A 57,671-nucleotide genomic window follows, 5' to 3' on the forward strand; every position below is an offset into this window, starting at 1 on the left:
CGAACCGTGACATTCCCACGATAACGTCCACCTTCGTTGTTGATCGGGTTGTCACCCGGTTGACGAGGAACGGTCTGGTAATAGTATTCTTCATCGTTGATGGTCGAAGCTGGCGTAATTAATCCATTTTCGATTCCGTTTGAATAAACAAGAATCGGTTTCGCTGTAGATCCGATTTGGCGTTTTGCTTGGAAGGCGCGGTTGAAATCGTCCGCTGTCCCATCGGTGTAGCGACCGCCGACAAAACCAAGAATACGACCGGTTTCGTTTTGCATCAAGACGGCAGCTGTTTCTTCCGGATCTTTTTTCGTGACCGTCTTTTTCGTTTTCGGATCGACGACTTGCTTGTATTGCGGAGCTCCCGGGAAGTTCGCCGCATTTTTGGCAGGTGTCTGCATCGCTTCATGAATTTTTTTGTCGAGTGTCAAATGAATTTTATAACCACCTTGACGGATGGCAACAAGTGCCTGATCTCGATAGTTGGCTTTGACTTCGGCCAGTTCAGACGGTTTCACTTCGTCTTCCTTGACACCATCTTGTTTCATGAGGTAACTGGTCATGATTTTTAACGCTTCTTTTTCGGCTAAATCATAGACATACGGGTACGTGTCGCGTGAACGGGTTGATGTTTTAGCGAAATCTTTTGTAATGTCATATTTGACAGCCTTTTCGTACTGCGCTTTTGTGATGTTTTTAGCAACATACATCCGCTTTAAAACAGTTTTCATGCGGTTCGTGCTCGGTGTTAAGTCTTTTTTGACAACACCGCCTTGAAGGTATGGCGTGTAATAGTAAGGGTTCTTCGGAATACCGGCCAAGAAGGCAGCTTGCGGTAACGTCAGTTTCTTGGCGGGTTTATTAAACACGCCGCGTGACGCTGCTTCGATTCCGGCGATGTTCCGCCCTAAAGAGTTTCGTCCGAATGAGACGACGTTCAGATACGCTTGAAGAATTTCATCTTTTGTCATGGCGTTTTCAAGACGCAGTGCCAGAATGATTTCTTTTGCTTTCCGTTCGAACGAGACTTCGTTCGTTAAAATCTGGTTTTTGATGAGCTGTTGTGTCAACGTACTTCCGCCTGTTCGTGAAGCAGAGTTCGTCAGCTCTTGAAGAACGGCACGTAATGTTGCTTTTGGCACAACACCATCATGTTCGTAAAAATCAACATCTTCTGTTGAGAGGACTGCATCAAGCAGGTAAGGTGAGATTTCTTTGATATCAACGGGTTGACGTTCTTCATCAGTCGAGATGTTCGTCAACTTTTCGCCGCTGCCCCAGTAAATTTCGCTGGTGATCGCATAGCTGTTCACTTGTTGTTTCATGTCTGCCAGTTGTGGTGCTTTCGTATCCTTGACGAGTGATGCGAAATAGCCGCCAGCTGCACCGACAGAAAAACTTCCGACGAGTAAGACACCTATGATGAGGAATAAAATGATATTCCAAGATACGTCGTATGTGATATTCGACCAGTGCCGAACGGCTTTCGTTCGGGGGTGATTCCAAAACTTGAACCAGTTCTCGCGCATAAATGATCTCCTTTACATCTTAAACTTGGGTGTAAATTAACATTAAATCACAGATAGACGTATTATACCATATCTGAAGTATTAGAAAGTGGCTTGACAGTGGATTCTGCTTCGACGTATCATGGAAACATCTTAGGATAATTATATAAAAAATAAGCTGTGAATGGAATTAAGTAATGAATCGCTCCCTGTATCAGAGACCTAGTGGTGCTGCGAACTAGGACATAGCGCTTTCATGAATTACGCTTTCAGGAGCTTCTTGAGAAATCAAGCGGACTGTGCCCCGTTATCGGCAATCTAAGTGGCATGAGGATCATGCAATTAGGGTGGTACCACGGAATATTCCGTCCCTTCGTTTATACGAGGGGACGGTTTTTTTTTAGACTATTTTTAGGGGGAAGACAGATGACGTTACTTGAAGATTTAGAGTTTCGCGGCTTAATCAGCCAACTGACAGATGAAGAAGGAATTAAGGAATTGTTAGCCAGTCCGACGACACTGTATACAGGATTTGATCCGACGGCAGATTCCCTGCACATCGGACATTTATTGCCGATCCTTGTTCTTAAACGCTTCCAAGAAGCCGGACACCATGTCATCGGCTTAGTGGGTGGCGCTACCGGAATGATCGGGGACCCGAGTGGTCGTTCGACGGAACGTTCATTAAATACATCGGATATCGTCGAAGAATTCGCGAACCGGATCAAAGGACAATTGTCTCGCTTTTTACCGCTTGCAGGAGAAAATCCGGTGACGATCGCCAATAACCTGGACTGGACAAAGGATTTGACGATCATTGATTTCTTACGCGACATCGGAAAACATTTCCCGATCAGCTACATGCTGGCGAAGGATTCCGTCGATTCGCGTCTCCAAAATGGGATTTCGTTCACGGAATTTTCATACATGTTGCTGCAATCATTTGATTTCCTGAAGTTGTACGAAAATGAAGGATGCCGCCTTCAAGTTGGAGGAAGCGACCAGTGGGGGAATATCACAGCAGGAATGGAATTGATCCGCCGCGTCGGTCATGATCAAAAAGCATTCGGCATGACGGTTCCACTTGTCACGAAATCAGACGGACAGAAATTCGGAAAAACAGCCGGCGGCGCAGTCTGGCTCGATGCCGATAAAACGACGCCATACGAGTTTTACCAATTTTGGTTTAACGTCGACGATCTCGATGTCATCAAGTTCTTAAAATACTTTACGTTCCTGACGCATGAAGAAATCGGAAATCTCCAAACAGAAGTCGAGACAGCACCGGAAAAACGGATTGCCCAACGTCGACTGGCAGAAGAAATGACAGTTCTCGTTCACGGAACGGATGCATTGGAACAAGCGAAACGCATCACACAAGCGCTCTTCAGCGGTGAAATCAAATCATTGAAAGCAGAAGACATTGCCGATGCTTTCAAAGGGATGCCGCGTTTTACACTTGGTGAAGCAACGAACCTGGTCGATGTCCTCGTTGAAGCAAACATCAGCCCGTCAAAACGTCAAGCACGCGAAGATGTGACGAACGGGGCGATCTACATCAATGGAGATCGGGAACAGGAATTGACGAAAGAGATTACAAAACAAGATGCGATTGGTGATTTCACAATCATTCGCCGTGGGAAGAAGAAATACTTTGTGCTCGAGCACGCTTAAACCTAAAAAAAACAACGCTGACGGGATTCGTCAGCGTTGTTTTTTTATTACGCGATCCGGAATAAGCGGAGCGGGAGCAAACGAACGGCAATCGTCGTCGCAAGCAAGGCTTTTAATACGTCGCCGAGGATAAATGGAATGTTGATGGTCAGGGCATCAAGGAAAGACAGTTGTAAAACGGCCATCAAACCAAATGTACCAAGCAGATAGACAAGTCCAAGTCCGAACACGATCATTCCGATAAACAGCGGCAGGAAACGACGTGTCTTTTCAGCGACCAGACCGATAAAGAAACCGGCAATCGGGAAAGCAATCAAATAGCCGACCGTCGGACCGACGAATGGGGCAAGTCCTCCTTTTCCACCAAGTAAGGGGAGACCGGCGGCAGCGAGCAGTAAAAAGACCAGGACAGCAAGTCCACCACGTTTCGCGCCGAGGATGGCACTGACCGTCATGATGGCAAGCATTTGAAGGGTGATCGGAACGGGTCCGACAAGTTGGAGTTGCGGCAGTAGACTGACCGCGGAAATGATGGCAGCACCTAAAGCGATAAATGTAAGATCTTTCGTTTTCATAACATGACACGTCCTCTTCATTATGTGTTAACCAATATAAATAAAAGGTTAACACATAATGTGAAAAAGGGAAACATAAAAAAAGCACCCACCGAAGTGGATGCTTGAAACAACTGATTAACGTGAGTAGTACTCAACGACGAGTTGTTCTTGGATTTGATCGTTCAATTCAGAACGCTCTGGAAGACGGACGAACGTTCCTTCGAGCTTCTCAGCATCGAAAGTAACGAAGTCTTTAGTTGCTGGAGCAACTTCAAGTGCTTCTTTGATAACGACAAAGTTCTTCGATTTTTCGCGAACTGAGATCGTTTGACCTGGTTTCACGCGGAACGACGGGATGTCGACGCGAGCGCCATCAACTTGGATGTGACCGTGGTTGACGAGCTGACGAGCAGCACGACGTGTACGAGCCATACCCATACGGTAAACGACGTTGTCAAGACGTGCTTCAAGTAAGAACATGAAGTTCTCACCGTGGATACCAGGCATTTTGCCAGCATCGTTGAAGATACGGTTGAATTGGCGTTCGTTTACTCCGTACATGTGACGAAGCGTTTGCTTCGCTTGAAGTTGAAGACCGTACTCAGACATTTTGCGACGGCTGTTACCGTGTTGTCCTGGAGCGTACGGACGTTTTGCGATTTCTTTTCCTGTTTCAGTAAGAGAGATACCGAGACGACGTGAAAGTTTCCAAGCTGGACCTGTATAGCGAGCCATAATAAGACTCCTCCTTAGTGTTCGTTATTATTTGCATAAAAATAATAACGCCATCAAACCCACGTTACGCCCATTTCATGATGTGGCACCCTCGCTTGATAGCAAAGTTACACGATGCCCCTCCGGCAAAAGCCGAGTCATGAAATGTGATACGTAAGCGATTTGACCGCTATCGTTATCATTTCTGCACTTTTACAAGTATACGTCTGCTGATTCCTGCTGTCAATCAAATATGGCGAAGAAGAATTTCGCTGAACGCTTCGAGACCGGCTTGGTCCGTTTCGTCAAAACGACGGAGTTCCGGACTATCGATATCGAGGACACCAATTGTTTTTCCATCTTTAATCAATGGAACGACGATTTCTGAATTGGTTGCGGCGTCGCAGGCGATGTGCCCCGGGAAAGCGTGCACGTCCATGACGAGTTGTGTTACCTGATCTTGAGCAGCTGTCCCGCAAACACCACGTCCGAACGGGATACGGACACAAGCCGGTAAACCTTGGAATGGACCTAGGACCAATTCATTTTGCTCGGAATCCGTCAAATAGAAACCGACCCAGTTCGTTCGATCGAGGAATTGACCAAGCAATGCGCTGGCATTGGCAAGATTGGCGATTTGATTGGTTTCTCCGGTAAGTAAGGCATCCAGTTGCTTGTTCAGCATTTCGTATTGTTTCGTGCGGTCACCATCATAAGTCGTTGTCTCAAACATGTAGCATTCCTCCTGAAAAATCATATTTTATTCATCTTATCGGGTTTTTACGTGACTGACAAACAATTGATTTCAAGAAACGGGTCTGAAAAGTTCGGAAGAAATTAGGAAAAGCCCGAGTAAATCTATGCAAATCGGTTGCGCTATACTATTATAAGGATAAGATTAAAGCGAATATATGAGAATATGAAGTCGCTTGATAGGGTGGAGGTCGTAACAAATGTGGGCATGGGTGATTGGCGTCATCGTCATCGTATTACTCGTCATGCTGTTCAGCATGATCAGTCGGAAAAAATATTATACGAAAATCGATGAACTTGATCTGCGGAAACAAGGAATCATCAGCGCGTCGATTCCGAAGGAGTTGCAAGAACTGAAGGAACTCCCGATGGCGGGTGAGACGGAGACGAAATTCACTTCCTGGCACCAAGCATGGGAGGAATTAGTGACAGTCCACGTCGCACAAATCGATGAGACATTGTATCGGGCGGAAGAAGGACTGGACGGGTACCGATTCGTCGCAGTCAAAAATGATTTGGAAGTAACCGAGCAATTGATCGGTGAGCTGGAAGGGTTGATTGAAGGTATGTTGACAGAGATGTCGACCTTCAAGGAAAATCAATCGGTTCTCGCAGAACTGAAAGCGCAAGGGGAAACCGATTCCAGTCAAGTCCGGAAATCGTTGTTATTGCAAGCAACCTCGTTCGGACCAGCTTTGCCTAAACTCGAAGAACAGGCGGAAACGATTGATCAGCTGCGAACTGAAATGGTTGCGTTCGAGGAAGCGGGAGAAGTCACGAAAGCTTACGAAACAAGCCTTCAATTGGAAGAGCAAGTTGAAAAAACGCGCCAATTCGTTGAAGTGATTCCGAAACATTGGAAGACGCTTGCCCACGAATTGAGACAACGGATCGATCAATTGAGTGCCGGTTATAAAGAGATGACGTTAGACGGCTATCCGCTTGAACCTCTAGGAATGCAGTCCGACATTAAACGGTTTGAAGAACAACGTTTGAGTCTCGTCAAAAAGTTAGAATTTCTTGAAATCAACGGTCTTGAAGAACAAGTTCAACAACTTGCGGCAGACATCGATCAAATGTACGACACGTTCCGACGTGAAGTCGATGCCCGTCACCATGTGAAAAAAGAAAATCAAGCGCTGAAACAAAAAGCTTTGCGGATGCGTGAGAAAGTTCATCAGTTGGCGCAAGAGTTCAGTATGTTACGGGAAAACTATGAAATTTCGGCGGACTTGGGCGAACATTACGAGTCGATTCAACGCGATGAAGAAATGTTGTTTGGTGCCGCAAAAGATTTGGATGAGTCCATTGCAAGTCGGATCATTCCGTTCAGCATGCTTGAAGATCAGATGCGGGATGCCGTACGTCTCGAAGAACAGCTGATGATTCAATATGAACGGTTTACCGTGGAACTGCAGGCGCTGCGCAAGGAAGAAACAGAAGTCCGACAGCGTGTCACGGAATGGCGGCAAATCGTTTCCTCGACACGTCTGCGTCTAAAACGACTCGGGCTACCGAAAATCCCGGCAGAGGTAGAAGAAGCATTACAAGCTTCGAACCGTTCCCTTCAGACGCTCGAATCACGCTTCGAGGAGCTGCCGTTCAACGTCAGTTACGTCGTAGCGCAGAGCGAAGATGTCAACGGAACGTTTAAACTTCTGCAAGAACGGATAGATAAATTAGTATTCGAAGTCACTTACGCAGAACGACTCGTCCAGTATGCCAATCGGTTCCGGCGACACGACAATGAGATACATATGTCGCTGACGATTGCCGAGACGAAGTTCCTCGCGGGAGATTATGAGCGGACGATCATTTTGGCAGAACGTGTATTGGAACAATTTGATCCAAGTTCGATTGACCGAATTCGAAAAGCATGCGGACAACAAGAGACGATGCATGCATAATCATCACTGACAACTCAGGGTGGCCTTTCAGGTCACCCTGTTTTTGTAAAACAAAAGGGAGCGATTCAGATGGGAACACTGTATGTGAACGGCGTCATCCGGACGATGACACATGAAAATGAGGTTCAACCGGCGATGTTTGTCGAAGAGACGAGAATCATTGCAATGGGAGAAGAGGGTACGCTGCGCCGACGGTTCGGAAGACGTGTGACGACGATTGTCGATCTTAACGGGAAAGCTGTCTACCCGGCGTTTACAGATGCGCATATTCATTTGATTGGTTACGGAGAAGCCATCGGACGGGTGGATGCCTCTAGTTATGCAACATTAGATGAACTGGGGAAAGCTTTTGTTCAGGCGGAAGCCGTCAATGGTTTGCACGTAGCGGAAGGCTATGATGAGACGAAACTGGACCGTGCACCGACCAAGGCATGGTTAAATCAATTGTTCCCAACTGAACCGGCGTTGCTAAAACGGACGGATCGTCACACGGTACTCGTCAACGATGTCTTGTTCAAACAACTCGGATACAAGGCATCGACGGTCATCGAAGGCGGTAAGATCGGTTTGCTCGAGACCGGTGAAGCGGATGGTTTCTTGTACGATGCAGCAATCGAACCGTTGTATGCTTTGCAATCGGGATCGGTCGAACGGAATAAGGCCTCACTCCGATCGGCCATCAAGAACTTGTATCGTTACGGCATCATTGCTGCCCATACAGAAGATTTGGCATACCATGGTGAGTTATCGGAAGTATTACAAGCGTACCGGGAAGTGACGGAAGAAACAGGATTCCATGCCCACCTGCTCGTTCATCATTTGGTCGTCGATCAATTCATCCAAACGAATCCTGAGTTACCGCCGACCTTGTCGGTTGGTGCGATGAAACTCTTTGTCGACGGGGCATTGGGTGGACGGACGGCGTTACTTGGAAGAGGGTATTCAGATGACGCGACGACACGCGGCATCGAAGTCCATTCACCGGAACAACTGGAACAACTCGTCAAACGAGCCCGGAGCTACGGCTTTACGGTCGCAGCACACGTCATCGGTGACTTGGCGATCGAACGTTTTGTGACGGTCCTTGAGAAGTATCCGGCACCAAAAGGAACACGCGACCGAATCATCCATGCAACGGTCGTCCGTCCGGAACTCTTGGCCCGGATTCGGAAGCTCCCTGTTTTAATTGATGTTCAACCGGTCTTCCTGCTCGACGATGCCGACTTTGCGCAAGACCGTCTCGGGTTGAACCGGCTGGACTGGGCGTATCGTCTGAAGTCACTGGCGGAAACGGGGGCTCTTCTGTGCGGCGGATCGGATGCACCGATTTCGGATCCTGATGTTCGACGTGCCCTCTATGCAGCGACGACTGGAACAGCGGGCAATGTTAATAAGACGAACGAAGTCCTGTCGATGTACGAAGCTTTACTCCTGTTCACGAAAAATCCGCATATCGCAACCGATACACATGGACGAAAAGGAATGTTGCTTCCGGGATACGATGCGGACTTCGTCATCTTTGAACAAGACTTCTATTTATTACGGGGAGAAGACATTTTACGAAACCAGCTCGTTGAGACGGTTCAAGCGGGAAAAACCGTTTTCCAAGCGGATCCCGTCTTACGGTAAGTCAGCGTGTTTGGGTGTAAACCGTAATAGCCGCTGCGTAGAAATCGGCTAAGCCCGGTTCATACGTTTCATAGTAGTTTCGGAAGCGTTGATCGGTGACATAAAGCTGTCCGAGCGACTGAAAATGAGTAAGGTCGCATGGATAATAATGCTGGTCGATGAAAGCGTGTTGATCCCGGACGACTTGCTGGACTTCCGGATCGTGAACGGGACGGTGAGTCCGGTACAACCGGGTCAACCGTTGATCCAACTGTTTGTGTTGCAGGCTCAATTGTTCTGCTTCTTGTGGACTTCGCCGTTGTTGGCGGATTTGACTGATTCGGTAGGCCTCGGTTTCGGCATAGTGTGTTTTTACTTCTTCGGCATGTTGCGCTTCAAGCGCGGTGAGTTCTTCGTGACGGAGACCACGGAAAAGTTGCTCATCGTTCATGTTGATTCCTCCTTCAATCGATTGTAGTGTCTGAGTGGCTAAATCAATCAAGGTCTGATAGTGCAGGGCGGTTTCCTGCAGACGTTGAATTTGATCCCGCAGGACGGCGCTTGCTTCCATCCGGTTGCCTTCGAGGAGGTGAGGGATTTGAGACAGCGGGACATGCAGTTCGCGGTACAACAAAATCTGTTGCAAACGGTGAAGCTCGGTCCGGGAATAACGGCGGTGACCAGCCGGAGTCCGGTGGCTGGGAGTAAGCAAACCAATGCTTTCGTAATGGTACAGAGTTCGTTTTGAGACTCCGGCCAGCCGAGCCAATTGTTGCGTTGAATACATGTCTGACACCTCCTGGTTATGATGATAAGGGGTGACGTAACGGAACAGGCAATAAAAAAATCTGCCAAACGGCAGATTTTTTTATTTTATAAGAACGAACGTTGGATTTTATGCCAAAATGTATTGTTTGTTAATTTAACGGTCTTCAATTCTTTTTCGGATAACTGGATATCGACCGAATCGGTCCGTTTCAAACTGAGTGCTTCGTTGTCCATTCCGATGATCGGATAGTCATTGCCGTCTTCGATGATGCGCAGAGACAGTTTACGACCACGGTTCAAGAGGAACGCCGATCCGAGTGTCCGGTAGCGGTTATTGTTGACGGATGCGATTTCACTGACTTGGAGACAGTGAATCAATGGGTCGACAATCGCACCTGACAAGGATTTGTTGTAAGCTGTGGAACCGGTTGGTGTTGAGATGACCATACCGTCACCACGGAAGGTCTCGAACAGGAAACCATCGATGTACACTTCAATGGCGAGTGATTTAATGATGCTTGATTTGACGGAACATTCATTCAGGCAAAGCATCCCCGGACCACCATTGATTGAAGCTTCCAGAAGCGGATAACGACGGACTTCAATTTCTCCATTCGAAGCACGGTTCCCGGTTTCTTTGAAAATCGCCTCAACGGACGACAAATCGTTGATGTCAAAGTCACAATAAAACGAATTTGGTCCTTCGGCAAAACCAACGTAAATGGCATCTTCTCGGAATCCTGTAAAGCGGGCGGCTTGTAGGAACGCACCATCTCCGCCAATTGAAACGATGATGTTGGCTTGTTTATGATCCTGGACGACATTCAATCCATACCGATTTCCTACTTCAATCAGTTTACGTACCTGTGTCTCGTGTCTTTGTTTATTACGGTAATACAGGTAAACATTGTTTCGAGCCATGGTCAATTCCCCCTTGAAAGCGTTTCATGAACTCCTTCATTATACCTGTATTTAAGATAAATCGGTACTGATAGCTGAGGGCAGCGGAAGAAATCTTGTTTTACCGTCCGTGTGTTTTTATAGTAGAATAGGACAGGACTTAGAATCTATCGGGAAATGGGGAATTGACATGGCAACATTTAAAGGGAATGACATCACATTAATCGGAACACCGGTTGAAATCGGACAACAAGCACCAGATTTCGAGGTATTGGCAAATGACCTTTCACCTGTGACACGCGATACATATGCAGGCGTCCGGATTATCAGCGTCGTTCCATCTATCGACACAGGTGTCTGTGATGCACAAACTCGTAAATTCAATGAAGAAGCTGCAGGAATCGAAGGTGTAACGGTACTGACGATTTCGAACGACTTGCCATTCGCCCAACGCCGTTGGTGTGCATCAAGCGGACTGGATAACGTCGTGACGTTGTCGGATCACCGTGATCTGTCATTCGGGACGCAGTACGGTGTCGCGATTGAAGAACTTCGTTTGTTGGCCCGTTCGGTGTTCGTCATCGATGCGGCGAATGAAGTCGTATACGCGGAGTACCTCGAAGAGTCGACGAACGAAGTCGATTTCGAATCTGCTCTTGCCGCAGCGAAACGTGCAAAAACGACGAAGTAAGAATAGTTTACAAACGGTGTAAAACCGCTACAATGAAGATAATGAGAAAAAACGGCTCCCAAGAAGTGCGGGGGCCGTTTCGTTTTGAAAGGATGGAATACAGATGGAAGCTTTAGAAAAGTTATATAAAGAACTGACACAACAAACACGTAAATTAGAACGTGATCTGGACATGCCGTATTTAGAAGCCTTGACGGAAGTCATCGATCGACTGAATGAGCGGCATACGGAAAATGTGGAATCCGAGACGGTACGTAAAGCGGTCTCACTCGCAATTCTGGAAGGGATGAAGCAGGCGCAGCCGAATCACTTGCCGACGCCGGACAGCGTTGCCTTGTTTGCGGGTTATTTAATCGGGAAATTAATCAAGAAGGACGATGTCCGTCTGCTTGATCTTGGAAGCGGGACCGGCGGGATGTTGCATGCCGTCCTCAGTCAGCTGCCGAAAGATACCGTCGCAGAAGCGGTCGAGGTAGATGAGACGTTAATCCGTTTATCGGCGTCGGTCACGGAACTGCTTGATTATCCGGTCAACTATACGCATCAGGATGGACTGCGCCCGCTCTTGCTGGATCCCGTCGATCTGGCGATGGCAGATTTACCGATCGGTTATTATCCGGATGAAGAAGCAGCGAAGACGTATGTCTTACAGCGGGAAGAAGGGATGAGTTACAGTCATTTTCTTTTGATTGAACAAGCCATGAATTACGTGAAGCCGGGCGGATTCGGCGTGTTCGTCATTCCGAACGGATTGTTCCAACATGATACAGAAGGAAAACTGAAACAGTATTTCGAAACAAAAGCTCATGTCATCGGTATTCTCCAGTTGCCTTTGACGATGTTTAAACAAGAACAAGCTGCGAAAAGTTACTTGATCGTCCGAAATCATCTGGCAGGTGTGACGATGCCGAAACAAGCATTATTGGCAGAGCTGCCGTCCTTTACCGATGCCCGTGCCTTTGGCGGAATGGTGAAACAGATTGATGAATGGATTAACACAGAATTAAAATGAAATGCGCAAAGTGATTGAAATCTGTTGTTAATTTGACTATTCTAGTGTAGAACAGAAATAGAGCAAGACTCATACAGATGTGAATGTCTACTGATTTCGAATGGAAAAGGGGAAATAAATCATGGCAAAGATTATGGCAGTAAACGCCGGTAGTTCGTCGCTTAAGTTCCAATTACTTGAGATGCCGAATGAGACGATGATTGCAGTTGGTTTAGTAGAACGTGTCGGAAAAGACGACGCAATCTTTACGATTAAATATGGTGAAGGACAGAAGTTTACGGATGTTCTTCCACTTGCTACACATAAAGAGGCCGTTGAATTGTCACTTGAGAAATTGATGGAATTTGGCATCATCTCATCGTATGACGAAATCAAAGGTGTCGGACATCGTGTGTTACACGGAAAAGAAAAGTATGCTGATTCTGTTGTCATTACAGAAGAAGTCATGCAAGACATCGAATCATATACAGAGCTCGGTCCATTGCACATTCCACCAAACTTGATCGGAATCCGTGCGTTCCAAGCGATTTTACCAGATGTACCACAAGTGGCAGTCTTCGATACGGCTTTCCACCAAACGATGCCGGAAGAAAACTTCCTGTACAGCCTTCCGTACGATTACTATACGGAGTACGGCATTCGGAAATACGGTTTCCACGGTACAAGCCATAAGTATGTCACGGAACGTGCGTCTGAATTATTAGGTCGTCCGTTACAAGACCTCCGTTTGATCTCATGTCACCTCGGTAGTGGTGCTTCGATTGCTGCAGTCGCAGGCGGAGAATCACTCGATACGACAATGGGCTTCACACCGCTTGAAGGAATCACGATGGGGACACGTTCTGGTTCGCTTGACCCGGCCTTGATTCCATTCTTGATGGAGAAAACAGGAAAAACGGCAGAAGATGTCTTGAACGTCATGAACAAAGAGTCTGGTATTTACGGTCTTTCTGGTCTCTCAAGTGATTTACGTGATGTTGAGTCGGCAGCGACAGAAGGAAACCACCGTTCAGAGATGGCACTCCGAATCTTCGCAAACCGAATCCATGGATACATCGGACAATATGCGGCAGAGATGAATGGCGTTGATGCGATCATCTTCACAGCAGGTGTTGGTGAAAACTCTGATTCGATTCGCGAGCGTGTTTTACGCGGGCTTGAATTCATGGGCGTTTACTGGGATCCATCCCTCAACAACGGCGCACGTGGTGAAGAATTGTTCATTAACTATCCGCATTCGCCGGTCAAAGTCATCATCATTCCAACAAACGAAGAATTGATGATTGCCCGTGATACGGTTCGTATCGGTGGTTTGGTCGAGCAAAACGCTTAAAATGAACAGCATATGACTTTTTGTCCCGTTCCAGCTTCTGTTGGAGCGGGACATTTTTATGTCCTTTGAACCGGATTTCAGCATCGATCAAAACACGATGAATCGGCTCGCGATTATTTTCTATTACAGGCGTTGTCATATAAAAATACAAAAAAAGAAAGTTAAACGTCAATTTGACGTAATAAACACTCAAAACTGAAAAAAATGAGTCTTTTGTAACACGATAGTAATAAAGGCGTCATCTTTTTGTGGTCTATATGTAACGGCACTGCTCCATTTTGTCATGTATATTAATGTAAGTTACAAAACAGGGACAATTATGGAGGAGAGATTACATGATGAAACGGATACTCGCTAGTGTTTTAGCAGTCTTGTTAGCACTCAGTTCGTTTGCAGGTCTTCAAGCGGAAGCTGCAGCCAAAAAAAATGTTAAGTCGTCGGTCGATAGCCTAGTTGTTCGTCAGAAAGCAACAACGTCGTCTAAGAAACTTGGTCTTTTATATAAGAATCAAACATTACCGTACAAAGCAAAAACAGGAAACTGGTACAAAGTCAGCTACAAAGGTAAAACAGCGTACTTAAGTGCCCGTTACTCAAAAGTCGTAACCAGTTCTTCTAAAAAACAATCAACGGGTGGCTGGAAAACACTCACGAATGTCAGTGCTACAGCATACACACCGTATGATCCAGGCAGTGGTAACTTAACGGCAATCGGTTGGAACATCAAGAGCTCTAAAAAGAAAGTCGTCGCAGTTGACCCACGTGTCATTCCGCTTCGCTCAACAGTAAAAGTGTATTACAAAGGGAAATTAAAAGGGACGTACACAGCAGCTGATACGGGTGGTGCCATTAAAGGGAAAAAGCTTGATATCCTTTACTACTCACGCTCTGAAGCATTTGACTGGGGTCGTCGTAACGTCACCGTTAAATTCAAATAATCCGTCAGATCTATTGCACATCGGTGTAATAGATCTTTTTTTGATCAAAAAAACACTCCACCCGCAGGTGAAGTGTTGAAAAATAGTAATGAGTGCGGTTAAAGACGGACAATCAAGACGTCACATTTGGCGTAACGGGTAATGCTTTCGGATACACTACCGATAAAGAAGCGTTCTACAGCGTTTAATCCGGTGGCGCCACAGATGATCAAATCCACATTGTGGTTGGGGGCGAGTTTCTTGGCGATGGTTACTTTAGGAGAACCGTATTCAATTGCGACTTCAACATCTTTGACACCGCGTTCTTGTGCGGTTTTGACATAGTCATCCAGTAATTCCTTGGCGTACGATTCGGCGCGTTCTGTAATCGTCCGGTCATAGGCTTCGACGGTCGCGAAAGTCCGTGTATCGATGACGTGTGCAATGACAAGTTTGGCATCGTTTCGAAGTGAGACGTCAATCGCCGTTTCAAAAGCACGTTCTGCCTCTTTTGAACCGTCGACTGCTACTAAAATGTTATGATATACAATTGCCATTCTGTATCCATCCCTTCGTATTCAGCTGATTCTTACACCCTTATTATACCATTCCCTCAATTGGAAGATGACGAACATTTAAGGAGATTTAAAAATTGTTCTTCCTCAAAGGAACCCGTAAGATGGAAGGAGATGAAAGGAGGCGATGCCACGATGAGGCACGCATTGATTACAGCAGGAACAAAAGGGCTCGGGGAGATGGTGACCCGCCGCCTGCTCGAAGAAGGGTGGCACGTGACGGCACTTCATCGCTCGAAACCAACCTTCGAGCACGAACGTTTACACTTGATTGAAGCGGATGTGACGAAACAAGACGAATTATTGAGCGCCGTAGAGCAAACAGTGGAGAAACACGGACGCATCGATGCCTTGATCTTAAATGCAGGACCGTATATCTTTGAACGGAAGTCGCTTGTCGATTATTCGGATCAAGAGTGGAATGAAGTCGTAACCGGAAATCTGACGGCTAGCTTTTGGTTGTTACGAAAAATTCTTCCGATTATGCGCGAGCAACACTACGGACGGATTGTTACATACGGTTTTCCGGAGAGTGCATCAGCGCCTGGATGGATTGACCGGGCAGCATTCGCAGCCGCTAAAAGTGGGATGGTCAGTTTGACGAAAAGTGTAGCGCTTGAGGAGGCGGGGCATGGGATCACCGTGAACATGGTCAATCCGGGTAATATCGTGGGTGAGAACAAATCGAAACGGATTGAGCAGGCAACGGCAGACGATCAGACGCCGGTTGGACGGACAGGTGTCGGGGAAGATATCGCCCGTGCCATCTCGTTTTTACTGGCGGAAGAATCCAGTTTGATTACTGGGGCAATCCTGGATGTTACAGGCGGCGTCAACGTCGTCCATCAATCGCGTCAATGATTTTAGGAGAAAAGTTCGAAGATAGGATAACAGGGTCCATTCCGTTTTTCGGAATGGACCCTGTTATTTACTGTACAGATGGAAGGGACTGCAAGTGTTTTGGAGATTGATTTAACGCTTCCGGTCCGTTTTCCGTAAGATGAATATCATCTTCAATCCGGACGCCGCCGACATGAGGAACGTAAATGCCCGGCTCGAGCGTATAGACGATACCCGCTTCAGCTGTCACTAGATTGTTTGAAGCGAGTGACGGGAATTCGTGGACATCAATTCCAAGACCATGTCCAACCCGGTGTGTGAAGTACTCGCCGTATCCTGCCGTTTCAATGACGTCCCGAGCAGCTTTGTCGAGTGTACCAAGCGTTACACCAACACGACTCGCTGCGGTTGCTGCTTCAAGTGCGCCAAGGACCGTGTTGTAGATCGTTTTCTGTTCTTCGCTCGCTTCTCCGTAAACGAAGGTCCGTGTGATATCAGAACAATATCCTTTCCACACGACACCGAGATCAAACAGGACGAAGTCTCCTTCTTGAATGACACGGTCACCAGGGACACCGTGCGGGTCAGCGCTGTTTGCGCCAAATAAGACCAACGTATCAAATGACATCTCGCGAACGCCTTTTTTCTTCATTTCAAACTCGATTTCCGCGATGACTTCCATTTCCGTGACGCCGGGGCGAATCGCCTGTTTCCCGATTTCGACGGCTTGATCGGCCAATTCAGCTGCTTCACGAAGGATGTCGATTTCTTGGGCATCTTTTTTGACGCGTAACGCCTGCAGTTGCTCACCGATATCGAGGATTGCCGCATTTTCCTGACGGGACTCCAGTTCCTTGAAACGGCTGAAGGTCATATGCTCCCCTTCGATTCCAATCCGATTATTCGAGACGGCAAAGGTTTCGAGAAGCTGACTGATTTTATCAAATGGATTTTCGTGGTCGGCATATGTGACGACGTCTCCATCCCAAGGGCTGGCTGAAACGATATTCGCTTCGAGTGCCGGGCAGAAAAGGGCACGCTTTCCATTCGCATCGACGATGACCGCCATGACGCGTTCGTGTGGTTCGGCGTAGACACCTGAAAAATAGAAAACGCCGGCTTTTGACGTAATCAACGCCACATCGATTCCTGATTCTTGCAATACACGACTGATTTGATTTGTCCGTTCTAACATGTCGTTCCCACCTCTCGTTTCTTGTCACGTTTTAGTATACCAAAGTTGGATTTGGAAAACATTTCTCAGAAATCAGACTAGTACACTTTTCATTCTTCCGAGTAGTACAGTATAATGACAGGAGAGTAGAATATAGGAAAAAGAAGGGATACAGCATGCCTACGAAACATGAACAGATCATCCGGCACATTGAGGATCTCGATGTGGGCGCCAAAATATCCGTCCGGCAAATCGCGAAGGACCTAACGGTATCCGAAGGTACGGCGTATCGTGCCATTAAAGAAGCAGAGAATTTAGGGTTCGTCTCGACGATTGAACGTGTCGGAACGATCCGGATCAAGAAAAAGCAAAAAGAGAACATTGAAAAACTGACCTTCGCAGAAGTCGTTAATATCGTCGATGGACAAGTGCTTGGGGGACGAGACGGACTTCATAAAACCTTGACGAAGTTTGTTATCGGAGCAATGAAACTGGAAGCGATGATGCGTTATATCGATGTCGACAGTCTTGTCATCATCGGAAACCGGGAAAAAGCTCATGAGCTTGTGTTAGAAGCAGGGGCTGCGGTTTTGATCACCGGTGGTTTTGATACGACGGAAGAGGCGAAGAAGCTGGCTGACGAAATGGAGTTGCCTATCATTTCGACGTCATATGATACGTTTACCGTCGCGACGATGATTAACCGGGCCATCTATGACCGGCTGATTAAAAAAGAGATTTTACTGGTATCGGATATTCTGATTCCGTTGCATGACACGTTTTATTTACAGACGAACGATCCGATTGCCAGATGGCATGAACTCAACGAACAAACGAAGCACAACCGTTACCCGGTCATCGATGAACAAATGAAGGTCGTCGGTGTCGTGACCGCGAAGGATATCATTGACCGTCCGCATGATTGGCCGGTCGAAAAAGTCATGACCCGTCATCCGATCACTGTCGGAATCCGGACCAGTGTGACGAATTCCGCCCATCAGATGGTTTGGGAAGGGATCGAAATGTTACCGGTCATCGATCAATACGGACGTCTGCTTGGCATCATCAGCCGGCAAGATGTTTTGAAAGCGTTACAACTGGCGAACCGGCAACCGCAGGTCGGAGAAACGTTTGACGACTTGATTACGGGACAAATCAAAGCAGCAGAAGATGCAAGAGGTCCTTATCTCTCGCTCGAAGTTTCTCCGCAGATGACGAATTTCATGGGGACGGCTTCAAGCGGTGTCTTGACGACCTTGCTTGTTGAAGGGGCAACGCGGATGTTGCGTCACATGAAAAAAGGGGACCTCGTGATTGAAAATGTCAGCATCTACTTCATCAAACCAGTCCAAATTGAAAGTACGATTACGATTCGGGCAAACGTGTTTGATGTCGGACGAAAATTCGGGAAAGTCGATGTCGAGATGTACCAAGGCACACAAATCGTTGCAAAGGCGCTCGTGACTTCACAACTAATCGATCGATAAGTCGTTTTCAGAGCATAAAAAAAGACGGTCATGACCGTCTTTTTTACGACTGTTCCGTTTGTTCCATTTCCCGGACGACATACGGATAGATTTTTTTGTAGCGGATGAAGCCCGCAATAAATGAAGCAACACCGATGACAATCAGGATCGAACAAACGATTTTTCCTGTCAGTGTCGTCAAACCGTCACCGGACACAAACTGATTGACGGCAAACAAAATGACGAACAAGCTGAGCCAGATGCTCGCTTGCGTATTAAATAAAAACTTCCGATTCGTACTTTTCGTATGGAATGCACGTCGTTTTGCGAGTAAATATCCACCAAGCGACAAGACGATTAACAGAATGAGAACAAACTGCATATGGATGACCTCCTTTTCTTTCTATATCTGTTTGTATCATATCAATATTTAGAGGAGCTGTGCACTGTGAAAGAACAAATCAGACAATTGATTGAACAAGCATCGACGATCATCATCCATCGGCACGAACGGCCGGACCCGGATGCACTCGGCAGCCAGTTCGGCTTACAGACGGTTCTGCAACACCAATTTCCGGATAAAAAAATAAAAGCAGCCGGCGAGATGGCGACGTCGCTTGCTTTCATGGGGACGCTTGATGCGGTCGAAACAGATGAGTATCCGGACGCATTGGTCATCATTTTAGATACAGCAAACGAAGCACGAATCGACGGTAAGGATGCGTTGCGCGGTCGACAGACGATTAAAATCGATCACCATCCGGACGAAGATCCTTACGCGGATATCCAACTTGTCGATCCGACGGTCAGTTCGACGTCAGAGTTGTTGGTCCATCTGTTAAACGAGTGGGGATACGTGATTCCGGAACCGGCGGCGATTCAGTTTTATGCAGGCATCGTCGGAGATACCGGTCGTTTTCAATTCAGAGGGACAACGAGCCGGACGTTTTCGGTCGCGGCACAATTATTGGATACAGGGATCGACACGGACTGGCTTTACCGGAATATGTATCAGACGGAACTGGCAGCTTTACAACTGCAAGGATATGTCCTCCAACACATCGAGTTGACGGAAGCGGGTGTCGGCTATGTCGTCTTGACACAAGAAACGCTTAAAGCCTTCAACGCGACTGTCGAACAGGCTTCGTTACTCGTGAACAGCTTTGCCGGTCTGAAGGGGTTGAAAGCGTGGGCACTCTTCCTCGAAACGGATCAGGAAGTCCGCGTCCGTCTACGCTCAAAGGGACCGGTCATCAACGAGGTCGCAAAAGAATTTAATGGAGGGGGACATCCGATGGCATCCGGTGCGACGATTCAAAATCTAACCGAAGTCGATGGTGTCATTTCCCGTTTGAATGAAGTGGCGGGAGCCTTCCGCTTCTAGACAAAAAGAGGCTGCTCGCTACAATCCTGTGTCGGATCCATGGCGAACAGCCTTTTTGTCTTCAATTCGTTGAAGCCTCTTCTTGGGGAATGAACCAAATTCCACGTTCTGTGTGGTCTTCGATGACGTTCAGTTCCAGTTCCTTGACAGACTTCCGGATTTTTTCAGCGATTTCTTCAGTCTCAGTAAAGGCAGTCACACCTAACTTTAACTGTTCAACTTTTTCGCGAGCGATTTGGCTACGGTTTAAAATCATGGCAAACTCTCCTTCCATGCAAGTCATGATGTTCTCTTTTTATTGTAGCGAATAATTCACGGAATGGCGAGACTCAGGAACAAGCAGATATGACACTTCTGAAAACGTTTTAAAATGGTAAAACATAGACGATGAAAAAGAATGGAGGAGGCAGTATGATTCAGCTAAATGTCCGGACGGCTTATAGTCCCCTGCAGAGTACCATTCGAATGGATCGGTATCTTGACGAATTAAAACAACGAGGCGCGCATGCAGCCGCGATTTGTGAGACCGCGTTGACCGGCGTGCCGGCATTCATCGCCGGTTGCGAGCAACGGGACCTGCTTCCGATCGTTGGTTTGGAACAAGATCAGGAAGAGGACGAACTGACCATCTTGTGGTACGCCAAAACAAGCGAAGGTCTGAAGGCACTGTATCGGCTATCGAGTCAGATGCCGGTCGAGGACTATTCGGACTTGATTGCCATCTTAGCACCAAAACGACAAGCGCCGGATGATGAAGCACGGTTGCGACGCCTCGTTTCCCAGTGGATCAGCCTTGCGCAAAATGCGACTGTTTATTTGGGGGTAAAGGCGGCGCGCTCCACCGTGGAGCGGGAGAGCCGGGAACACTACCGCCAGGCGGCGTATGCACTTGGAATCGAGACGATTCCGATTGATCCCGTCCGTTATTTACGGCGAGACGAGGCGGAAGCCTATCAGGCGGTCCGGGCGATTGATGAGGGAACAACGTTTCAAGAACAAAAAATCAACCGGACGGCGTATTTGAAGTCAAATGAAGAATTACAGGAACACTTTACGGAGCGGGAACGGATGCTTGTCGAACGATGGGCAACCACGCAAGAGACGTTGGTGTTACCGTTCCAGTCCCGTCCCTTACCACGGGTGACGGAAAATTCGGATCAGGCTTTAAAAAAACTGGCCCACGATGGATTGTTGGCACACGGCCTTGTCGATGCCGTCGCAACAGACCGGTTGCAGTATGAACTGAACGTGATTGAAAAAACCGGTTTTGCCGATTACTTTCTGATCGTCGAGGATCTGGTCCGGCAGGCGAAAGCAAAAGGTATTCAAGTGGGACCAGGACGTGGTTCTGCCGCCGGTTCACTCGTCAGTTACGCCCTAGGCATCACGACGGTCGACCCGATCAAATACGGTCTGTTGTTTGAACGCTTCTTGAATCCCGAACGGATTTCGATGCCTGATATCGACATTGACATCGAGGATGAACGGCGGGAGGAAGTGCTTGATTATTTGGTTGAACGTTACGGAAGAGCACACGTCGGACAAATCGGAACGCTGTCGACGCTCGGAGCAAAGGCGGCACTTCGTGACGTCGCACGTGTGCTGGAGTTTTCGAAAGATGAGACGGATGCAGCAGCTAAACAACTTGGGAAGGCGACGACCCTACAAGGGTTGGAACAAAAGGCGGCAATCTACCGATGGTTCTCAGGCAGTGAAAAACGGCGGCAACTGTTGCAGCTCGCTCAAGCGATTGAAGGGCTGCCGCGGCAACGTTCGATTCATGCAGCGGGTGTCGTCATCGGATCGGACGATCTCATCGAGACGACGCCCGTCGATCGGAATGCGAGTGACCGGTTCGTCACTCAATATTTGATGAAGGCACTGGAACAACAAGGATTATTGAAAATCGATCTGTTGGGTCTGCGGAACCTGACCCGGTTACGTCAGATGGAACACTTGATTCAACATACGCATCCCGGATTTTCTGTTGAACAGATTCCGGAAGATGATGCTGTGACACTTCGGCTGTTTTCTAAAGGCGAGACGGATCAAATCTTTCAATTTGAATCAGCCGGGATGAAGCAAACCTTGCGGGAAGTCAAGCCGACACGGTTTGAAGATTTGGTCGCGACGATGTCGCTGTTTCGTCCGGGACCGATGAAATTCATTGATTTGTATGCGAAACGGAAAGCGGGTCAACCGTATCAGACGGTCCATCCGATTTTAGCGGAAATTTTACAGTCGACGTACGGCGTCATCGTCTACCAGGAGCAGATCATGGAAATCACACGCCGTGTCGCCGGGTTTACATTGGCACAGGCGGACCTGTTACGTCGGGCGATTTCGAAGAAAAGCAGTCAATCAGTCGAATCCGAGAAAAAACGTTTTATCGACGGTGCACTCGGAAATGGGTTCGAAGCGAGCGTCGCCGAGACGTTATATGATCAAATCGAACGGTTTGCCGGTTATGGATTTAACCGGAGTCATGCCGTTGCTTATACGAAAATCAGTTACGCATTAGGATATATGAAGGCACATCATCCGCAAATCTTTTCTCTCATCTCAATCGATCAGCCGGAACGTCTGGTCCGTGTCATGCGGGAAAAACGATTGCCGGCGTTGCCACCGGATGTCTGGATGTCGGATTATCGTTCAACCTTAGAAGGAAAAGGCATCCGTCTTGGTCTGCAAACACTGCGTGGAATCACGGAAAAAGATTTTCACAGCTTACGAGAAGCGGCTAAAACGTCGCAAACGATTACCCAATTGTTATCGGCCGTTGGGTGGGGGAAAAAAGAACGGACGAAGATTGAACTGCTGTTATACAGCGGAGCACTGGATCGCGCGACGCACGGCGATCGAGCGTTGGCTGAACAAGAAGTCTTGGATTACTTTACGATGGCGTCCAATACGTTGTTGCCGGATGAACTCGCAAGTCTCGGGCGAAGAAAGACGGTTGCGAAAACAAGCCGGACAGCCACGGATTGGGCACGGCTCGAGCGGGAATCACTTGGATTCTGGTTAACGTATTCGCCATTGATGACGGCGATGAAACCACAGGTTGAGACGACCCATTTTCAAGCCATCTCTGCAGAAGCCGAACAGACCCATTATCTCGTCTGTTACATCGATCAGCTGCGCGAATTCAAAACGAAACGGGCCCAGACGATGGCCGTCATCCACGCGGTCGACGGTTATACGACAGAGGAAGTCGTCGTTTTTCCGAAGCAGTACGAGCTGTTCAGCAGATCCTTATACGTCGGCAACGTGCTCTTGATCGAAGTCAAGGCACAGGAACGGGAAGGAAACCGGCAGTTTGTCCTGGAACGGTTACGCCCGCTTGGGCAAGATGTTTTGTTTATCAAACTGCCGTCCAAAAATGAGTTGGCGGTGTTGGAACGGATTTTAGAAACGGCTCCGGGAGATATTCCGGTAGTCGTCCGCTATGCCGATACCAATGAAACGAAACCGTTACCAGGAATCTATGCGATTCAACACAACGAAGAATTGTTGGCACAGCTACGAATTCGGTTCGGGGAAACGAATATCGTCTTGAAAAATGTCCCGCGTTCGACCTAGTAGTAGGTAATAAGATTTGTTATAATAAGGGGTAATTGGTCTGACCAATGCCGCCGGATTTAGAAAGTGACGACTACGTCAGGAAGGTGGTGCCGTACAAAATGGAAAAGAAGCGAAACGCTTTTGAAACGAACATCTCGGCAATCAAAACGATGATCGAACAGGATGGGTTTGTTCCGGGAGACCGGATTCCATCCGAACGCGAATTAGCGGAACGGCTGGCAATCAGTCGCCCGTCTGTCCGGGAAGCACTTCGGACATTGGCCTATCTCGGAATCATAGAGACGCGACACGGCGGGGGAAGTTTTCTCTTGAATCGTGACGACCATACCTACATTCAAATCATCGCACAATTTTTAGTGACCGGAGATTCAAAATTTGAGGATTTGGCGGGAACCCTTCGTTTACTCGAACAATCCGCCTTCGTTAAGTTAACGGACAGGTCTTTTTTGGAAGCGCACATGGATTCCGATCTAGCCTATCGCGAAGCATTGATCAGCACGGTTGACAATGACTTGTTTGAACGGATTTGGCGACAGGTGAATGCCTTCTATCTCAGTTTTGGTCAAGGGGAGCTCTATACGCGAGCGGAACGGGAAGCTTTTCTGAAACGCTCGTAAGAACCACAAGGGGGAACTAACGTGCAAGCATTTTTTCGAAAACCTAAAAAATTTGTCACTTTGACGTCAAAAGAACAGCGGGTCGATGTACCTGTCGGCTTGATGACGAAATGTCCAAAGTGCAAACTCATCCAATATACGAAACAACTTGAAGCGAACCTGCGTGTCTGTACGTGTGGCTACCACCATCCGTTGACGGCGCATGAACGCTTTGCACAACTGTTTGACGAAGGAACGATCACATATTTCGATTTGCCTGCCGTCAAAGCAGATCCACTTCAATTCCAAGATTACCCGGAAAAACTGAAAGGGGATCAAGTGCGGACGGGGCTCGAAGAAGCGATCGTCTGTGGAGTCGGACGTGTAAACGGGCATCCACTCGTCGCCTGCGTCATGGACGCGCGTTTTCGGATGGGTTCAATGGGAGCGGCAGTCGGTGCTGCCATTGCAGAGGCGATTCGATACGCAACAAAAGAACGGTTGCCGGTGACGATTTTTTCTGCTTCTGGTGGAGCACGGATGCAAGAAGGCATGGTCAGCCTGATGCAGATGGCGAAATCGAGTTTATTTTTGAAGCAGCACTCGGATGCCGGATTACTGTACATTTCCTGCATGACCCACCCGACGACAGGGGGAGTGTCTGCAAGTTTTGCGATGTTGGGTGATTTTAATATCGCCGAGCCAGGTGCACTGATCGGTTTTGCCGGTCGAAGAATCATTGAACAGACGATTCGTGAAAAGTTGCCGGAAGACTTCCAAACGTCAGAGTTTTTACTGCAGGCGGGACAACTCGATGATGTCGTATCGCGACACGATTTGAAAGCCTATTACTCACGTATTCTGATGATGCACTCGGAGGGGAACAATCATGCAACCATTTGATCAACCAGTAATCGCGTTACGCGAAAAGATATTAGAATTGCACGACATGGCCGAGACACAAGGTCTCGATTTTAAAGAAGAGCTCAATTTACTTGAGGAGCGGTTGCGTCGGTTAGAACTCGATGTTTACGGGAATATGAAAGCGTGGAACCGTGTGCAGTTGGCACGGCATCCGGAACGTCCGACGACGCTTGACTATGTGCGGTTGATTTGCGAAGACTTCATTGAATTACACGGTGACCGGCATGGATACGATGATGCCGCGATCGTCGGCGGAATTGCAATGCTGAACGGACAAGCCGTGACGATCATCGGTCATCAACGCGGAAAAGATACAAAAGAAAACATCCGGCGGAATTTCGGGATGCCACACCCGGAAGGATATCGGAAGGCGTTACGGTTGATGCAACAAGCGGTCAAGTTCAAGCGACCGATCATTACATTCATCGACACGAAAGGGGCTTACCCGGGACGCGCGGCAGAAGAGCGTGGTCAAAGTGAGGCAATCGCTAAAAATCTGTTCGAAATGGCAGGCATGCCCGTGCCGATCATTTCAATCGTCATCGGTGAAGGGGGATCAGGTGGTGCACTCGGCATCGGTGTCTGCGATCAACTCTTGATGCTTGAGAACTCGACCTACTCGGTCATCTCACCGGAAGGCGCGGCAGCCTTGCTCTGGAAAGATGCCAGTCTCGCGGAACAAGCGGCTGAATCGATGCAGATTACGGCACCGGATTTACTTCGTCTCGGAATTGCAGACGGAATCATTCCGGAAGTCGTCGGCGGCGCGCATTTAGATGTTTCATTACAGGCGGACAAAGTGAAATCTGTTCTAGAACAAAAACTAGCCCAACTGACCCGTTTGACGCCAGAACAGTTAATCGAGAAGCGCACAGAAAAATATCACCAAATTGGCACATAACCTGCATGTAATCGCTATCATGATTGGCAGTCCTTATTTCGTGATAGGATGAACAAACTGCTGACGAAAGTTTATGCAGTCTGCCCTGTTGTAAAACAACAAAACTACGTGCTATTTTAGACTAAGATTAATGGAGAGGTGATTAACGTGAGTTTGAAACGGATTGCTGTTTTAACAAGTGGTGGCGACGCACCCGGCATGAATGCCGCAGTGCGAGCTGTAACACGTAAGGCGATTTTTCATGGACTAGAAGTATTCGGTGTCTATAACGGATATCAAGGTTTGATCAATGGAGATCTTGTCCAATTGAATCTAGGTTCGGTTGGTGACATCATTCAACGTGGTGGTACATTCTTACGTTCTGCCCGGTGCCCAGAGTTCCGGACGGAAGAAGGACGTGCGAAAGCAGTCGTCAATCTGAAGAAATTCGAAATCGATGCACTTGTCGTCGTAGGTGGTGACGGGTCGTATCGTGGTGCCCAAAAATTGACGGGACTCGGCTTCCCGACAATCGGACTGCCTGGAACGATCGACAACGATATTCCGGGAACGGATTACACGATTGGATTTGACACGGCTTTAAACACGGCGCTTGAAGCGATCGATAAAATTCGGGACACGGCTTCTTCACACGAGCGGACGTATGTCATCGAAGTCATGGGTCGTGATGCAGGCGATATCGCGCTGTATGCCGGTTTAGCAGGTGGCGCGGAATCCATTCTTGTTCCAGAACGCCCTGAAGATTTAAAAGAAGTATTGGAACGTATCCAAAGCGGTGTCAATCGTGGTAAGAAACACTCGATCGTCATCGTAGCGGAAGGTGCGGGTCGTGCTCAAGACGTCGGCGATGAAATCGCCAAAGAAACAGGTCTTGATACACGGGTTACCGTACTCGGTCACGTTCAACGCGGTGGTGCACCGACAGCTGCTGACCGTGTACTCGCCAGCCGGATGGGCGCACATGCGATCGACATCTTACTGGAAGGTAAGCAAGGTCGTGTCGTCGGTGTTCGCGGTGGAAAAATGATCGATCTCGATATCGATGAAGCATTGGATGAAAACAAACATGAACTGGATCTTGATATCTTAGAATTGTCAAAACAACTTTCAATTTAAGATTTTCGTGTACTCAGTTGATTGGGATAGGCTTGTTGGCAGGTTATTAAACAGCCAAACATTGTAGGAGGTTTATGGAATATGCGCAGAACTAAAATTGTATGTACGATTGGACCGGCGTCAGAAAAACGTCTTCCAGAAATGATTGAAGCAGGTATGAACGTCGCTCGTCTTAACTTCTCACACGGTGACTACGAAGAGCATGGTGCTCGAATCACAGATATCCGTCGTGCAGCAGAAGAAGCGAACAAATTAGTCACGATTCTTTTAGACACAAAAGGTCCTGAAATCCGGACGCATACGTTTGAAGAAGGAAAAGCACTTCTCGTACGCGGTAAACAAGTCATCGTCGTCAGCGGCGACGCAAATGAAATCGTCGGAACAGCAGATAAATTCTCTGTGACATATGACGGTTTATATGATGATGTCGAAGTAGGTTCAATGATCATGTTGGATGATGGATTGATCGGACTCCGTGTCGCAGAAAAACTTGCGAACCGTGAACTTCTTTGTGACATTGAAAACGAAGGAATCATCAAAACGAAAAAAGGCGTTAACTTACCGAACGTAAAAGTTAACTTGCCTGCTTTGACAGATAAAGATATCGCGGATATCGAATTCGGAATCAAAAGCGACATCGATTTGATTGCGGCTTCATTCGTACGTCGCGCGTCTGACGTCGTTGCGATCCGTCAATTGCTCGAAAAACACAATGCAAGCCACATTAAAATCTTCCCGAAAATCGAAAACCAAGAAGGTGTCGACAACATCGAAGAAATCATCGCGATTTCTGATGGTTTAATGGTCGCACGTGGTGATCTTGGAATCGAGATTCCAACAGAAGAAGTTACACCAACACAAAAAGACCTCATCAAAATTTGTAATGACTACGGTAAACCTGTCATCACAGCAACGCAGATGCTCGACTCGATGCAACGTTTCCCACGTCCAACTCGTGCAGAAGCATCAGACGTTGCCAATGCGATTCTTGATGGAACAGATGCGATCATGCTTTCAGGCGAAACAGCAGCTGGGGATTACCCGATCGAGTCTGTTCAAATGATGCACACAATCGCAAAACGGACAGAAAAAATGCTCGACTACAAGATGCTCTTGAAAGATCGTCAAACACGCAGCGAACATACAGTGACGGATGCAATCGCTCAAGCGGTTACGCATACGGCAATCAACTTGGATGCAAAAGCCATCTTGACACCAACACAGTCCGGTTATACAGCGGCACGGATTTCAAAATACCGTCCAGAACCAAACATCGTTGCTGTCACACCAAGCGCACGTGTCGCACGTCAGCTTAACATCGTATGGGGTGTCTATCCGATCGTCGTCGATCATCTGTCAGACAACACAGATGACATGTTGACACTTGCTGCTGATACAGCTAAAGAAGCAGGATTCGTCACAGATGGTGACCTCGTCGTCATCTCTGCAGGAATTCCGGCTCTTACAGCAGGTACAACAAACATGTTGAAAATTCACATCGTAGGTAAAGAAATCGCTAACGGTCGTGGAATCGGTGAACGTGGTGTCGTCGGTGAAGTCGTCATCGCCCACAACGCAGAAGAAGCAAACGCAAAAGCGAAACCAGGCATGATTCTTGTTACGAACTCAACAGACCGTGACATGATGCCTGCAATCGAGCTTGCTGCAGCGATGATCACAGTAGACGGCGGATTGACAAGCCATGCTGGAATCGTTGGTCCTTCACTCGGTAAACCGGTCATTGTCGGTGTTGAAAACGCCTTGACAATCTTCACGGATGGTCAACAGATTTCAATTGATCCGTTAACTGGTAAATTGTACAACGCATAATCAATGAAACGGATGTGGCGATAGCCATGTCCGTTTTTTCAAATCGGGGGATTCATATGGAAGCGTATCTGTTTTTGATTGGTCTTGTCTTAATTGGTGTCATCGCCCAAAATAAATCCTTGATCATTGCAGCCGCTTTCTTACTGATCATAAAAGCAATCGGCTTAGATGGTCGTCTGTTTCCGTCTTTGCAGGCGAAAGGGATCACTTGGGGCGTCACCTTGATTACAGCGGCTATTCTCGTTCCGATTGCAACCGGTGATATCGGATTTAAAGAGTTGCTGAACAGCATTCGGGGACATATCGGCATCATCTCCTTCCTGTCGGGAATTTTCGTCGCCATCATCGCCGCACACGGTGTCGGATTGATGAAGGAAGATCCACTCGTCACGACGGCCTTGCTTGCCGGGACGATTCTTGCGGTTGGCGTGTTCCAAGGGGTTCCGGTTGGACCATTGATCGGAGCAGGGATTGCGGCGCTTATCATCGGAATGTGGGACATCATCGTCAAGGTAATCAGTGGTTAAGTTGAAGAACTACACACTTTGGAATTAATTTTTTGATAATAGTATGCAAGTTCGTTCACTTTTTGGTTAATTTTGTTTATACTAAGGACAGAAACAAGATGGTCTATTCAAGAGCAAACGGTTCAACGTGGGGAACGACTCTTGCGTAGACGTCTTTTTTTCAATACGGAAATGAAAGCGTTTTAAATTTCTGGGGGAAAAAAAGGGGGATTTTTGTATGACACAAACAAAAGGTTTAGAAGGAATCGTCGCGACAGCATCGAAGATCAGTTCGATCATTGATGGTCAGTTGACGTATGGTGGCTATACAATTGATGATTTGGCGGAGCACGCCTCATTCGAAGAAGTGGTCTTTTTACTTTGGAATGACCGCTTACCAAAAGAAGAGGAACTGAAGCAACTGTCAGAAGCCTTGATTTCTGAAGCGACTGTTGCACCTGCAGTACTTGAGACATTAAAAGTGGCGCCAAAAACCGCTAATGCGATGTCTGCCATTCGGACTGCCTTGTCGCAACTCGCATTATATGATGAGTCTGCAGAGGATATGTCGACGGAGGCGAATTACGCTAAAGCCATCAAACTCCAAGCGCAGATTGCAACACTCGTTACGGCATATGCGCGCATCAAAAAAGGACAGGAACCGATTGCTCCGAAACCAGGACTCTCGTATGCGGCAAACTTCCTTTATATGCTGACAGGCGAGGAGCCGACAGAAGTAGCAGAAAAAGCCTTTAACCAAGCGCTTGTGCTACATGCGGATCACGAACTGAATGCATCGACGTTTACGGCACGTGTCTGCGTCGCGACGTTATCAGATGTCTATTCTGGTGTTACGGCAGCGATGGGCGCACTCAAAGGTCCACTTCACGGTGGAGCGAACGAAGCGGTCATGAACATGTTGCTTGAAATTGATTCAGTTGAAAAGGTTGACGAGTATGTTCATAATAAACTTAAGAACAAGGAAAAAATCATGGGCTTCGGTCACCGTGTCTATAAGGACGGCGACCCGCGTGCGAAGCATCTCCAAGAGATGAGCCGCCAGTTGACGGCACAAATCGGAGAACCGAAATGGTACGAGATGTCAGTGAAGATTGATCAGATCGTCCAATCGGAAAAAGGATTGAAACCGAACGTCGATTTCTATTCCGCCTCCACATACCATGCACTTGGACTTGATACGGAATTGTTTACGCCAATCTTTGCCGTCAGTCGTATGTCAGGTTGGTTAGCGCACATTTTAGAGCAGTATAGTGACAACCGCCTCATTCGTCCACGCGCCGATTATATTGGTGAAACACACCGGACATACGTGTCCATGAACGAACGTTAAAAAAGATGGAGAGGAGAAATCCTCTCCTGCTTTTTGATGACATCAATCATATTCAAGGGGGATTTTACAAATGGCTACAATTCAAGGCGAAAACATCACGGTAACAAACGGCACACTCAACGTACCAAACGCTCCAATCATTCCGTTCATCATCGGTGATGGCACTGGACCTGATATCTGGAATGCTGCAGTTCGTGTCTTCGACGCTGCTGTCGAAAAAGCATACAACGGCGAGAAGAAAATTGAGTGGAAAGAAGTCTACGCTGGAGAAAAAGCCTTCAACAAAACAGGCAACTGGCTTCCGGAAGAAACACTTGATCTGATCCGTGAACACATCATCGCCATCAAAGGACCACTCACGACACCAGTCGGCGGCGGAATCCGTTCACTTAACGTTGCACTTCGTCAAGAACTTGATTTGTATACATGTCTTCGCCCGGTCCGTTACTTCACAGGTGTTCCTTCACCAGTCAAACGTCCAGAAGATACAGACATGGTCATCTTCCGCGAAAATACAGAAGATATCTACGCAGGAATCGAATATGCGTCAGGCAGCGAAGAAGCGCAAAAATTACTTAACTTCCTTCAGACAGAGATGGGTGTCAACAAAATCCGTTTCCCTGAAACGTCAGGTCTCGGAATCAAACCGATCTCAAAAGAAGGAACAGAACGCCTTGTTCGTGCGGCGATTGAGTATGCTCTTGAAAACAAACGTGCTTCATTGACGCTCGTTCACAAAGGAAACATCATGAAGTTCACAGAAGGTGCTTTCAAGAACTGGGGTTATGAACTCGCAGAACGTGAGTACGCAGAACACGTCTTCACATGGAACCAGTACGACCGCATTAAAGAAGAAGAAGGTACTGACGCGGCGAACAAAGCACAATCAGAAGCAGAAGCTGCTGGTAAGTTGATCGTTAAGGATTCAATCGCAGATATCTTCTTACAACAAATCTTGACACGTCCAAAAGAATTCGATGTCGTCGCAACGATGAACTTGAACGGGGATTACATCTCGGATGCACTTGCAGCGCAAGTCGGTGGTATCGGAATCGCACCAGGTGCGAACATCAACTACATGACAGGTCATGCCATCTTCGAAGCGACTCACGGTACGGCACCGAAGTATGCTGGACTCGATAAAGTAAACCCGTCTTCTGTTATTCTTTCAGGCGAAATGATGTTCCGTCACCTTGGCTGGAATGAAGCAGCAGACTTGATCATCCAATCGATGGAAAAATCAATCGAAGAAAAAGTGGTCACGTATGACTTCGCACGTCTCATGGATGGTGCGACAGAAGTGAAATGTTCTGAATTCGCAGATGAACTCATCAAGAATATGTAATCCAATCTTGACTAGGGGGACTGGGCAATGAATCGACGGAAAAAGATTTCGGTCATCGGCAGCGGATTTACTGGAGCGACGACAGCACTTTATCTGGCTCAAAAAGAGCTGGGGGATATCGTGCTCGTCGATATGCCGCAACAGGAAAACGCTACGAAAGGCAAAGCGCTCGACATGCAGGAAACGGCCCCAATCCAAGGCTTTGATGCGTGGATTAACGGGACATCAGATTATCAAGACATCGAAGGTTCTGACATCGTCGTCATTACGGCCGGCATTGCCAGAAAACCCGGGATGAGTCGCGAAGATCTTGTCAGTACGAATGCAAACGTCATGAAAGCGGTCACGAAAGAAATCGTGACCCATGCCCCGGAATCAATCATCATCGTCTTGACGAACCCTGTCGATGCGATGACGTATACCGTCTTTCAAGCGTCCGGTTTTCCGAAAGAACGGGTCATCGGACAATCTGGTGTGCTCGATACGGCTCGCTTCAGAGCATTTGTTGCGATGGAGCTGAATGTATCGGTCAAGGATATTTCCGGATTCGTGCTCGGCGGGCATGGCGACGATATGGTTCCGTTGTTACGTTATTCCTACGCGGGTGGAATTCCGCTGGAGAAACTGATGACACCGGAACGGTTGTCTGCCATCGTCGAACGGACCCGAAAAGGCGGCGGTGAAATCGTTCAGTTACTTGGGAACGGTTCGGCGTATTACGCACCAGCGGCAGCGATCGTCGAGATGGTGGAAGCCATCCTGAAGGATCAACGGCGGATTTTACCGGCGATTGCCTATCTTGAAGGGGAATATGGGTACGAGGACTTGTACTTGGGTGTTCCGACTGTTTTAGGCGGGAATGGGATCGAACAAGTATTGGAACTGGAACTCAGCCCGGAAGAGAAGCAGGCACTCGATCAATCCGTTTCGACGGTCCGTTCCGTTCTTTCGCTTCTGTGAAGCAATGATTTTTAAAAGTAGGATGTAAAGGTGAGTTCGATTATTAAATCGGGCTCACCTTTTTTTTGTATGGATTTTTGAAGCGAACTAAAATCAATGAAAGATAGGTGACTTTGCTTGAGGTTCCTCTTTTTGTAAAAAACATGTAACATAAATGCTGCTTATTTGGGGTAAACGAATAAAGTACGCTATTTTTGAAAAATCAAAGGGGGAACCACCATGCGCGCTGTCACTTATCAAGGTACCAAAAATGTCGAAGTGAAAGATGTACAGGATCCGTCGATTGAGAAAAATGATGATATCATCGTCAAGATTACGTCTACTGCCATCTGTGGGTCAGATTTGCACATCTATCAAGGAAACATGCCGGCGAAAAAGGATTATGTCATTGGACATGAACCGATGGGAATCGTCGAAGAAGTGGGTCCTGACGTGACGAAGGTCAAGCGGGGCGATCGGGTTGTCTTACCGTTCAACGTTGCGTGTGGTCATTGTTTCTACTGTGATCACGATATGGAGAGTCAGTGTGATAATTCCAATGGGAACCCGCACGTCGATACAGGCGGCTATTTTGGATTTACGGAAGAGTTCGGCGGACATCCCGGCGGACAAGCAGAGTACTTAAAAGTCCCGTTTGGAAACTTCATGCCGCTCGTCGTGCCTGAATCATGTGAACTGGAAGACGAAGCGTTGTTGTTTTTGTCGGATGTTATCCCGACAGCGTACTGGAGCGTCATCAATTCCGGGGTCAAGAAAGGGGATACCGTCGTCGTCTTGGGATCAGGACCTGTCGGATTGATGACACAGAAATTCGCCTGGATGCAAGGGGCAAAACGGGTCATTGCGGTCGATGAACAAGTGTATCGTCTGAATCATGCGAAGATGACGAATCGGGTCGAGACCGTCAACTTACAGGATCATCAGGAAACCGGTCAATATTTAAAAGAACTGACACAGGGCGGGGCCGACGTCGTCATTGATTGTGTCGGATTTGACGGGAAAATGTCCGCGCTTGAAAAAGTGGAACAAAAGATCGGATTACAAGGTGGGACATTGAGTGCCATCAATATCGCCAAAGATGCTGTCCGAAAATTCGGAACGGTCCAACTGACAGGGGTCTATGCGAAAAAATACAATCAATTCCCGCTCGGCGATTTCTTCACCCGAAACATCACATTGAAGATGGGGCAAGCACCGGTCGTTCATCTGATGCCGGAATTGTTCCAAAAAATCATCAATCAAGAATTTGATCCAACCGATATCATCACCCACAAAATTGATTTGGAACAGGCTGCTCATGCCTATCAAACGTTTAACGATCATGCGGACGGGTGTATCAAAGTCATCTTAAAACCATAACAGAAATCAGCAAAAAGACCGCTTCGAATATCGGAAGCGGTCTTTTGTATGAAGACATTTCTTTTGATTTATCCGGTACGCGTTACAGATTAAAAGAACAGGACGGGCCAGAGGAAACCAACGGCTAGACCAAGCAACAGACCAACGAAGACCTGGAACTCGGTATGTCCCACCAATTCGTTGAGCAACGGTGTTTCATGACGGATTCCTTTGAAGTAATCATTCAGCAGTTTGGCTTGAAGACCAACGGCCTGGCGGACTCCAGTCGCATCATACATGATGATGACGGCAAAAATCGTAGCGAGCGCAAACAACGATGAGCCGAAGCCTTCTTGAAAACCAATCACGACAGCCAGTGCGACGACAGTCGAACTATGTGAACTAGGCATGCCGCCTGAGGCAAACATAATTTCAAGATCAAATTTCTTAGTCTTAATTAGACCGGTGACGAGTTTTGCGGCTTGGGCAATAAACCAAGCAGTGATTGCTGCAAATAACGGGTTGTTCCATTCCATATTCATTCCTCCACATGATGACGATATGTAACTGTTTCCCCAATTTTGTTGTTTCAACACGGGAAACTACTGGAAGAACGTGTGCGACCTTAAAGATTATGTAAAGAAACGACAGAAAGATTTGTGGTTTAGTAGCGAAAGTCGTTAAGATGAAGACAGAAGAAGTGGATTCCACGGAATTCCTCATTCAAAGATGAAACGCGCTGAGGAGGCCAACTGTTTTGAAAGATAAAATAATCGTTGTTGATGATGAACTCTCAATCGCCACACTTTTGAAATTTAACTTAGAACAAGCCGGATTTGTAGTCGAAACGGCTCATGATGGAATGACAGGTCTGAAATTAGCCGAAAAACAAGACGCGGCATTAATCGTACTCGATCTTATGTTGCCGGAACTCGATGGACTAGAAGTCTGTAAACGATTACGTCAACAAAAAATCAATACACCAATCTTGATGCTGACCGCAAAAGATGACGAATTTGATAAAGTACTCGGACTCGAACTCGGCGCCGATGATTATTTGACGAAGCCGTTCAGTCCCCGTGAAGTCGTGGCACGTGTCAAAGCGATTTTACGCCGGATGAATCAGCAGACGGTCACGGAAGAAGTGACGGATGGAACGATTCTCATCGGAGATGTTAAAATCGTTCCAGACAATTACGAAGCGTTTAAAGCGGACGAACGACTGGAATTGACACCAAAGGAATTTGAACTGTTGGTGTATCTCGCAAAAAATAAGGGACGTGTGCTGACACGGGATCAATTATTGTCTGCAATCTGGAATTATGATTTTGTTGGGGATACACGTATCGTCGACGTCCATATCAGTCATGTCCGTGAAAAGATTGAACCGAATACGAAAAAACCGATTTATATTAAAACGATCCGCGGACTCGGGTATAAGATGGAGGAGCCGAAGGCGGAATGAGTAAATACCGCAAACGATTTATTTTAAAAATGCTGTCCTTCATCAGTTTGGTCCTGATTGCCTTAGGGGTGTTACTCGGTCAGTCCTTTAAAGAATTTTATGTCAATAACGAAAAGGAAAAATTGACGGATGAGACAGCGCTTGTGGAAACAATTTTGCGGGATCGTTCGGTTTCGGAGATGGCCCAGTATGTAGACAAGCTGTATGCCGAGTCGAATTTTGACATGATCCTCTTTAATTCACGGGGAGAAATCATTGCCGGTACACCGATTGATGTGACCAAATTGAACGTCCGTGCCATCAACTTTTCTGCCATCCCCGATGAGGGAACGTTTGAATCAAAGGTCGACGAGACGAGTCTTCAATATACGAAACCGGTCGTAACCGCAGATGACCGTGAAGTCTATATCAGTTTAATCCGTTATACAAAAGATTTGGACATCATCTATTCCCGCATTTGGACAGTCATCGTCCTGTCACTGATTACCTCGTTCTGTATCATCTTTTTTGCTGTTTACAGTTCGACGAAACGTTTTCTCCGTCCGATTGCCGAAGCGACCGAAGTCTTATACGAGCTGTCTCACGGGAATTACAAATCGCGTGTCTATGAGCTCACCGCACCGGATGAATCGCGTGACCTCGGGAAATCGATTAATCTTCTGGCCCGGAATTTAGAGAATGCCTCTTCCGGTGAAGCGATGCAACGGGCAAGACTCGAGTCTTTGATTGAATACATGGGTGCCGGTCTGATGTTGATTGATGAGAAGGGATACGTGTTGCTTGTCAATCGGACGTACCGGGAGATGTTTAACATCCATGAAAAATCAAATGGGAAACTGTATTACCGTGTCTTACCGAATGAAAAAATGAGTCAAGTCATTGAAGATGTCTACCTGACGGAGAAACCAAATCGGAAACAATCGAGTGTCCGGTTTGGGCTAAACAGCCGCACCTTCATGGTCAGCGCTGCACCGATTTTCGGGAAGAACGGTCGTGTTCAAGGAACGACGGTTGTGTTCAACGACATTACGGAGATCAAGAAATTGGAACAGATGCGCAAAGATTTTGTCGCGAACGTCAGTCATGAGTTGAAGACGCCGTTGACGTCCATCAAAGGATTTGCTGAAACCTTACTCGATGGGGCGCAGGATGTTCCGGAAATCCGGGAACAGTTCCTGAATATCATCCACGACGAATCGGAACGGATGCAGACGCTCGTCGAGGACTTGCTCGAGTTGTCCCGTCTCGAACAGGATAATTATCAGCTGGAGACGACGATTGTCGATGTGACGAGTTTGATCCGCGAAACGGAAACGTTACTACGCCGCAAGGCAGCCGAGAAGCAGATGACGATCCATCTTGAAACGGAAGAAGAAGTCTTTATCCGGGCGGACTTGAACCGTTTGAAGCAGGTCGTCGTCAATCTTGTCGCCAATGCACTCAACTATACACCGAACGACGGCAATGTTTGGATTAGTCTGGAAGACGGCGAGGAAGAAGTCATGCTTCGGATCAAAGACGACGGGATCGGGATTCATCCGAAAGAAACGCAACGGATTTTCGAACGATTTTACCGCGTGGATAAGGCGCGGAGTCGAAATTCGGGCGGGACCGGTCTTGGACTCGCGATCGTTAAGCATATCATCGATCTTCATCACGGAACGATTGAAGTCGAATCAGAAGAAAACGAAGGAACGACCTTTACGATTCGTTTACCGAAAAAGGGATAAGGGTTCACACTCCCTTTACAGAGGAATCGTATGCTAAAGATACCTTCTTCATCATCTGTGTCCCGACTGGTTCAGCTCCCATGTCAGGATACGCCAAGACGATCGGCTTTTTAGCCGGTCGTCATTTTTTGTCGTCTTTTTAGCGAACAAATGTGTGCAGAGTGATACAATAAGAACAGAAAATCTTCCAAAGGGGCGTAGATGATGGAAAACAAACTTTTATTAATTGATGGGAACTCACTCACGTATCGAGCTTTTTTTGCTTTGCCGCCGATGACGGACGCGCAAGGACGCAACACGAATGCCGCCTACGGCTTTACGATGATGTTACTGAAACTGCTGGAGGAAGAACAACCGACACATATGCTGGTCGCATTCGATGCTTCGAGTGAAACGTTCCGCCATGATGTCTATCAGGAGTATAAAGGGAGTCGGGAAAAAACACCGTCTGAACTGCGGGAACAGTTTCCGATCGTCCGCGACATCTGTGAGGCGCTCGGGATTCAGATGATGGAACTTCACCGCTATGAAGCCGACGATTTGATCGGAACATTGGCGCAGACGATGCCGGCTGATCGCATCCGGATCGTGACGGGAGATAAGGATTTACTTCAACTCGTGACGGATCAAGTCGAAGTGCTGATCACAAAACGTGGGATCACAGACGTCCTCTGCATGACGGAGGAACTGTTTGCCGAAACTTACGGCGGGTTGAAGCCGATGCAGATGATTGACCTCAAAGGATTGATGGGCGATAAATCCGATAACATTCCGGGTGTTCCGGGAATCGGTGAAAAAACGGCCATCAAATTGATTTCTGCCTACGGTTCGGTCGAAGGACTGTACGAACATGTCGAGGACTTAAAAGGAAAACAAAAAGAGAAGGTCATTGCAAACGAAGAATTGGCACGGCTGTCGAAGGAACTTGCGACGATCAAGCTTGACGTCCCGCTTGATGTCACGCTTGATGACTTACAGATCAGTGATGTCGATACACAAGTGCCGTACTCGTTGTTCCAGTCACTCGGCTTTAAATCCTTGACGAACCGGTTTGCGCCGGTCGTCGAGGAAGCGGATAAAGAACAGTTGAACGTCCAAACCATTACTTCGCTTCCGGAAGGCGTGACGGACGCTGTGCTCGTCGTCGAACAATTACGGGAAGATTATATGGAAGAAGACATCATCGGGTTCGGGATCGCGACTCCGGATCAGATTTATGTGGCTTCCCCGGAACTTGTGAATGATCCGGCATTTCGTGCCTGGATCGAGTCGGATCATCAAAAGATCTGCCTCGATGCCAAACAAGTTGCCTTTGCCTTACGGAAACATGATCTGAAATTAACGGCTTTTGACGATCTGTTGCTCGCCGGCTATTTGCTGAACTTAAGCGGCGGTACGACACTCGCATCAATCGCGGGACATTACATGCTGATGGCACCAAACGAAGAAGCTGTCTTAGGGAAAGGCGCCAAACGTCTCGCTCCGACAGACGACTTGTTGCACCCGTACCTGGCGGAAAAAGCACGGATGATTGAGCTGTTGTTCCCGAAAGTGAAAGAAGAACTGAAAGCCAATCAACAGTTCGAACTGTATGAGACGTTAGAGCGGCCGTTGTCCGGTGTCCTCGCGGAGATGGAGTGGACAGGGATTCGCGTAGACGTCGCGACATTACAGGACATGCAGGAAGACCTCCGGGGACGATTAACGGATTTAGAACAACTGATTTACGGTGAAGTCGGAGAAGAATTTAATATCAACTCCCCTAAACAACTCGGCGTCATCCTGTTTGAGAAACTGGAGTTGCCCGCCTTCAAGAAAACGAAGACCGGTTACTCGACGGCAGCTGACGTACTGGAAAAATTGCGACCGCTGCACCCGGTCATCGACCATATCATGTTGTACCGTGAGTTGCAAAAACTGCAATCGACATACGTCGAAGGATTGCAGAAAGTCATCAAAGAAGACGGGAAAATCCATACCCGTTTTGCCCAAACGATTGCCCAGACTGGACGACTCAGTTCCGTCAATCCGAACTTGCAAAACATTCCGGTCCGGATTGAAGAGGGTCGAAAAATCCGCAAAGCCTTTGTTCCGAGTGAAGCCGGTTGGTCGCTCTATGCCGCCGATTATTCACAAATCGAGTTACGGGTCATGGCACATATGTCGGAAGATAAAACACTGGTCCAAGCCTTCTTAGACGATGCGGACATTCACACACAAACTGCCAGCAGTGTATTTGGCGTCGCGCCAAATGATGTGACGGGGAATATGCGTCGTCAAGCGAAAGCGGTCAATTTCGGCATCATTTACGGCATCAGTGATTACGGGTTGTCGCAAAACCTGAACATCTCCCGGAAGGAAGCACAAGACTTTATCGATCGTTATTTCGAACTCTTCCCGCAAATCAAGCTGTTCATGGATGAGGCGATCGAGAAGGCGAGAATGAACGGTTTTGTCGAAACACTGATGAACCGCCGTCGCAACATTCCGGACATCAATTCGAAAAACTTTAATTTACGAGGGTTTGCGGAACGGACAGCGATCAATACACCGATCCAAGGATCAGCGGCCGATATCATCAAAAAAGCGATGCTTGATGTTCATGCGGCGCTGGAAGCATCACCGTTGCAGGCTCGCCTGTTACTGCAAGTACACGATGAATTGATTTTTGAGGCTCCGGACGAAGAATTGGATGCTTTAAAAACGTTGGTCAAACAAGCGATGGAGCAGACGGTCGACTTGTCGGTTCCGTTACGCGTGGACGGCGATGCAGGACATTCGTGGTACGAAACAAAATAAGAAGTTGCCAGAGGAGGAAATAAGTTGCCTGAATTACCTGAAGTCGAGACCGTCAGACGAAGTTTGGAACGGACGGTCTCCGGAAAAACGATTTCTTCTGTAAAAGTGTTTCATCCGAAGATGATTCGCGGGATGGACGTTGCCCCGTTCGTTGATGCGTTACATCAAGAACGGATTGAGCGGGTCGACCGCCGCGGGAAATTTTTGCTGTTCTCGTTCGAACGTTTTTATCTCGTGAGTCACTTGCGGATGGAAGGAAAGTATTTTCCTTATCCGCAAGCGATTGAAAAGGACAAGCACACCCATGTCATCTTCCGCTTTACGGACGGTTCGGAATTACATTATAACGATGTCCGGAAATTCGGGACGATGGAGCTACGGGATAAAGAGACGGCGATGCAGGTTCCACCGCTTGCCCAACTCGAGCGGGAGCCGTTTGATCCGACGTTCACAGCCGAAGTCTTGGCTGAAAATTTGATTCGAAAAAAACGCAGTCCGATTAAAACCGCATTGCTCGATCAATCGATCTTTTTAGGGTTGGGAAACATCTATGTGGATGAAACGTTGTTTGCGGCACGGGTCCATCCGCTGACGAAAGCGGGCGCACTGACACTCGACGATATCTCGCGGATTCATGTCGCCGGTGTCGAGGTCTTGCAAAAAGCCGTCGACAGTGGGGGAAGCACGATTCGGAGTTATGTGTCACCGACCGGAAAAGGAGAATTTCAGTTGCAACTGGCGGTATACGGGCAAACCGGTGCCCCGTGTCCGCGGTGCGGAACAGCGATTGAAAAAATCAAGGTCGGCGGACGAGGAACTCACTTCTGTCCGACGTGCCAACAGGTTGCGTTATGAGAGTCGGATTGACGGGAGGCATCGCAACGGGGAAAAGCACCGTCTCTGCTTATCTGAAACAACAGGACATCCCCGTCATCGATGCCGATCTCGTGGCACGTCAGGTCATCGAACCGACGGGACTGGCTTATCCGGAAGTCAAAGCAGCGTTTCCGACGGCTTTCATTGACGGACAGCTGGTCCGGTCCAAGTTAGGGGATATCATTTTTCACGATAATGAAAAACGATTACTGTTAAACAAGTTGATGCATCCGAAGATCAGACAACAGATGCTTGAACTGGCCGATCAGTATGAACAATCAGGGCATTCCTTGATTGTATTTGATATCCCGTTGTTGCTCGAAGGGGACTGGAAACAGCTCGTGGATCAAGTCGTTGTCGTCTATTGCAACGCGTCTTTACAAAAAGAACGGTTGATGGAACGGAATCAACTGTCGGCGGAAGAGGCCCAGGCAAGAATCGATTCACAACTTGATATCGAACAGAAAAAACGTCTTGCTGACCATGTCTTGTGGAACGAAGGAAAACATGAAGCGTTATATCAACAAATTGATACGTGGTTAAAATCCGTCCAAGACAAGCAAAGAAATCTCTGACATGCCTTTGATTTTTTAATCCGAAAACGGGTTTCAGCATTCAAGTGGGAGAAAGTTACCAACTTCTCTCACTTTTTTTGCGTTACATAATGAAATCGCTTACATTTCATGATATAGTTCTATCTGTAAACGGAGCAACATCCGTCACATTGAAGGGGGATCCGCAAATGGGAGTCAAGGTGGCAGTCAATGGTTTTGGTCGAATTGGTCGAATGGTATTCCGGCGCCTCATCGCTGAGGGGAAAAGCGAGGTCGTCGCCATCAATGCGAGTTATCCAGTGGAGACACTGGCACATCTAATCAAGTATGATACGGTCCATGGAAAATTTGCTTATCCGGTCGAGATTCTGGATGGGGCGTTGATGGTCAACGGTCGCCAGATCCAAATCGTCAGTGAGCGCGATCCGGAACGGTTACCGTGGGGGGAACTTGGGATTGATATCGTCGTCGAAGCGACCGGGAAATTTAATTCGAAATCGGGTGCGGGGAAACACTTGATTGCCGGCGCCAAAAAAGTCGTCATTACAGCACCGGCAAAAGGAGAGTTACGAACAATCGTCATGGGCGTCAATGACGACATGTACGATCATGAGACGGATGACATCATCTCGAACGCTTCTTGTACGACGAACTGCCTTGCACCAGTCGTTCAGGTCATTGACCGGGCATTCGGGATTGAGACCGGTCTCGTGACAACAGTACATGCCTTTACGAATGATCAAAATAACATCGATAATCCACATAAGGACTTGCGTCGCGCACGTGCCTGCGGTTCATCCATCATTCCGACATCGACAGGAGCAGCCAAAGCAATTTCGCTTGTCTTGCCGCATTTGGAAGGGAAACTAAACGGTCTTGCGTTGCGTGTCCCGACACCCAACGTGTCGCTCGTCGATCTTGTCGTCGAAGTGAGCCGTGATACGACGGTCGCGGAAGTCAATGAAGCGTTCGTCAAGGCGGCGGACGGTGCGCTTGACGGCATCCTCGGTCTGACGATGGAGCCGCTTGTGTCAATCGACTTTAACGGGGAAGAACGTTCGACCGTCGTGGACGGGCTGTCGACGATGGTGATGGGCGGACGGCATGTAAAAGTGCTGGCCTGGTACGATAACGAATGGGGCTATTCATGTCGCGTCGTCGATCTTGTCCACCTGGTCGGTGCCCATATCGAAGCGACAAATGTGACAGAAAAACAACTCGAGTTAAAATAAAAAAATATCGATAAAAACGCTCTACACCAGTCGGTAGAGCGTTTTTTTGATGGAAATATATTAAAATTTGAAATTTATCCTTGTGTATCTTTTTGATACTCGCTATAATTCAAATCGTGAACTTCAATCGGTCTGGCAATCGCAGCTTAAAGGGTTAGGACCTCTCTGGACTAACTTTCCCCCGTGGGTGCGAACGACTCAGGCGCAAAGTAAGTGATCATGACTATACTTTGAAGACCATTGAATGTAGGGGGGATCCACAAATGGATACTATGGGAAGACACATTATTGCAGAACTTTGGGATTGTAATCCTGAAAAATTGAACGACATGGAATTTGTAGAACGACTTTTTGTTGATGCAGCACTTCAAGCAGGTGCGGAAGTTCGCGAAGTCGCGTTCCATAAGTTTGCTCCACACGGCGTCAGCGGCGTCGTCATTATCTCTGAATCGCATTTGACGATTCACAGTTTCCCAGAACATGGATATGCATCGGTTGATGTATTTACATGTGGCGATCGGATCGATCCAGCTATCGCAGCGCATTATATCGCTGACGGACTCGATGCGAAAATCCGTGAAAATGTCGAAATTCCACGTGGTATGGGACCTGTTGAAGTTCCAGCTGCTACGGTTCAGCACGTTAACTGACAAAAACACGAATGAACAAGCCCTCGTCTTCATGGCGAGGGCTTTTTAATATGTCTGACGTCTGTTATTCTTAATAGTAGAAGAAAACAGAAAAAGGTGATGACGAATGGGACTGAAGGAACGATTACAAAAACAGCTGGAAACGTCGGACACACATAAAAATGAAAAATTACGGACCCATTATTATGCAGCGACAGCAGAGATGTTGTTTACGGGTCTTGAGACGGTGATTACACGCCAAGAAGGAACGGTCAAACGGATTGATCAAGGACGAGGGGAATTGGCTTTCAGTGCGTCCGGACTGGACGGACTGGCGACAGTCATCATGGTCGGATCAGGTCGAACGGCGGTTGATCTTTTTTTACACCGTGACGGGTTATTAGGTCCGGATCTTGAGAAATGGATCGATGCGATTTATCAAGAGCTCGATGCGACCTATCGCTTGAAGATGATCGGTACAAGAGAAATTACGTGAATGGAGGTACGACATGCGTTGTCCAGCCTGCAACTATAACGGCACAAAAGTGTTAGATTCGAGACCGGTTCAAGATTTCGGATCGATTCGAAGACGACGTGAATGTGAATCCTGTGGTTATCGTTTTACGACATTTGAGATGGTGGAACAGACACCGCTCATCATCGTAAAAAAAGACGGGACACGTGACGAATTCAATCGAGATAAGATTCTGCGCGGACTGGTCCGGGCTTGTGAGAAGCGACCGATTTCAATTGAACAGTTGGAAACGGTGGTCAGCCGCGTCGAAAAAACGTTGCGTGCGACCGCACAACATGAAATTCCAAGCGAACAGGTCGGACGACTGGTGTTGAATGAACTCGCTTCAGTCGATGAAGTGGCGTATGTCCGGTTTGCGAGCGTCTATAAACAATTTAAAGACATCAATGTCTTTTTCCAAGAGTTATCAGAATTGATGGAACGTCACCAAGACAACGAACGCGAAAATCAAACCTAATGAAGGAGAGGTCGTCTGTCTGTTCAGAACGCACCTCTCTTTTTCTCAGGAAAGAAGGGACGAGTCAAATGATGGAACGTGAAGTATCAGGAACGGACCTTTGCTTGATCATGAGTAATGGTGTCGTCGACCGGGAAGCCTATCAGTCCCTGTATTATTTATATCAACCAATCATCGGTGTGAAGGCACTTGGTCTCTATCAGACATTCTGGAGTGAGATGATTCCCGGGAAAACCAAATCCCAGTACATCTCGCACGCTGAACTGGGTACGCTCCTCGGATTTTCCGTCGATGAGTTTAAAGATGAATTGTTTAAGCTCGAGGGCATCGGTCTGATCCGGACATTCGAAGCGAAACAAGCAGCGTATCGGTATGTCTATCAAATCCGTGTCCCGTTAGCACCGAATACGTTTTTAAATGATGGGGTGTTATCGAGCTTACTGTTTTATCGAGTGGGTGAAATCCGGTTCCGTGCCTTACAAAACCGATTCCGGACCGATCCCTTACCGAAAAACGTCGTTGATCGGACCGTTCGTTTTGATCAGGTCTTTGATGTCAAAGCAGGATTAGCTTCCGCACATCAACCAAAATCCTATGCCAAACAAGAACGGGCGGCGTACGAATTTGATTATTCGTTTGATCTCGAAGAAATGAAACGTCAAACCGATCGTTTCCTGCCACGCAGTTTTTATACAAAATCGATTGATCATCTGTTGTTGAAACTGGCGTACGTCACACAATCGAATGAAGCGTTAATGGCGGAACTCCTGAACGCGCGTTTCCGGCATGAAGCATACCTGCCGATGACTGACAGTGAAAAACAAGAGCGCTGTAAACAGATGATGTTGTCTGCCAAACAAAAGTTGAGTCGGGAAAAGAAAGCCAAGGTTGCGGTGCTCGAAGAAGTAGAAGTCGGGGAACTGAGCGAAACGGAGACGATGGAAGGAACACATCCGAAACATTACGTCGCTAAACTGCGGAAAGTCAAAGCGTTATCGGAACGCGACGAAGAGTTGATTCAACAGTTGATCATTGATTACGAAATGTCTTCCGGCATCGTCAATGCCGCCTACTATTACGCATTGGTCATCAAAAAGGACAACCGCTTCAGTAAAAACTTCCTTCTCTCCATCGTCGATGATTGGAAACAAAAAGGATACGTGACGGCAGCCGAAGCTTTGGCGAAAACAAAAGAACAGGACGAATTGATTTCGAAAAAACAAGACCAGAAACAAGAGCGTTCCCGTCAGACCGTAGGCGGACGACGCGGTCGTCCGAATGCCGCCGGTCCGAATCCAAAATGGTTACAAGAAGAGAAAGAAAAACAACAACAATACGAAGCAACCAAAAAAGCCAGCTTTGAAGCCGAAGTACCAGATGATGAAGAGATGGAACGGATTCTGCGGGAGCTGAAGGGCAAATAAAGGAGCAGTGAGATGGAACATATCCAATCCTCGATTGAAAAGATCTTGAACCGGCCTGATGTGGCGGCATCCGTCCGCGCGATTCATGAGCGTGTGTTATCCCATCCCGGTGTCATCATGTTTCTAAGGACTCATCCGGAAATCGATCAACGGACGATTGAACGGGGCATGTTGAAGTTAAACGAATACGCCGAGCAGATGCATGGTAATCAAATCATTGAAAAAAAAGCGGTCATTGAAGGCTATCAGCCTGTCCTGCATTTGGAAAAAGGACAAATCATGGTCGCCTACGAAAAAACACAGGCCTTGCGGGATCTTGAAAACGAACGGGCGCTTGAGAAGAAGTTCAAGAGTCTCTTTTTACCGGATGAAGTCCGGGATGCGAATTTCAGTGATTTTGACTTGACGACGACGGACCGGAAACTGGCCTTACGTGCCGCTTCTCAGTTTTTGAACGCAACCCGTTCAAAGCAACAGACAAAAGGGTTATATTTGCACGGTAGTTTTGGTGTCGGAAAAACCTATTTGCTCGCCGCCATCGGGAATGCCTTGAAGAAGGAACGCGTCGCGACCATCTTGGTCCACGCGCCCGGTTTCGTCTCGGAAGCAAAACGCCGGATCCGGACGGACAGCTTTGATTCCTTTTTGGAGAGTTTTCAAACCGTTCCGGTCCTGCTGATTGATGACATCGGAGCGGAGTCGATCAGCCCGTGGGTACGCGATGAATTATTCGGGATCATCCTGCAATACCGGATGATGCACCGGTTGCCGACCTTGTTCAGTTCGAACTTATCGTACGATGAACTGGAGTTGCATTTTGGGATTACGAATGATCAAGGCGATAAACTAAAAGCAATGCGCTTGATGGAACGCATCCGGACGACGACGAATCCGATTGAGTTTTTAGGAGAAAACCGCCGCCGTTATTAATTTCTCTTGTCAAAGAAGTTTGTTTTTGGCTATACTAAGGACACAATCTGTATAGATGTCAGCTACGATTGAGGACACGAAAAATGAAATGGTCCAAACAAGCGAGAGAAGGATGGTGAAAGCTTCTCATGGAATCCGTTCATTTCTTTACTCCCTCATAGCTCAAGCGGGGCTAATCCGTTTGCGTGTCACGCCCGTTACCGCGTGTTCGAGCCGGTGCATGGAAACATGTTCGGGAACGAGGGTGGTACCACGAGATTGAGACTCGTCCCTTTTTGAGGGATGGGTCTTTTTTATTTTATTTCAAGGGGGAAGCAGTCATGTCAAATATTGCTCTTACATTTCCAGATGGTGCGGTAAAAGAGTTTGCCGCCGGAACAACAGCTGAAGAAGTTGCCGCGTCCATTAGTCCAGGATTACGAAAAAAAGCATTTGCTGCTAAATTAAACGGACAAGTGATCGATTACCGTCGTCCGATCGAAGAAGATGGTTCAATTGAACTCGTCATGCCGGATTCGGAAGAAGGACTCGATTTGATTCGCCATTCATCGGCGCATTTGATGGCTCAGGCAATCAAACGTCTTTACCCGGATGAAACGATTCACCTTGGCATCGGACCGACAATTGAAAATGGTTTTTATTATGACATCGATATGGAGCGTCGTCTGACAGAAGAAGACCTTCCGGAAATCGAAAAGATGATGAATAAGATTGCCGGTGAGAACCTACCAATCGAGCGGGAAGTCGTCTCGCGTGATGAAGCGTTGGCCGTCTATCAGGAATTAAACGATCCTCTTAAAATCGAACTGATTGAATCGATTCCAGCGGATCAAGATTTGACATTCTACCGTCAAGGAGAGTTCTTCGACTTATGCCGTGGACCACACGTACCGGCGACAGCCAAGCTGCAAGTCTTTAAATTGATGAGCATTGCCGGCGCATACTGGCGTGGTGATTCTAAAAACAAGATGCTGCAACGGATTTACGGAACAGCGTGGGCCAACAAAGACCAGTTGAAGCAACACCTGCATTTCCTGGCAGAAGCAAAAGAACGAGATCACCGGAAACTCGGGAAAGAACTGGATTTGTTCTTCACATCCCAAGATGTCGGCCAAGGGTTGCCGATGTGGTTACCTAAAGGGGCGGCTATCCGCCGGACGGTCGAGCGTTATATCGTCGACAAAGAACTCGAACTCGGTTACGAGCATGTCTACACACCGGTTCTCGGTTCCGTCGAACTGTATAAAACGTCCGGACACTGGGACCACTATCAAGATGATATGTTCCCGAAAATGGAGATGGACAATGAAGAGTTGGTCCTGCGTCCGATGAACTGTCCGCACCACATGATGATCTACAAAAATGAACCGCGGTCATACCGTGATTTGCCGCTCCGTGTGGCAGAACTCGGCGGGATGCACCGTTATGAAATGTCGGGTGCCTTAACGGGTCTCCAACGCGTTCGTTACATGGTCCTGAACGATGGGCATACGTTTGTTCGTCCGGATCAAATGAAGGAAGAATTCAAAGCCATCGTCCACTTGATTCAAGAAGTGTACGCGGACTTTGGGATTACCGACTACAAGTTCCGCCTGTCGTACCGTGATCCGGCCGATAAAGAAAAATACTTCGACAACGATGCGATTTGGGAAATGGCGCAACGTGAGTTAAAAGAAACAATGGATGAGCTGGAGCTGCCGTACTTCGAAGCGGAAGGCGAAGCCGCGTTCTACGGACCAAAGCTTGACGTGCAGGTCCGTACAGCACTCGGTAAAGACGAAACATTGTCGACTGTCCAACTCGACTTCCTCTTGCCAGAACGCTTTGAGCTGACATACAAAGGAAACGATGGACAAGATCATCGTCCTGTCGTCTTGCACCGTGGTGTCGTTTCGACGATGGAACGGTTTGTGGCTTACTTGATCGAAGAGTACAAAGGGGCCTTCCCGACGTGGCTCGCACCGGTTCAAGTCAAGCTGATTCCGGTTTCGAGCGTGCATGAAGACTACGCACGTGAAATCAAAGCAATGCTCTTGAAAAAAGGAATCCGTGTCGAAACGGACTTCCGTGACGAAAAACTCGGCTACCGGATTCGGGAAGCACAAGTTAATAAAGTCCCGGTCATGCTGGTTCTCGGTGATAAAGAGATCGAAGCGCGCGAAGTCAATATCCGCCGTTACGGTTCAAAAGATTCAAGTAATGCTTCACTTGAACAGTTTGTCCTCGATTTAGAACAGGAAATTGCAAACCGTTCAAAATAACAGATGAACTAACGGAAAAGGGAATGGCGAATCAGCCATTCTCTTTTTTGTCGGCTACAGAGTTGATCTCCCGCTACCGATAACAGATGTAAGGAGGGGAGTCGAAACATGAAAAAAGGACTGGTTTTTGGAATTTGTCTGCTGCTCGTTTTTTGGCTTGTGCCGCATCCGGAACATGCCAAGAGTATGAAAAGTTACCGGATCACACCACAAACCGAGCCGATTGATCCCGTATTACGAAGTTATTCAACGTACAATGCCAAAACAAAAAATCATTATACGTTACGGTCCTACCTCGAAAGAATCGAAAAAGAGGGCGGCGGAACATTAGTCTTGTCAAAAGGCACCTATCTGTCCCCGTTACGTGTCGGAATTCCTTCCAATACGACAATCATTCTGGAGAATGGGGTCATCCTCAAGAAAACGAATGAGACCGGCACATCAAAGATTCAGGCAACGACAAGTATCTTCGATTTCGTGCCACCTTCTGTTTTGCGGTTACATACAACCGTCGGAAAATATGGCGGTTCAAAAAACATCAAAATCATCGGGCAAGGGAATGCTCAAATTGATTTGAATCATTTCCCACGCGGCTCGGCGTTTGCGATTGCGCACAACGAAAACTTGTACCTCGGAGGAATCACGATTCGAAATCAATATGGATCACATGCCATTGAACTGGATGCGACGAAAACGGCACTCATCGAAAATATGCATTTCGTCGATGCGAAGATGCTGGCGGGGACAGGTCCAAATGAATCAATCAACTTGGATACACCGGATCCGATCACAAAAGGCTTTCAATGGAAGTGGTCGGCCCAAGACCGGACGCCCAATCACGACATTACGATTCGCAACAACCGCTTCACTCACATCAATGTAGCCGTCGGGACGCATCAATATTCGCAAGATCGTCCGCATACCGCTGTCCGCATTCTGAACAATGTGATTGACGGGACGAAGGATCATGCGATTTCGATGATGAATTGGAGCCAGCCTGTTGTTCAAAACAACACGATTCGCAACGTCCGTCGAGCAGACGGAAAAGCAATCGCTATTTTAGGGCGCGGGATAGTTGGTGGCAGCATCAAACAAAATCGACTGGAACATGCAGACCGGGCGATTCAATTTCAACCCCACGTCAATTATGGATTTAAGCCGATCTACAACCGATTTACGGATAAAGAAAAATTGAGTTTTCGCCAGAACGAGGTGAATGAGGTCGGAGTGGATCAAGTTGTCTTGTTTTCGAAGTTAGGCACGTTTTCAGCAGAGACATCGGAACGGTTTAATTTTGTTCCATAAAAAAAGCCTATTCCTTTGCGGAATAGACTTTTTTTTGAATGATTATTTTTGCATCTGTTGCAAGAATGGTTGAATGTCGACTTGCAAAGCTTCCGATAATTTTTTACCGAGTGATTCATCTGCCCGGTAGAAGTTGCAAATCGCAAGCAAGACGGTATTTTCATGGCGGACTTGTTTTAGGTCATCCACGAGGTTGTTGAGAAGAGCTGTTTGTTCTTCTTCTGTTAAGCGACGGTAAACTTCACCGGCTTGTCCGAAGTTATTTGTTTTTTCGATTTCAAGACGTCCGTGAATATCATCATACAACGGTTGGTTTTCTTCCGTGTATTCAGGTGTTTGTTTCGGCTCGTCCTGATAACGGTTCGGCTCATAGTTGACCGGACTCGTTTGTTGTCCGACAGGCATGGCACCGTCACGTTGATAGTTATTGACTTGCGCGAACGGACAGTTGATCGGCAGTTGTTGGTAGTTCGTTCCAATACGGTAACGCTGCGTGTCTGAATACGAGAAGAGACGTCCTTGGAGCAACTTATCTTCTGACGGCAACATCCCTGGAATCAGAACACCCGGGTTAAAGCCGACTGACTCTGTTTCAGCAAAGTAGTTATCGACGTTTTTGTTAAGCGTCATCGTTCCGACATGTTGGAACGGGATGACATCTTCAAACCAATCTTTTGTTGCATCGAGCGGATCAAAGTCGAAGTTATCAACATCGGCAGGGTCAAGGACCTGTACGAAAAGATCCCACTCTGGGAACTCGCCGTCTTCAATGGCTTGGAACGTATCGTTCGAAGCATGATTAAAGTCTTTTCCTTGTACTTCTGTTGCTTCGTCCGCAGAGAGATTATGGACGCCGATTTTCGGAACCCAACGTAATTTAACGTAAACCGTGTTTCCGTGCGCATTCACCCATTTGAAGGCATGGACAGAAGAACCACGCATCTTACGGTAACTTGCCGGGATTCCTTCATCTGTAAAGAGGTGCATCAACATGTTTGTTGATTCCGGGCGTAACGTCATGAAATCCCAGTAACGATCCGGATCTTGAATGTTTGTCCGTGGATCTGGTTTTAAAGAGTGAACCATATCCGGGAACTTCATCGCATCGCGAATGAAGAAGACCGGTAAGTTATTGCCGACGAAATCCCAGTTTCCTTCTTCTGTATAGAACTTGACAGAGAAGCCGCGTGGATCGCGTAATGTTTCCGGAGAATGTGTACCATGGATGACGGTCGAGAAACGAGCGAATACCGGTACTTCTGTTCCTTCATTTTGAAGGAATGCCGCTTTTGTATATTTTTTCATGGAGTTTTTCACTGTGAATACACCGTGCGCTCCGAAACCGCGGGCATGAACGACACGCTCAGGAACACGTTCCCGGTCAAAGTGCGCCATCTTTTCAATCAGTTGATAATCTTCCAATAATGTAGGTCCACGACGTCCAGCTGTTCGTGAGTTCTGGTTATCACCAATCGGGACACCTTGATTCGTTGTTAATCGTTTTTCACTCATGTTTATAATTCCCCCTTATGTATAAGATTACATTGATTATAAAACAATAATTATTCTAAATAAAGAATAATGCTCTGCAAATTCTGAAAAGTTAACGATACTTTTTTTAAATACCCCGCGTATGTCAGTTAGAAACTTCTTGCTAAACGTGAACAGGATTGCTATTATAATCAAGTAACTGAGCAACGTTCTGTTGAACAGATATAGCGGCTTGACATTGAGGGAAAACAAGTGCTATGATAGCAAAGTGAAATGACAACAAAGCAGAAGCATCCCGCTTCTCACCACGCATAGTAAACTGTGCTGGTCCATCATGATGATATGCGATGATAGAGTGTTCTCTGATTATTGTATAGGTTATGAGTGTGGGCGGGAAAAACTGCCGACGCTTTTTTTATAGCGTTTTATATCATTCATTTTTCGTGCTCTGCACGATGGAGGTGCTAACCATTAGCAAAGATCTGTTAATCAATGAAGGCATTCGCGCTCGAGAAGTTCGTCTTATCGGAGCGGATGGTGCTCAACTTGGAGTCCAGTCGCGTACGGAAGCGTTACGTTTAGCTGAGGAAGCTGACCTTGACCTCGTCATGGTCGCACCACAAGCGACGCCGCCTGTATGCAAAATCATGGACTACGGTAAATACCGTTTTGAGTTACAAAAAAAGGACAAAGAAACTCGGAAGAATCAGAAAGTGATTCAGATGAAAGAAGTTCGTCTCAGCCCGACGATCGAGGAGAATGACTTCCAAACGAAATTCCGTAATGCGAAGAAGTTCTTAGAGAATGGCAACAAAGTGAAAGCGAGTATTCGTTTCCGTGGACGTGCCATCACTCACTCAGAAATCGGTAGACGTGTCCTCGAACGTCTCGCTACAGAATTGAGCGAGTTCGGTGTCATTGAACAGAGACCGAAGATGGAAGGACGCAGCATGTTCTTAGTGCTTGCTCCAAAGAAAGAAGACTAATCGAATCGAAGTAGGAGGGAATCTCTCATGCCTAAAATGAAATCGCACCGCGGTGCTTCTAAGCGTTTCAAACGTACTGCTTCAGGTAAATTGAAACGTGGTCGTGCTTACACAAGCCACTTATTCGGTAACAAATCAACTAAAGCGAAACGTAAATTACGTAAAGCTAGCATGGTATCATCGGGTGACTTTAAACGTATCCGTCACATGATCGCTAAGTAATTTACCCAATCGTACACAGATTTAGGAGGGAATTTATATGCCACGCGTAAAAGGCGGATATACGACTCGTCAACGTCGTAAAAAACAACTCAAATTAGCTAAGGGCTACTACGGCTCGAAACATACACTCTTCAAGGTTGCAAAACAGCAGGTCATGAAATCTCTCATGTATGCTTACCGTGACCGTCGTCAAAAGAAACGTGACTTCCGTCGCCTCTGGATCACTCGGATCAATGCGGCTGCACGTATCAACGGTCTTTCTTACAGCCGCATGATGCATGGTCTCAAACTTGCAGGTATCGACGTTAACCGTAAGATGCTTGCTGACCTCGCAGTTACAGATGCAACTGCATTTGCTTCACTTGCTGACACAGCAAAAGCAAAATTGAACGCTTAAGTTCAACAATTCGTCGGGGAATTTAATTCTCCGACGATTTTTTTGGATTCATGGTAAAATAAAAAAGCACATTTTTGCACGCTATGGTAATTTTTTTAGAGTAAAAGGAGAATTAAGATGGACTGGTTGACACTTTTTGAAATGCAGGAACAATTGGATAAACGGATTCAGTCAGAACACAATTTGACGGGAAATCAATTTGATGAACGTTTGCTGGCGCTGTTAGTGGAGCTTGGTGAGCTTGCGAATGAAACGCGTTGTTTTAAATTCTGGTCGACAAAAGGACCATCCGCTCAAGTCACGATTCTCGAAGAATATGTGGACGGTGTCCATTTTCTGCTTTCGCTAGGGCTTTCGTTGGATTATCGTAAAAACGCTTTTGTCGAAGGAGATTATTACTTGACGGCGACAGATGCCTTCTTGGATGTCTACAATAAAACAAATGTGTTTGCGATTTCGCGAACAGAGCAAAGCTATGAGGTTTTAATTGGTGCCTACTTAGCATTAGGTGCTACACTTGGATTTACACAAGAAATGATTTTCAAGGCTTATGTCGCAAAAAACGAGGCGAATCACGTTCGCCAAGACAACGGTTACTGAGGAGGAAATCAGATGAACGAACAATTACATATGCTGAAACGTCTTACAGACGCAACGGGTGTTCCAGGGAATGAGAAAGAAGTCCGTCAATTGATGCGGGAATATCTGGAGCCGCACGCAGAAGCCTTTCACCAAGATGGATTAGGAAGTTTGTTTGCTGAACATCAAGGGGCAGGAGAAGATGCACCACGGATTCTGATTGCCGGTCATATGGACGAAGTTGGATTCATGGTCACGAAGATTGATGAGAAAGGGTTTCTTCGTTTTCAACCACTCGGTGGTTGGTGGGGACAAGTTCTTCTCGCACAGCGTATGAACATTGTTACGTCATCTGGCGAAGTCATTCCAGGTGTCATCGGTGCGAAGCCGCCTCATGTTTTACCACCGGAAGCGCGCAATAAACCAGTTGATATCAAAGACATGTTCATCGATATCGGTGCCACTTCAAAAGAAGAGGTAGAAGGTTGGGGGATTCGACCGGGAGATACGGTTGTTCCGCATTGCGAATTTACTGTGATGAAAAATGAGAATTTTTTAATGGCAAAAGCGTGGGATAACCGGGTAGGTTGCGCGATTGCCATCGAAGCCATCAAACGTTTAAAAGAAGAGGGACATCCGAACACGATTTTCGCCGGTGCCACCGTCCAAGAAGAAGTTGGATTACGTGGGGCTCAAACGATTGCCAACTTGATTCGACCGACGATTGCCTTTGCAGTCGATACGGGCATCCCGGGTGATACACCGGGTATGACGGATCGGGAAGCGTTGTCGAAACTCGGAGAAGGTGTTCAAGTCATCATCTTTGACGCAACGATGATTGCACACCGTGGATTGGTTGACTTCGTAACAACTGTCGCAAAAGAAGAAAACATTAAATATCAATTGGATCTGACACCGGGTGGTGGAACGGATGCAGCGAAATTCCACCTGTCGCATACAGGGGTACCTTCACTTGCCTTGACTGTTCCAATCCGGTACCTGCACACCAACGTTTCAATCATGCACAAAGCAGATTTCGAGGCAGCTGTCGACTTGATCGTCGCTGTCACAAAACGTTTAGACGCAGAGACGGTTCAAGCGATTTATGAGGGGTAAACAATGAAACATATTTCTTCCGCAAAAAACGAGATCGTCAAACAATGGAAAAAACTCTTAACAAAAAAAGGACGCTTGCAAACCAAACGTTTTCTGATTGAAGGAGAACATTTAGTCGAAGAAGCGGTCCGTGCCGGCATCATCAAGGAATTGATCGTCCGTGAAGACGTTCAAGTACCGGGTTCTTGGAAAAAGAATGCGGCTGATTTGATCACAATCGACGAGTCCGTTGCGAAAGTATTATCCGAAACCGAAACGACACAAGGGATTTTCGCGGTTTGCGAAATGAAAGAGCAGACGGAACGCTTAGAGCGTGGTCGTTATCTCTTGCTGGATCGCCTTCAGGATCCGGGTAACGTCGGGACGATGATCCGGACAGCGGATGCTGCTGGATTTGATGGCGTCATCGTTGGACACGGAACGGTTGATGTCTACAACAGTAAAGTCCTCCGGGCAACACAAGGCTCCATTTTCCATCTTCCGGTCATCATGATGTCACTGGAAGACGCCATTCAAGATTTACATGAACTGGGTGTCTTCATTTTAGGAACGGCACTGCGGGATGCGCAACCGTATACGGAAGTCGGCAACATCGGTGCGATTGGTCTGGTCATCGGAAACGAGGCACAAGGGGTTGCACCTGAGTTGCTCAATCAATGTGATGGACGGGCATACATTCCGATTCGCGGAAAAGCGGAATCGTTGAATGCAGCAGTCGCAGCCGGAATTTTACTGTATCATTTTGCGAGCGTGGATTGAATCACTGACCCGTTCATGCTAAAGTAAATGACAGCAGAACAATTATAATGAGACGTTGATGGAACAGAGTAGGTTGGAAAACGATTCGATTAGGGAGAAGAAGCCCTGGACTGAAAGCTTCTTTACGAATCCGCTGACTGAATTCACTCCGGAGTCGCACGAGAGATCGTGACGGGAAGCGCCCGTTATCGCGCTACTTGAGGACTTGATGAATTCAGGTCAAACAAGGGTGGTACCACGATTACATTGAATCGTCCCTTCGGCATAGTGTCGAAGGGGCGATTTTTTTATTTGAGAAAAGGAGTGATGAACATGCGGGAACAATTAGAAGCACTTCGTGACGAAGCGCTGCAACTCGTAAATCAGGCAAGTACACAAAAAGAATTAAACGATGTACGAATCAAATACCTTGGGAAAAAAGGTCCGATTACGGAAGTCCTTCGTGGGATGGGGAAATTATCGGCTGAAGAACGTCCGGTCGTGGGTGAGATTGCCAATGCCGTGCGCGGAGTGATCCAAACAGAGCTCGAGCAACGTCTTGTAGACGTCAAACAACAAGAGATGGATGCAAAATTAGCACTTGAGGCGATTGACGTGACGCTTCCGGGCCGACCGAAACAAGTCGGACAAGCGCATTTGTTGCAACAAGTGACGGATGAAATCGAAGATATCTTCATGGGTCTCGGTTACACGATTGCGGAAGGACCCGAAGTCGAACAGGATTTATTTAACTTCGAAATGTTGAATCTGCCGAAGGATCATCCGGCACGTGATATGCAGGATTCGTTTTACATCACAGACGAAATCTTGATGCGGACGCATACGTCACCGGTTCAAGCACGGACGATGCTCGCTTCAAAAGGAGAACCGATTCGAATTCTCTGCCCGGGTAAAGTCTACCGCCGGGATGAAGATGATGCGACGCATTCACACCAGTTCATGCAAGTCGAAGGACTTGTCGTCGGTGAAGACATCTCGATGGCTGATTTAAAAGGAACGCTCGAAGCGTTCGTTAAACAAATGTTTGGTGAAGCACGTGAGATTCGGTTACGTCCAAGCTTCTTCCCGTTCACAGAACCGTCGGTCGAAGTCGATGTCTCCTGCTTCAAATGTGGTGGTAAAGGATGTAACATCTGCAAACAGACAGGTTGGATTGAAATTTTAGGAGCCGGAATGGTTCATCCACATGTGTTGGAAATGGCAGAATACGATAGTACGAAAATGTCTGGATTTGCCTTCGGGATGGGGATTGAACGAATCGCCATGTTGAAATACGGCGTCGACGATATTCGCCACTTCTATACGAATGACGTTCGCTTCAGCGAACAGTTTTAAGGGGGAAAACAGATGTTAGTCTCAAAACAATGGTTACAGGAATTTGTCGATGTTCGTCAAACATCAGGTCAGGAACTCGCTGATTTGATTACGAAAAGTGGAATTGAAGTCGAAGGGGTCGAAGTACGTGACGCCGAACTGAACAACATCGTCGTCGGTCGCGTTCTGACGAAAGAAAAACATCCGGAAGCGGATAAACTCAATGTCACGACCGTCGATATCGGCCAAGCAGAACCGGTTCAAATCGTCTGTGGGGCACCGAATGTCGATGTCGGACAGGATGTCATCGTAGCGCGTGTCGGCGCACGTCTTCCGGGAATCAAAATCAAGCGGGCGAAACTGCGTGGAGTTGTTTCGGAAGG

Annotated in this window: 54 protein-coding genes and 1 other annotated feature (2 of these 55 cut by a window edge); of the genes, 42 read left to right on the plus strand and 12 right to left on the minus strand. The window is 47.3% G+C overall.

Features of this window, described 5'->3' with window-relative positions; translation table 11 throughout:
• Nucleotides 1-1,526: the 5' portion of a transglycosylase domain-containing protein gene (locus P397_RS0105330; protein WP_028105861.1), read on the minus strand. Its footprint begins 1,045 nt before the window's first position; 1,526 of the gene's 2,571 nt are visible here — the first part of the coding sequence; its start codon is at nucleotides 1,524-1,526; its stop codon lies off the left edge, out of view.
• A gap of 150 nt (nucleotides 1,527-1,676) precedes the next feature.
• Nucleotides 1,677-1,881 (plus strand) — a binding site (T-box leader).
• A gap of 50 nt (nucleotides 1,882-1,931) precedes the next feature.
• Between P397_RS0105330 and tyrS the strand changes: the two genes are divergently transcribed.
• The gene (gene tyrS / locus P397_RS0105335; protein ID WP_026832316.1) at nucleotides 1,932-3,179 is read left to right on the plus strand and encodes a tyrosine--tRNA ligase; all 1,248 of its coding nucleotides are present in this window, start codon (nucleotides 1,932-1,934) and stop codon (nucleotides 3,177-3,179) included.
• Nucleotides 3,180-3,226: 47 nt separating this feature from the next.
• Here the strand turns inward: tyrS and P397_RS0105340 are convergent, their stop codons facing one another.
• The 3 genes from P397_RS0105340 to P397_RS0105350 all read right to left on the minus strand — a co-directional run bounded on the left by P397_RS0105340 (nucleotide 3,227) and on the right by P397_RS0105350 (nucleotide 5,183).
• Entirely contained in the window at nucleotides 3,227-3,754 is a 528-nt protein-coding gene (locus P397_RS0105340) for a biotin transporter BioY (RefSeq protein ID WP_028105862.1), read from the minus strand.
• Between the two features lie 117 nt (nucleotides 3,755-3,871).
• Nucleotides 3,872-4,471, minus strand: coding sequence for a 30S ribosomal protein S4 (gene rpsD, locus P397_RS0105345; protein WP_012371102.1), 600 nt, complete (start codon nucleotides 4,469-4,471; stop codon nucleotides 3,872-3,874).
• Nucleotides 4,472-4,697: 226 nt separating this feature from the next.
• Nucleotides 4,698-5,183 (minus strand): GAF domain-containing protein, encoded by a 486-nt coding sequence (locus P397_RS0105350; RefSeq protein ID WP_026832318.1) that lies wholly within the window; start codon nucleotides 5,181-5,183, stop codon nucleotides 4,698-4,700.
• 220 nt (nucleotides 5,184-5,403) lie between these two features.
• Here P397_RS0105350 and ezrA point away from each other — a divergent pair, with 220 nt between their 5' ends.
• Complete coding sequence (gene ezrA, locus P397_RS0105355; protein ID WP_028105863.1) at nucleotides 5,404-7,110, plus strand: septation ring formation regulator EzrA; 1,707 nt, start codon at nucleotides 5,404-5,406, stop codon at nucleotides 7,108-7,110.
• A 69-nt stretch (nucleotides 7,111-7,179) separates the two neighbouring features.
• Nucleotides 7,180-8,739 (plus strand): amidohydrolase, encoded by a 1,560-nt coding sequence (locus P397_RS0105360; RefSeq protein ID WP_028105864.1) that lies wholly within the window; start codon nucleotides 7,180-7,182, stop codon nucleotides 8,737-8,739.
• A 1-nt stretch (nucleotide 8,740) separates the two neighbouring features.
• Here P397_RS0105360 and P397_RS0105365 read toward each other — a convergent pair whose 3' ends face one another.
• Entirely contained in the window at nucleotides 8,741-9,505 is a 765-nt protein-coding gene (locus P397_RS0105365) for a MerR family transcriptional regulator (protein ID WP_028105865.1), read from the minus strand.
• Nucleotides 9,506-9,591: 86 nt separating this feature from the next.
• Nucleotides 9,592-10,407: an NAD kinase gene (locus tag P397_RS0105370; RefSeq protein WP_026832322.1), complete on the minus strand. Its 816-nt coding sequence runs from the start codon at nucleotides 10,405-10,407 to the stop codon at nucleotides 9,592-9,594.
• A 163-nt stretch (nucleotides 10,408-10,570) separates the two neighbouring features.
• Between P397_RS0105370 and tpx the strand changes: the two genes are divergently transcribed.
• The 4 genes from tpx (at nucleotide 10,571) to P397_RS0105390 (ending at nucleotide 14,360) form a co-directional block, all read left to right on the plus strand.
• The gene (tpx, locus tag P397_RS0105375) at nucleotides 10,571-11,077 is read left to right on the plus strand and encodes a thiol peroxidase (protein ID WP_152539603.1); all 507 of its coding nucleotides are present in this window, start codon (nucleotides 10,571-10,573) and stop codon (nucleotides 11,075-11,077) included.
• Nucleotides 11,078-11,180: 103 nt separating this feature from the next.
• Nucleotides 11,181-12,089: a class I SAM-dependent methyltransferase gene (locus P397_RS0105380; protein ID WP_028105867.1), complete on the plus strand. Its 909-nt coding sequence runs from the start codon at nucleotides 11,181-11,183 to the stop codon at nucleotides 12,087-12,089.
• Between the two features lie 121 nt (nucleotides 12,090-12,210).
• Entirely contained in the window at nucleotides 12,211-13,422 is a 1,212-nt protein-coding gene (locus P397_RS0105385) for an acetate kinase (RefSeq protein ID WP_028105868.1), read from the plus strand.
• 335 nt (nucleotides 13,423-13,757) lie between these two features.
• Nucleotides 13,758-14,360, plus strand: coding sequence for a 3D domain-containing protein (locus tag P397_RS0105390; RefSeq protein WP_026832326.1), 603 nt, complete (start codon nucleotides 13,758-13,760; stop codon nucleotides 14,358-14,360).
• A 98-nt stretch (nucleotides 14,361-14,458) separates the two neighbouring features.
• Here P397_RS0105390 and P397_RS0105395 read toward each other — a convergent pair whose 3' ends face one another.
• Nucleotides 14,459-14,896: a universal stress protein gene (locus tag P397_RS0105395; RefSeq protein ID WP_026832327.1), complete on the minus strand. Its 438-nt coding sequence runs from the start codon at nucleotides 14,894-14,896 to the stop codon at nucleotides 14,459-14,461.
• A gap of 153 nt (nucleotides 14,897-15,049) precedes the next feature.
• Here P397_RS0105395 and P397_RS0105400 point away from each other — a divergent pair, with 153 nt between their 5' ends.
• Complete coding sequence (locus tag P397_RS0105400) at nucleotides 15,050-15,775, plus strand: SDR family oxidoreductase (protein ID WP_026832328.1); 726 nt, start codon at nucleotides 15,050-15,052, stop codon at nucleotides 15,773-15,775.
• Between the two features lie 67 nt (nucleotides 15,776-15,842).
• Here P397_RS0105400 and P397_RS0105405 read toward each other — a convergent pair whose 3' ends face one another.
• Nucleotides 15,843-16,949 (minus strand): aminopeptidase P family protein, encoded by a 1,107-nt coding sequence (locus P397_RS0105405; RefSeq protein ID WP_028105869.1) that lies wholly within the window; start codon nucleotides 16,947-16,949, stop codon nucleotides 15,843-15,845.
• Between the two features lie 155 nt (nucleotides 16,950-17,104).
• Between P397_RS0105405 and P397_RS0105410 the strand changes: the two genes are divergently transcribed.
• Nucleotides 17,105-18,415 carry a DRTGG domain-containing protein gene (locus tag P397_RS0105410; RefSeq protein ID WP_026832330.1) on the plus strand — a complete coding sequence of 437 codons (1,311 nt, stop codon included), beginning with the start codon at nucleotides 17,105-17,107 and terminating at the stop codon, nucleotides 18,413-18,415.
• Between the two features lie 43 nt (nucleotides 18,416-18,458).
• Here P397_RS0105410 and P397_RS0105415 read toward each other — a convergent pair whose 3' ends face one another.
• Nucleotides 18,459-18,776, minus strand: a complete 318-nt coding sequence (locus tag P397_RS0105415; RefSeq protein WP_026832331.1) for a YtpI family protein — start codon at nucleotides 18,774-18,776, stop codon at nucleotides 18,459-18,461.
• A 66-nt stretch (nucleotides 18,777-18,842) separates the two neighbouring features.
• On the opposite strand from P397_RS0105415, the gene P397_RS0105420 reads away from it, so the two are divergent.
• Nucleotides 18,843-19,778 carry a DHH family phosphoesterase gene (locus P397_RS0105420; protein WP_028105870.1) on the plus strand — a complete coding sequence of 312 codons (936 nt, stop codon included), beginning with the start codon at nucleotides 18,843-18,845 and terminating at the stop codon, nucleotides 19,776-19,778.
• Between the two features lie 61 nt (nucleotides 19,779-19,839).
• On the opposite strand, the gene P397_RS0105425 is transcribed toward P397_RS0105420, so the two are convergent.
• Nucleotides 19,840-20,034 carry a hypothetical protein gene (locus P397_RS0105425; protein ID WP_026832333.1) on the minus strand — a complete coding sequence of 65 codons (195 nt, stop codon included), beginning with the start codon at nucleotides 20,032-20,034 and terminating at the stop codon, nucleotides 19,840-19,842.
• Between the two features lie 155 nt (nucleotides 20,035-20,189).
• Between P397_RS0105425 and dnaE the strand changes: the two genes are divergently transcribed.
• From dnaE to P397_RS0105480, 11 genes are all read left to right on the plus strand, one after another.
• Nucleotides 20,190-23,357 carry a DNA polymerase III subunit alpha gene (gene dnaE / locus P397_RS0105430; RefSeq protein ID WP_028105871.1) on the plus strand — a complete coding sequence of 1,056 codons (3,168 nt, stop codon included), beginning with the start codon at nucleotides 20,190-20,192 and terminating at the stop codon, nucleotides 23,355-23,357.
• Nucleotides 23,358-23,458: 101 nt separating this feature from the next.
• The gene (locus P397_RS0105435) at nucleotides 23,459-23,977 is read left to right on the plus strand and encodes a FadR/GntR family transcriptional regulator (protein WP_026832335.1); all 519 of its coding nucleotides are present in this window, start codon (nucleotides 23,459-23,461) and stop codon (nucleotides 23,975-23,977) included.
• A 21-nt stretch (nucleotides 23,978-23,998) separates the two neighbouring features.
• The gene (accD, locus tag P397_RS0105440; protein WP_028105872.1) at nucleotides 23,999-24,859 is read left to right on the plus strand and encodes an acetyl-CoA carboxylase, carboxyltransferase subunit beta; all 861 of its coding nucleotides are present in this window, start codon (nucleotides 23,999-24,001) and stop codon (nucleotides 24,857-24,859) included.
• Complete coding sequence (locus P397_RS0105445) at nucleotides 24,846-25,781, plus strand: acetyl-CoA carboxylase carboxyltransferase subunit alpha (protein ID WP_026832337.1); 936 nt, start codon at nucleotides 24,846-24,848, stop codon at nucleotides 25,779-25,781. Before accD ends, P397_RS0105445 begins: the two co-directional genes overlap by 14 nt.
• Nucleotides 25,782-25,934: 153 nt before the next feature.
• Entirely contained in the window at nucleotides 25,935-26,897 is a 963-nt protein-coding gene (gene pfkA, locus P397_RS0105450; RefSeq protein WP_026832338.1) for a 6-phosphofructokinase, read from the plus strand.
• 81 nt (nucleotides 26,898-26,978) lie between these two features.
• On the plus strand, nucleotides 26,979-28,727 hold the full coding sequence (gene pyk, locus P397_RS0105455; RefSeq protein ID WP_026832339.1) for a pyruvate kinase: 1,749 nt from the start codon (nucleotides 26,979-26,981) through the stop codon (nucleotides 28,725-28,727).
• Between the two features lie 50 nt (nucleotides 28,728-28,777).
• Nucleotides 28,778-29,254, plus strand: a complete 477-nt coding sequence (locus P397_RS0105460; protein ID WP_174544506.1) for a DUF441 domain-containing protein — start codon at nucleotides 28,778-28,780, stop codon at nucleotides 29,252-29,254.
• A gap of 217 nt (nucleotides 29,255-29,471) precedes the next feature.
• Complete coding sequence (citZ, locus tag P397_RS0105465; protein ID WP_026832341.1) at nucleotides 29,472-30,584, plus strand: citrate synthase; 1,113 nt, start codon at nucleotides 29,472-29,474, stop codon at nucleotides 30,582-30,584.
• 70 nt (nucleotides 30,585-30,654) lie between these two features.
• Nucleotides 30,655-31,929 carry an NADP-dependent isocitrate dehydrogenase gene (gene icd, locus P397_RS0105470; RefSeq protein WP_026832342.1) on the plus strand — a complete coding sequence of 425 codons (1,275 nt, stop codon included), beginning with the start codon at nucleotides 30,655-30,657 and terminating at the stop codon, nucleotides 31,927-31,929.
• 27 nt (nucleotides 31,930-31,956) lie between these two features.
• On the plus strand, nucleotides 31,957-32,889 hold the full coding sequence (gene mdh, locus P397_RS0105475) for a malate dehydrogenase (protein ID WP_026832343.1): 933 nt from the start codon (nucleotides 31,957-31,959) through the stop codon (nucleotides 32,887-32,889).
• A gap of 219 nt (nucleotides 32,890-33,108) precedes the next feature.
• The gene (locus P397_RS0105480; RefSeq protein WP_026827745.1) at nucleotides 33,109-34,248 is read left to right on the plus strand and encodes a zinc-dependent alcohol dehydrogenase; all 1,140 of its coding nucleotides are present in this window, start codon (nucleotides 33,109-33,111) and stop codon (nucleotides 34,246-34,248) included.
• 89 nt (nucleotides 34,249-34,337) lie between these two features.
• Here P397_RS0105480 and P397_RS0105485 read toward each other — a convergent pair whose 3' ends face one another.
• Nucleotides 34,338-34,769: a divergent PAP2 family protein gene (locus tag P397_RS0105485; protein WP_369877521.1), complete on the minus strand. Its 432-nt coding sequence runs from the start codon at nucleotides 34,767-34,769 to the stop codon at nucleotides 34,338-34,340.
• 215 nt (nucleotides 34,770-34,984) lie between these two features.
• On the opposite strand from P397_RS0105485, the gene P397_RS0105490 reads away from it, so the two are divergent.
• The 13 genes from P397_RS0105490 to P397_RS0105550 all read left to right on the plus strand — a co-directional run bounded on the left by P397_RS0105490 (nucleotide 34,985) and on the right by P397_RS0105550 (nucleotide 50,424).
• The gene (locus P397_RS0105490; protein ID WP_026832345.1) at nucleotides 34,985-35,692 is read left to right on the plus strand and encodes a response regulator transcription factor; all 708 of its coding nucleotides are present in this window, start codon (nucleotides 34,985-34,987) and stop codon (nucleotides 35,690-35,692) included.
• Nucleotides 35,689-37,422, plus strand: a complete 1,734-nt coding sequence (gene pnpS, locus P397_RS0105495) for a two-component system histidine kinase PnpS (protein WP_028105874.1) — start codon at nucleotides 35,689-35,691, stop codon at nucleotides 37,420-37,422. The genes P397_RS0105490 and pnpS overlap by 4 nt, the downstream gene beginning before the upstream one ends.
• Before the next feature lie 201 nt (nucleotides 37,423-37,623).
• Nucleotides 37,624-40,221, plus strand: a complete 2,598-nt coding sequence (gene polA / locus P397_RS0105500; protein ID WP_028105875.1) for a DNA polymerase I — start codon at nucleotides 37,624-37,626, stop codon at nucleotides 40,219-40,221.
• A 24-nt stretch (nucleotides 40,222-40,245) separates the two neighbouring features.
• Nucleotides 40,246-41,076: a DNA-formamidopyrimidine glycosylase gene (gene mutM / locus P397_RS0105505; protein ID WP_026832348.1), complete on the plus strand. Its 831-nt coding sequence runs from the start codon at nucleotides 40,246-40,248 to the stop codon at nucleotides 41,074-41,076.
• Nucleotides 41,073-41,672: a dephospho-CoA kinase gene (gene coaE / locus P397_RS0105510; protein ID WP_028105876.1), complete on the plus strand. Its 600-nt coding sequence runs from the start codon at nucleotides 41,073-41,075 to the stop codon at nucleotides 41,670-41,672. Before mutM ends, coaE begins: the two co-directional genes overlap by 4 nt.
• A 167-nt stretch (nucleotides 41,673-41,839) precedes the next feature.
• Nucleotides 41,840-42,883 (plus strand): glyceraldehyde-3-phosphate dehydrogenase, encoded by a 1,044-nt coding sequence (locus P397_RS0105515; RefSeq protein WP_026832350.1) that lies wholly within the window; start codon nucleotides 41,840-41,842, stop codon nucleotides 42,881-42,883.
• A gap of 263 nt (nucleotides 42,884-43,146) precedes the next feature.
• A complete protein-coding gene (gene speD / locus P397_RS0105520) occupies nucleotides 43,147-43,533 on the plus strand; it encodes an adenosylmethionine decarboxylase (protein WP_026827753.1) in 387 nt (128 codons plus the stop codon).
• A gap of 106 nt (nucleotides 43,534-43,639) precedes the next feature.
• The gene (locus P397_RS0105525) at nucleotides 43,640-44,008 is read left to right on the plus strand and encodes a hypothetical protein (protein ID WP_028105877.1); all 369 of its coding nucleotides are present in this window, start codon (nucleotides 43,640-43,642) and stop codon (nucleotides 44,006-44,008) included.
• A 13-nt stretch (nucleotides 44,009-44,021) separates the two neighbouring features.
• Nucleotides 44,022-44,504 carry a transcriptional regulator NrdR gene (gene nrdR / locus P397_RS0105530; protein ID WP_026827755.1) on the plus strand — a complete coding sequence of 161 codons (483 nt, stop codon included), beginning with the start codon at nucleotides 44,022-44,024 and terminating at the stop codon, nucleotides 44,502-44,504.
• Nucleotides 44,505-44,575: 71 nt separating this feature from the next.
• On the plus strand, nucleotides 44,576-45,928 hold the full coding sequence (locus tag P397_RS0105535) for a replication initiation and membrane attachment family protein (protein ID WP_235183947.1): 1,353 nt from the start codon (nucleotides 44,576-44,578) through the stop codon (nucleotides 45,926-45,928).
• Between the two features lie 12 nt (nucleotides 45,929-45,940).
• Complete coding sequence (dnaI, locus tag P397_RS0105540; RefSeq protein ID WP_026832353.1) at nucleotides 45,941-46,858, plus strand: primosomal protein DnaI; 918 nt, start codon at nucleotides 45,941-45,943, stop codon at nucleotides 46,856-46,858.
• 320 nt (nucleotides 46,859-47,178) lie between these two features.
• Entirely contained in the window at nucleotides 47,179-49,119 is a 1,941-nt protein-coding gene (thrS, locus tag P397_RS0105545; RefSeq protein WP_026832354.1) for a threonine--tRNA ligase, read from the plus strand.
• A 108-nt stretch (nucleotides 49,120-49,227) separates the two neighbouring features.
• Complete coding sequence (locus P397_RS0105550; protein ID WP_028105878.1) at nucleotides 49,228-50,424, plus strand: glycoside hydrolase family protein; 1,197 nt, start codon at nucleotides 49,228-49,230, stop codon at nucleotides 50,422-50,424.
• Nucleotides 50,425-50,466: 42 nt separating this feature from the next.
• Here the strand turns inward: P397_RS0105550 and P397_RS0105555 are convergent, their stop codons facing one another.
• Entirely contained in the window at nucleotides 50,467-51,936 is a 1,470-nt protein-coding gene (locus tag P397_RS0105555) for a catalase (protein WP_026832356.1), read from the minus strand.
• Between the two features lie 434 nt (nucleotides 51,937-52,370).
• On the opposite strand from P397_RS0105555, the gene infC reads away from it, so the two are divergent.
• From infC to pheT, 8 genes are all read left to right on the plus strand, one after another.
• The gene (gene infC, locus P397_RS0105560; RefSeq protein WP_012371059.1) at nucleotides 52,371-52,901 is read left to right on the plus strand and encodes a translation initiation factor IF-3; all 531 of its coding nucleotides are present in this window, start codon (nucleotides 52,371-52,373) and stop codon (nucleotides 52,899-52,901) included.
• Between the two features lie 27 nt (nucleotides 52,902-52,928).
• Nucleotides 52,929-53,123 (plus strand): 50S ribosomal protein L35, encoded by a 195-nt coding sequence (rpmI, locus tag P397_RS0105565; protein ID WP_012371058.1) that lies wholly within the window; start codon nucleotides 52,929-52,931, stop codon nucleotides 53,121-53,123.
• 37 nt (nucleotides 53,124-53,160) lie between these two features.
• On the plus strand, nucleotides 53,161-53,520 hold the full coding sequence (gene rplT / locus P397_RS0105570; RefSeq protein ID WP_012371057.1) for a 50S ribosomal protein L20: 360 nt from the start codon (nucleotides 53,161-53,163) through the stop codon (nucleotides 53,518-53,520).
• Nucleotides 53,521-53,637: 117 nt separating this feature from the next.
• Nucleotides 53,638-54,120 carry a dUTP diphosphatase gene (locus P397_RS0105575; protein ID WP_026832357.1) on the plus strand — a complete coding sequence of 161 codons (483 nt, stop codon included), beginning with the start codon at nucleotides 53,638-53,640 and terminating at the stop codon, nucleotides 54,118-54,120.
• A gap of 12 nt (nucleotides 54,121-54,132) precedes the next feature.
• Complete coding sequence (locus tag P397_RS0105580; RefSeq protein ID WP_026832358.1) at nucleotides 54,133-55,215, plus strand: M42 family metallopeptidase; 1,083 nt, start codon at nucleotides 54,133-54,135, stop codon at nucleotides 55,213-55,215.
• A gap of 3 nt (nucleotides 55,216-55,218) precedes the next feature.
• Nucleotides 55,219-55,974, plus strand: coding sequence for a TrmH family RNA methyltransferase (locus P397_RS0105585; RefSeq protein WP_026832359.1), 756 nt, complete (start codon nucleotides 55,219-55,221; stop codon nucleotides 55,972-55,974).
• Between the two features lie 312 nt (nucleotides 55,975-56,286).
• Nucleotides 56,287-57,309 (plus strand): phenylalanine--tRNA ligase subunit alpha, encoded by a 1,023-nt coding sequence (gene pheS / locus P397_RS0105590; RefSeq protein ID WP_028105879.1) that lies wholly within the window; start codon nucleotides 56,287-56,289, stop codon nucleotides 57,307-57,309.
• Between the two features lie 12 nt (nucleotides 57,310-57,321).
• Nucleotides 57,322-57,671 carry the 5' portion of a phenylalanine--tRNA ligase subunit beta gene (pheT, locus tag P397_RS0105595; protein WP_028105880.1) on the plus strand. 2,047 nt of this gene lie beyond the right edge of the window, so 350 of the gene's 2,397 nt are visible here — the first part of the coding sequence; the start codon lies at nucleotides 57,322-57,324; its stop codon lies beyond the right edge, outside the window.

Origin of the sequence: Exiguobacterium undae DSM 14481 (genome assembly GCF_000620805.1) — a bacterium.
Classification (GTDB): Bacteria; Bacillota; Bacilli; order Exiguobacteriales; family Exiguobacteriaceae; genus Exiguobacterium_A; species Exiguobacterium_A undae.

Bases quoted from the DNA above. Each gene is read 5' to 3' on its own strand.
- tyrS (WP_026832316.1), top strand. From the start codon at position 1,932: ATGACGTTACTTGAAGATTTAGAGTTTCGCGGCTTAATCAGCCAACTG.
- P397_RS0105340 (WP_028105862.1), bottom strand. From the start codon at position 3,754: ATGAAAACGAAAGATCTTACATTTATCGCTTTAGGTGCTGCCATCATT.
- rpsD (WP_012371102.1), bottom strand. From the start codon at position 4,471: ATGGCTCGCTATACAGGTCCAGCTTGGAAACTTTCACGTCGTCTCGGT.
- P397_RS0105350 (WP_026832318.1), bottom strand. From the start codon at position 5,183: ATGTTTGAGACAACGACTTATGATGGTGACCGCACGAAACAATACGAA.
- ezrA (WP_028105863.1), top strand. From the start codon at position 5,404: ATGTGGGCATGGGTGATTGGCGTCATCGTCATCGTATTACTCGTCATG.
- P397_RS0105360 (WP_028105864.1), top strand. From the start codon at position 7,180: ATGGGAACACTGTATGTGAACGGCGTCATCCGGACGATGACACATGAA.
- P397_RS0105365 (WP_028105865.1), bottom strand. From the start codon at position 9,505: ATGTATTCAACGCAACAATTGGCTCGGCTGGCCGGAGTCTCAAAACGA.
- P397_RS0105370 (WP_026832322.1), bottom strand. From the start codon at position 10,407: ATGGCTCGAAACAATGTTTACCTGTATTACCGTAATAAACAAAGACAC.
- P397_RS0105380 (WP_028105867.1), top strand. From the start codon at position 11,181: ATGGAAGCTTTAGAAAAGTTATATAAAGAACTGACACAACAAACACGT.
- P397_RS0105385 (WP_028105868.1), top strand. From the start codon at position 12,211: ATGGCAAAGATTATGGCAGTAAACGCCGGTAGTTCGTCGCTTAAGTTC.
- P397_RS0105390 (WP_026832326.1), top strand. From the start codon at position 13,758: ATGATGAAACGGATACTCGCTAGTGTTTTAGCAGTCTTGTTAGCACTC.
- P397_RS0105395 (WP_026832327.1), bottom strand. From the start codon at position 14,896: ATGGCAATTGTATATCATAACATTTTAGTAGCAGTCGACGGTTCAAAA.
- P397_RS0105400 (WP_026832328.1), top strand. From the start codon at position 15,050: ATGAGGCACGCATTGATTACAGCAGGAACAAAAGGGCTCGGGGAGATG.
- P397_RS0105405 (WP_028105869.1), bottom strand. From the start codon at position 16,949: ATGTTAGAACGGACAAATCAAATCAGTCGTGTATTGCAAGAATCAGGA.
- P397_RS0105410 (WP_026832330.1), top strand. From the start codon at position 17,105: ATGCCTACGAAACATGAACAGATCATCCGGCACATTGAGGATCTCGAT.
- P397_RS0105415 (WP_026832331.1), bottom strand. From the start codon at position 18,776: ATGCAGTTTGTTCTCATTCTGTTAATCGTCTTGTCGCTTGGTGGATAT.
- P397_RS0105425 (WP_026832333.1), bottom strand. From the start codon at position 20,034: ATGATTTTAAACCGTAGCCAAATCGCTCGCGAAAAAGTTGAACAGTTA.
- dnaE (WP_028105871.1), top strand. From the start codon at position 20,190: ATGATTCAGCTAAATGTCCGGACGGCTTATAGTCCCCTGCAGAGTACC.
- P397_RS0105435 (WP_026832335.1), top strand. From the start codon at position 23,459: ATGGAAAAGAAGCGAAACGCTTTTGAAACGAACATCTCGGCAATCAAA.
- P397_RS0105445 (WP_026832337.1), top strand. From the start codon at position 24,846: ATGCAACCATTTGATCAACCAGTAATCGCGTTACGCGAAAAGATATTA.
- pyk (WP_026832339.1), top strand. From the start codon at position 26,979: ATGCGCAGAACTAAAATTGTATGTACGATTGGACCGGCGTCAGAAAAA.
- citZ (WP_026832341.1), top strand. From the start codon at position 29,472: ATGACACAAACAAAAGGTTTAGAAGGAATCGTCGCGACAGCATCGAAG.
- icd (WP_026832342.1), top strand. From the start codon at position 30,655: ATGGCTACAATTCAAGGCGAAAACATCACGGTAACAAACGGCACACTC.
- mdh (WP_026832343.1), top strand. From the start codon at position 31,957: ATGAATCGACGGAAAAAGATTTCGGTCATCGGCAGCGGATTTACTGGA.
- P397_RS0105480 (WP_026827745.1), top strand. From the start codon at position 33,109: ATGCGCGCTGTCACTTATCAAGGTACCAAAAATGTCGAAGTGAAAGAT.
- P397_RS0105485 (WP_369877521.1), bottom strand. From the start codon at position 34,769: ATGAATATGGAATGGAACAACCCGTTATTTGCAGCAATCACTGCTTGG.
- pnpS (WP_028105874.1), top strand. From the start codon at position 35,689: ATGAGTAAATACCGCAAACGATTTATTTTAAAAATGCTGTCCTTCATC.
- polA (WP_028105875.1), top strand. From the start codon at position 37,624: ATGATGGAAAACAAACTTTTATTAATTGATGGGAACTCACTCACGTAT.
- coaE (WP_028105876.1), top strand. From the start codon at position 41,073: ATGAGAGTCGGATTGACGGGAGGCATCGCAACGGGGAAAAGCACCGTC.
- P397_RS0105515 (WP_026832350.1), top strand. From the start codon at position 41,840: ATGGGAGTCAAGGTGGCAGTCAATGGTTTTGGTCGAATTGGTCGAATG.
- speD (WP_026827753.1), top strand. From the start codon at position 43,147: ATGGATACTATGGGAAGACACATTATTGCAGAACTTTGGGATTGTAAT.
- P397_RS0105525 (WP_028105877.1), top strand. From the start codon at position 43,640: ATGGGACTGAAGGAACGATTACAAAAACAGCTGGAAACGTCGGACACA.
- nrdR (WP_026827755.1), top strand. From the start codon at position 44,022: ATGCGTTGTCCAGCCTGCAACTATAACGGCACAAAAGTGTTAGATTCG.
- P397_RS0105535 (WP_235183947.1), top strand. From the start codon at position 44,576: ATGGAACGTGAAGTATCAGGAACGGACCTTTGCTTGATCATGAGTAAT.
- dnaI (WP_026832353.1), top strand. From the start codon at position 45,941: ATGGAACATATCCAATCCTCGATTGAAAAGATCTTGAACCGGCCTGAT.
- thrS (WP_026832354.1), top strand. From the start codon at position 47,179: ATGTCAAATATTGCTCTTACATTTCCAGATGGTGCGGTAAAAGAGTTT.
- P397_RS0105550 (WP_028105878.1), top strand. From the start codon at position 49,228: ATGAAAAAAGGACTGGTTTTTGGAATTTGTCTGCTGCTCGTTTTTTGG.
- P397_RS0105555 (WP_026832356.1), bottom strand. From the start codon at position 51,936: ATGAGTGAAAAACGATTAACAACGAATCAAGGTGTCCCGATTGGTGAT.
- infC (WP_012371059.1), top strand. From the start codon at position 52,371: ATGGAGGTGCTAACCATTAGCAAAGATCTGTTAATCAATGAAGGCATT.
- rpmI (WP_012371058.1), top strand. From the start codon at position 52,929: ATGCCTAAAATGAAATCGCACCGCGGTGCTTCTAAGCGTTTCAAACGT.
- rplT (WP_012371057.1), top strand. From the start codon at position 53,161: ATGCCACGCGTAAAAGGCGGATATACGACTCGTCAACGTCGTAAAAAA.
- P397_RS0105575 (WP_026832357.1), top strand. From the start codon at position 53,638: ATGGACTGGTTGACACTTTTTGAAATGCAGGAACAATTGGATAAACGG.
- P397_RS0105580 (WP_026832358.1), top strand. From the start codon at position 54,133: ATGAACGAACAATTACATATGCTGAAACGTCTTACAGACGCAACGGGT.
- P397_RS0105585 (WP_026832359.1), top strand. From the start codon at position 55,219: ATGAAACATATTTCTTCCGCAAAAAACGAGATCGTCAAACAATGGAAA.
- pheS (WP_028105879.1), top strand. From the start codon at position 56,287: ATGCGGGAACAATTAGAAGCACTTCGTGACGAAGCGCTGCAACTCGTA.